Genomic DNA, 54,928 nt, shown 5'->3' on the forward strand with positions numbered 1-54,928 from the left:
GGGGGCTTTTTGTTTTGCTATTTGGTTTGTTTGGGCGGGGCTGCGGGGGGCGGCCGGGCAGAGCCCGGCGCTACGCATTGCTATGGGCCTTCGTTTGGATCCGGATACCGCGGCGCTGTCTTCGCTTTTTTCTGTCTGGGCACTTGTGGAGGTCGGGTGTTAGTAGTAATACTACTAACCATGGACCTTACCGACACCCAGCAGGCGATCCTGCAGTTGATCGCCGAGCGTATCGAGACCGACGGCGCACCGCCGTCGCAGACGGAAATCGCCCGTGCCTTTGGCTTCAAGGGCGTCCGGGCCGCGCAGTACCACCTGGAAGCGCTGGAGCAGGCCGGGGCGATCCGTCGCATTCCCGGCCAGGCCCGCGGCATCCGGCTGGTGCAGGTGCCGCCGCTGCAGGACGGCCTGCCGGCCTCGCTGGCGGTGCCTGCGCTGCCCGACCACGTGCTGCGCCTGCCGGTGCTGGGCCGGGTCGCGGCCGGTCTCCCGATCGGCGCGGACATCGGCTCGGACGACTTCGTGGTCCTGGACCGGGTGTTCTTCTCGCCCGCGCCGGACTACCTGCTCAAGGTCCAGGGCGACTCGATGATCGACGAGGGCATCTTCGACGGCGACCTGATCGGCGTCCATCGCACCCGCGACGCCCGCTCCGGCCAGATCGTGGTGGCGCGCATCGATGACGAGATCACCGTCAAGCTGCTGAAGATGGGCAAGGACCGCATCCGCCTGCTGCCGCGCAACCCCGATTACAAGCCGATTGAAGTTCTCCCGGATCAGGACTTCGCCATCGAAGGCCTCTATTGCGGTCTGCTGCGCCCGAACCGCTGATCCGCACACCGCTCGATATGCACGGTCTTTTGTGGCGAATCTCTGGTTCCGCTGAGGTTGGTACGGATGTCCGATAATTTTTTTCCGAACGCCGGGCAGAATCTCAGCCTGTGCGATACGCCAGCCTTAAAGTGAACCCATGGCCAAGAAGACTTCCAAAGACAGCACCTCCACCGACACGACCTCTGCAAGGACCCATCCGATGGACGAGAACAAGAAGCGTGCCCTCACCGCCGCGCTGAGCCAGATCGAAAAGCAGTTCGGCAAGGGCGCCGTGATGCGCATGGGCGACCGCGTCGTCGAAGCGGTCGAGGTCATCCCCACCGGGTCGCTGATGCTGGATATCGCGCTCGGCATCGGTGGCCTGCCCAAGGGGCGTGTCGTTGAGATCTACGGGCCGGAATCCTCCGGCAAGACCACCCTGACCCTGCAGGCCATCGCCGAATGCCAGAAGAAGGGCGGCACCGCCGCCTTCATCGACGCCGAGCATGCCCTGGACCCGATCTACGCCGCCAAGCTGGGCGTGAACGTCGATGACCTGCTGTTGTCGCAGCCGGACACCGGTGAGCAGGCGCTGGAAATCGCCGACATGCTGGTGCGCTCCAGTTCGGTGGACATCGTGGTGATCGACTCGGTCGCCGCCCTGACCCCCAAGGCGGAAATCGAAGGCGAAATGGGCGACCAGCTGCCGGGCCTGCAGGCCCGTCTGATGAGCCAGGCGCTGCGCAAGTTGACCGGCAACATCAAGCGGTCCAATACCCTGGTGGTGTTCATCAACCAGTTGCGCATGAAGATCGGCGTGATGATGCCGGGCCAGAGCCCGGAAGTGACCACCGGCGGCAACGCGCTGAAGTTCTACGCCTCGGTCCGTCTGGACATCCGCCGTATCGGCGCGATCAAGAAGGGCGACGAGATCATCGGCAACCAGACCAAGATCAAGGTCGTCAAGAACAAGCTGGCGCCCCCGTTCAAGCAGGTCATCACCGAGATCCTGTATGGCGAAGGCATCAGCCGCGAAGGCGAACTGATCGACATGGGCGTGGAAGCCAAGCTGGTCGAGAAGGCCGGCGCCTGGTACAGCTACGGCGAAGAGCGCATCGGCCAGGGCAAGGACAACGCCCGCGGCTACCTGCGCGACAACCCGCAGATCGCCCAGCGCCTGGAAGCCGAGCTGCGCGAGAAGTTCCAGCCGGCCGAAGCCGTCCGTGAGGGTGGTGAGGACGACGGCGAAGACGACGCCGAGTAAGTTTCCTGCGGGGCAGGGCAGCGCCGTCAGTGACGCTCGCTCTGTCCCGCGGTTTCCGTATTCCCCCGACGGGGGGGAGCGCCAGGGACGGCGCATCTGATTGAAGGTTGCCATGCAGGATTCCGACGCCCCGGCACCCCGCCGCAAACGCCGTGTCAGTGAACAGACCCCCGTCCAGCGGGCGCTGGGTCTGCTGGTGCGCCGCGAACATTCACGCAAGGAGCTGACCCGCAAGCTCCAGGCCCGCGGGATCGAAACCGAAGCCGCCGTGGCCGCGGTGGACAAGCTCCGCGAGGCCGGCTGGCAGGACGACACCCGGTTTGCCGAGAATCTGGTCCGTATCCGCGCCAACACCGGGTATGGGCCGATCCACATCCGCGCCGAACTGGGCACCCACGGGCTGGACAGCGAGCAGATCGCCGCGGCCATGGACACCTTTGAGGGCGACTGGACCGAGAACGCGCGGGACCTGGTCTGCCGCCGGTTTGGTGAGGCGGGCCCGCAGGAGCTGGCCCAGCGCCGCAAGGCGGCCGATCTGCTGGCCCGGCGGGGCTTCGACGGCGACAGCATCCGCCGGGCGACCCGATTCGATCCGGAAGAGTAAGGAAGGGCACGGGCGGGATGTCCGTAAGGCCCGGGCCTGATACCCTTTGTGGTTTCGGCGGTCCTGCAATCGACACCCGGCCATTGGGGCTGCGTGCGAGGGACTGACCGGCCCGCAGACAGCCAGCCCCCCATGACCGAATCCGCCACCTTCACCACCTCCCAGATCCGCAGCGACTTCCTTGAGTTCTTCAAGGGCAAGGGCCACACCATCGTGCCGTCGGCACCGCTGGTGCCGGGCAATGATCCGACCCTGTTGTTCACCAATTCCGGCATGGTGCAGTTCAAGGACGTGTTCCTTGGCGCCGAGAAGCGCAGCTACGTGCGCGCTGCCGACGTCCAGCGCTGCCTGCGCGCCGGCGGCAAGCACAACGACCTGGACCAGGTCGGCTACACCGCGCGCCACCACACCTTCTTCGAAATGCTGGGCAACTGGTCGTTCGGCGACTACTTCAAGAAGGACGCCATCGCCTGGGCATGGGAGCTGCTGACCCAGGTCTGGAAGCTGCCGGCCGACCGCCTGCTGGTCACCGTCTACCAGACCGATGACGAGGCCTACGCGCTGTGGCGCGACATGGTGGGCATTCCGGAAGAGCGCATTGTGCGCATCGGCGACAACAAGGGCGCGCCGTTTGCGTCGGACAACTTCTGGCAGATGGCCGACACCGGTCCTTGCGGCCCGTGCACCGAGATCTTCTACGACCATGGCGCGCATATCGCCGGTGGCCCCCCGGGCTCGCCGGACGAAGATGGTGACCGCTACATCGAAATCTGGAACCTGGTGTTCATGCAGTTCGACCGCCAGCCCGACGGCACCCTGGTGCCGCTGCCGGCGCCGTGCGTGGACACGGGCATGGGCCTGGAGCGCCTCGCGGCGATCCTGCAGCACGTGCACACCAACTATGAAATCGACCTGTTCCAGGCGCTGATCCGCAAGGCCAGCGAACTGACCGGCATGGCCGACCTGGAGAACAAGTCGCTGCGCGTGATCGCCGATCACATCCGCGCGTGCTCGTTCCTGGTCGTCGATGGCGTGCTGCCGTCCAACGAAGGTCGCGGCTACGTGCTGCGCCGTATCATCCGCCGCGCCCTGCGCCATGGCTGGATGCTGGGCGTTCGCCAGCCGTTCTTCAGCAAGCTGGTGCCGACCCTGGTCGAGCAGATGGGCGAAGCCTATCCGGACCTGCCGGCCCAGGCCGACATCGTCGTGCGTGCGCTGCAGGCCGAAGAAGAGCGTTTCGCGCAGACGCTCGATTCGGGCATGAAGATCTTCGACGACGTCGCCGCCCAGGTGACCAACGGGATCATCCCGGGCGTGGATGCATTCCGCCTGTACGACACCTACGGCTTCCCGCTGGACCTCACCCAGGACATCGCGCGCGAGCGCGACCTGGTCGTGGACATCGACGGCTTCGATGCGGCGATGAAGAAGCAGCGTGACGACGGCCGCAAGGCAGGCAAGGGCGGTGCAGGCGTGGTCCTGTCCGCCGAGCTGGTCGCCACGCTCAAGCCGACTGTCTTCCTGGGCTATGACCGGCTGCAGGCCGACGGCCTGACCGTGGTGGCCCTGCTCAAGGACGGCCGCCCAGTGGACAGCGCGCAGGCCGGCGACGACGTCATCGTGCTCACCGACCAGACCCCGTTCTATGCCGAATCCGGTGGCCAGGTTGGCGATACCGGCACGCTCGCCGGCAATGGCGTGCAGCTGCAGATCAGCGATACCCAGAAATTCGCCGGCCAGTACCACGGCCACGTCGGCCAGATCGCCAGCGGCAGCCTGAAGGTCGGGGACGTGCTCAGCGGCCAGGTCGACGGCGACCGTCGCGGCGCCACCATCCTCAACCACTCGGCCACCCATCTGCTGCACGCCGCGTTGCGCGAAGTGCTGGGCACCCATGTGCATCAGAAGGGGTCGCTGGTTGCGCCCGACCGCCTGCGATTCGACTTCTCGCATTTCGAGCCGATCAGTGCGGCGGATCTTGCCGTGATCGAGCGCAAGGTCAACGAACAGGTGCGCATCAACAACGCCGTCGAAGTGCGCAACATGGCCATGCAGGAAGCGCTGGACTTCGGCGCGATGGCGCTGTTCGGCGAGAAGTACGGCGAGAACGTGCGCGTGCTGAAGATGGGCGATTACTCCACCGAACTGTGTGGCGGTACGCACGTGAGCCGCACCGGCGACATCGGTCTGTTCAAGATCACCTCCGAAGGCGGCGTGTCCTCCGGCGTGCGCCGCATCGAAGCGGTCACCGGACAGGGTGCGCTGGACTACGTGGCCCAAGAAGAAGCGCAGCTCACCGAAGCGGCCGCGCTGCTCGGCGGCAGCGCCGCCGATGTGGTCGAGAAGATCCGCCAGCTCGGCGAACGGCAGAAGAAGCTGGAACGCGAACTGGACCAACTGAAGGCCAAGCAGGCCGCCGGCGCGACCTCGGACCTGGGCGGCAGCGCAGTTGAGGTCAAGGGCGTCAAGATTCTCGCTGCACGCCTGGAAGGCTTCGATGCCAAGGCGCTGCGTGACGCAATCGACCGCCTCAAGCAGCAGCTGGGTGACGCCGTGATCGTGTTGGCGGGCACCCAGGACGGCAAGGCCGCCCTGGTCGCCGGCGTGAACGGCAGCGCAATGGGCAAGGTCAAGGCGGGGGAACTGTTGTCCCACATCGCCAGTCAGATCGGAGGCAAGGGCGGCGGCCGCCCGGACCTCGCCCAGGGTGGTGGTGAGGACGGGCCCGCCCTTGCTTCTGCACTGGCCGCCGTCGTGGACTGGGTCACCCCGCGTATCTGAACGCCTGAATCCTCCTGCTCCTTGATGGGGCGGGAGGGCTGACGGTACTATGGCTAATCTTTCCCCTTTGTCGTGTGGCGTTCCTTGGCTGGACGCCGAGCCGGTGGGGAAAATCCACCGGTTCCCTGGAGACTTGAAAAAATGTTGATCCTGACTCGCCGTGTTGGCGAAACCCTGATGATCGGTGACTCGGTCAGCGTGACCGTGCTCGGCGTCAAGGGCAACCAGGTGCGTATTGGTATCACCGCTCCGAAGGATGTGGCCGTGCACCGCGAAGAGATTTACCAGCGTATCCAGCGAGGCGACGAGCCGAATGCATCCGGAAGTGAAAATTCTTCCGATTAAGGCTTTACCTCGGGGTGCGAAAAACGTTATTCTTCGCGCCCCCGCTGAGAAGAAACACCGCAGCGGCGGAAGACGAATACTGGAGCGGTGCCCGAGTGGCTGAAGGGGCTCCCCTGCTAAGGGAGTATAGGGCTTAAAACTCTATCGAGGGTTCGAATCCCTCCCGCTCCGCCAGTAACAAGAAGAGGCCTTCGTACGAAAGTACGAAGGCCTTTTTCTTTGCGTCATCGGCGTGCCGCCGGCAACTTCCGGTTCGGCCGAAGATGCGCGATGATGGCGCCCATTCCCTGCCTCCAGCCGCCGCCAGAGGATTCCCGTCCTGTCTGGAGGCGTTGCCGTGTCCGTTGCTTCACTTCGTGTTGTTCCAACGCGTTCATCCGTTCGTATCGCGGCGATGCCGCACGCTCCGCTGATGAAGGCGGTCGCCGGTGTACTGGCCCTGATCGTCTCCACGGGCGCCGCGCACGCCCAGTCAGCCGCGGCTGATGCCGCGCGTGCGCAGGGTGAGGCGAAGACGCTGCAGACCGTGCAGGTCTCGGCCAATCAGCTGGGCACCGTCACCGAAGGAAGTGGCTCCTACACGCCCGGCACGATCGCCACCGCCACCCGGCTGGTGCTCACCCCGCGGCAGACGCCGCAGTCGATCAGCGTGATCACGCGCCAGCAGATGGATGACTTTGCCCTCAACGGCATCGACGACATCATGAAGGTCACCCCCGGGGTGAGCATCGTTACCTACGACAGCGAGCGCACCGAGTACTACGCGCGCGGCTTCGCGGTGCAGAACTTCCAGTACGACGGCATTCCGATGGCGCGTGATTCGTCGTACTCGGCGGGCAACACGCTCAGCGACACGGCCATCTACGACCGGGTGGAGGTGCTCAAGGGCGCGACCGGACTGCTGACCGGCATGGGCGATCCCGGTGCGACCATCAACCTGGTGCGCAAGAAGCCTACGCGCGCGCTGGCCGGCAGTGCCACGCTGGGCGCCGGGTCATGGGACAGCTATCGCGCGGAAGTCGATGTGGGCGGACCGCTGACCGACAGCGGTCGCGTTCGCGGCCGGGCCGTGGCGGCCTATCAGGACAAGCATTCCAACGTCGACCATTACCAGCGCAGCAACCAGGTGTTCTACGGCATCCTCGAGGCGGACATCGGCGACAGCACCCTGCTCACCGTCGGCGCCGATTACCAGGACAGCGATCCGCAGGGCTCCAGCTGGGGTGGCATCCCGCTGCTGGACAGCACCGGCAACTTCAACCGCATGCCGCGCTCGTTCAACAACGGCGCCCGCTGGAGTCGCTGGGGCCAGTACAGCCGTACCGGTTTTGCCACCCTGGAGCACACCTTCGGCAACGACTGGGTGGCCAAGCTGCAGCTCAACCACCAGGTCAACGGCTATGACGCGTCGCTTGGCGCGGCCGCAGGCGGCAATCCGGATCCGGTGACCGGCGAAGGCGTGAGCATGTGGCTGGGGCAGTACATCGGCAAGACCACCAGCAATGCCGCCGATCTGTACGTGAGCGGTGCGTTCGAATGGTTCGGTCGCGAGCACGAACTGGTGGTGGGTGGCAGCGTGTCGCGCAAGCGCTGGATCAACAACGGCTACTCGCCGCAGCCGGGCTATGTGGGCGATGTGGCCGACTACCGCGCATGGACCGGCGACGTTCCCGAGCCGGACTGGCAGTGGGGCTTCGGCGACAACCAGGTCACCCGTGAGAGCGGTGCCTATGTCGTGGGCCGCTTCAACCTGGCCGATCCGCTCAAATTGATTCTCGGCAGCCGCATCGCCAATTACCGATCGCCCGATACGGATGAGAGTGGCGTGGTCGTGCCGTACGCCGGCCTGGTGTACGACCTCGGTCGCACGGTGTCGGTATACGCCAGCTACAGCACCATCTTCAAACCGCAGGGCTACCAGAACGAGCAGGGCCGCGTGCTGGATCCGCTGGAAGGGCGCAGCTACGAAGCCGGCCTGAAGGCGGGGTTCTTCGACGACCGCCTCAACGCCAGTGCTGCGGTGTTCCAGTTGGAGCAGGACAACTACGCCGAGCCCAGTGGCGGGCTGACGCCGAGTGGTGGAATCGCGTATCGCGGCCTGATGGGCGTGCGTACGAAGGGCTACGAGCTGGAACTGTCCGGCCAGCTGGCACCCGGTTGGCAGGTGCAGGGCGGCTATGCGCACAAAGTGGCCCGGCAGCAGTCCACCAAGGTGTCCACGCTGGAGCCGGAAGACCAGTTCAGCCTGCACAGCAGCTATCGCCTGACCGGGCCGTTGCAGGGCTGGAGCGTGGGCGGCGGTGCGCGGTGGCAGGGCAGCACCTTCGGCACGATCACCAACCCCGCCAACGGCGGTAGCCTGGTCCATCGCACCGAGCCGTACTGGCTGCTGGATGCGATGGCGCGCTATGAATTCAATGATCGCCTTGCCGCCTCGGTGAACGTCAACAACCTGCTCGACAAGCACTACTACACGATCTTCAGCTGGTACAGCACCTACACATGGGGCGAGCCGCGCAACGTGCGGCTGAACGTGACCTACCGGTTCTGAGTCGCAGGCACCGGTCACCCCGCCAGGCGGGGTGACCGGTTTGCCGCATCACGGCTTACAGCGGCAGGTCGAACACCAGCACTTCGGCATCGCTGGCGTTCTCCAGCGTGAGCTGGGCTTCGTCACGGACCTGCAGCGCATCGCCGGTCTCCAGCGTGATGCCGTTGACCTGCAGCTGGCCACGCGCCACCTGCACATAGGCGCCACGCTGCGGCGCCAGGGCCAGGTGCACGCGCTCTTCGCCGTCCAGGAGGGTGGCGTAGATGTTGGTGTCCTGGTGGATCAGCAGCGACCCGTCGCGGCCATCCTTCGAGGCGATCAGGCGCAGCTGGCCGCGCTTGGCCTCCGGCGCGAAGTGGGTTTCCTGGTAGCTCGGGGGGATGTTCTCGGTGTCCGGGAACAGCCAGATCTGCAGGAAGTGCACGGTCTCGTCGGGCGAGTGGTTGAACTCGCTGTGGCTGACCCCGCTGCCGGCGCTCATGCGCTGCACATCGCCGTAGCGCAGCACCGAGCCGGTGCCCATCGAGTCCTTGTGCTCCAGCGCGCCGCCGAGCACGTAGGAGATGATCTCCATGTTGCTGTGGCTGTGGGTGCCGAAGCCCTGGCCGCCGACGACCTTGTCTTCGTTGATCACGCGCAACGGGCCGAAGCTGGTATAGCGCGGGTCGTAGTAATTGGCGAAGGAGAAGGTGTGCTGGGAGTTCAGCCAGCCATGGTTGGCCTGGCCGCGGGTGGCGCTCTTGCGGATCTGCAGCATGATGTTCTCCTCAGGGTGTTCGATGGTTTCGATGGCGGTCCGGGGAGGTGTTTGCTGCCCCTTTCCTGTTGGCGCCAGTATCCGCTTGCACCGTCGGCTTGAAAAACGGATAGTTTTGCAAGCCATCATCGAAAAATTCGAATGCTTAAGCTCAGTCTCGACGCACTGCAGATCCTGGATGCGATCGACCGCCGCGGCTCCTTCGCCTCGGCCGGCAAGGAGCTGCACAAGGTGCCTTCGACCATCTCCTACACCGTCTCCAAGCTGGAGCAGGACCTGGGCGTGCAGCTGTTCGACCGGATCGGGCCCCGGGCGCACCTGACCGAGGCGGGCGTGGCGCTGCTGGACGAGGGCCGGCACCTGCTGCGCGCCGCCCGCGAGCTGGAGATGCGGGTGCGGCGGGTGGCCTCGGGCTGGGAGGCGGAGCTGACCGTGGCGGTCGATTCACTGTTCCAGCCGGCGCTGCTGGCCGAGGACGTGCGTGCGTTCGGCGGTGTGGCCGAACAGACCCGTGTGCGGCTGATCAGCGAGGCGTTGTCCGGTACCTGGGAGGCGCTGCTGGACCGGCGCGCCGACCTGCTGGTGGGGGCGGCGGGCGAGGGCCCCAGTGGCGGGGGCTACGTGGTGGAGCCGATGGGAGTGGTGCGCTTCGTGTTCGCGGTGGCGCCGGGCCATCCACTGGCGGCGGCGAAGGCGCCGTTGGGGCGCGAGCAGCTGGCGGCGCATTGCGCGATTGCCGTGGCCGATTCCGCGCGGCGGCTGCTGCCGCGTACGGTCGGGCTGCTGATGGGGCAGGAGACGGTCACCGTGCCCGATACGGTGAGCAAGTTCCGGCTGCAATGCGCCGGGCTGGGCTTCGGGTTCCTGCCCGAGCCGTATGTGCAGGCCGCCGTGGCCCAGGGCCGGCTGGTGGTCAGGCAGGTGGAGGAGCCCAAGCCGGACGAGACCCTGTGGTTGGCCTGGCGGACGGGCGAGGAGGGGGCGGCATTGCGCTGGTGGCGGGAGCGGATGCGGCGGGAGGGGGTGATGGCGGGGTGGTGGGAGACGATGGAGGGGTGGTTGTAACGTTCGGGATAAATGAACAATGGCTGGGCTGTCATCGATCGGTCATGTGGTTGCGGTAGAGCGCCCCGGGCGCGATGGTTAATCTGCGCGGCTCAATGTGAACCTCTGCGCCCATGAAACGCCTGCTGCTGTTGCTGCTGGCCGGGGCCGGCCTGTGGCTGGCCGCGTGCTCATCGCTCAATTCCTCCGCTGCCTCCACCTCGCTCAGCGACCGCCTGGTCGCGCCCGTTGGCGTGTCCACGCTGCTCGATACCGCGCGTATTGCCGAGGCGGTGGCGGCGGTGCCCAATCGCCACGGTTTCGTGACCGGGCGCGCCGGCGTGCCGCTGTTCTGGCGGGCGTTCGATCCTGGTCGCTACGGGCTGCACTACCAGTATCTGGCCCAGCAGCATGACAACGGCGAGCCGTTGAACACCGGCCTGAAGCTGGCCTTGCCGCAGCCGTTCCAGGCGCAGGCCCCGCGCGGCACCGTGGTGCTGCTGCACGGCTGGATGATGAACGGCGATGCGATGCTGCCGTGGTCGCTGCAGCTGGCCGAATCGGGCTATCGGGTGATCACCATCGACCTGCGCAACCACGGGCATTCCGGTGCGGGACCGTCGGGCTATGGCACGTTCGAATCCGACGACGTGATCGATGTGATCGATGCGTTGCAGCGCCGTGGCGAGGTGGTCGGTCCGCTGTATCTGTTCGGCGTGTCCTACGGTGCGGCCACGGCGCTGTTCACCGCCGACAAGCTCGGCGACCGCGTCACCGGCGTGGTGGCGATGGAATCGTTCGCCAATGCGGGCGACGCCATCCGCAGCATGATTCCGCACCTGATGTCGCTGCAGCCCACCGCGTGGAAGGCGCAGGCCATGGCGACCTACGGGCGGTGGCGCTACGGCGGGCAGAACATCGATGCGGTGATTGCCGCCGCCAGCCAGCGCCTGGACCTGGATCTGAATGACGTGGACGTAACCCGCGCCGTTGCCGACACGCGTGCCTGCATGCTGCTGCTGCATGGCCAGAACGATGCGCACGTGCGGGTGGAGCAGGGGCGTGCATTGGCCGCCGCCAGTCCGCGCGTGCATTACATCGAAATGCGCGGCGAAGACCACATCACCCTGCCGCTGCGCTTGGACCTGCTGAGTGGCGTGGTGGATGACTGGCTGGCGCACGATGACCATGCGGGTGGCCGCTGCCCCGCGCCGGAAGTGCCGCAGGAAGCGGATCGCAGGGCAATGGCCGCGGTGCAGCCGCGGGTCCCCGCACGCGGGTAGTGCCACCCCATGGGTGGCATCGCGGTGCAGGAACGAAGGGCAGCCACCCATGGGGTGGCTCTACATCGCCGGGGAACATCAGAAACAAAAAAGGCAGCCAGTGGCTGCCTTTCTTCTCATCGATGCAATGGTGCGCCCGGAGAGATTCGAACTCCCGACCGCCTGGTTCGTAGCCAGGTACTCTATCCAACTGAGCTACGGGCGCGCTTGCATTGTCTGGTTGTTGCCGAGATGTAATGGTGCGCCCGGAGAGATTCGAACTCCCGACCGCCTGGTTCGTAGCCAGGTACTCTATCCAACTGAGCTACGGGCGCATTTACATCACGTTGTTTTACGACTACCGGCAGAGGCGAAACTGCTGGCCTGTTGATGGTGCGCCCGGAGAGATTCGAACTCCCGACCGCCTGGTTCGTAGCCAGGTACTCTATCCAACTGAGCTACGGGCGCGTCAACAGGAGCGGAATTATGCGGATCGACGCCGCATCCGTCAACGCCTTTGTGAAGAACTTCATTCAAATGAATGAAAAAGCGCCTTCGCCACGGCCTCCGGCGACTTCATCCAGGCGAAGTGATCGGCCCGCGCTCCTAGTGCCGATGCCGTCAGCACCGACAGTGTGGCATCCACCTGCGGCAGCTTGGCCAGCAGACCCTGCATCGAGCCGGTGGGGGCGAACCAATCCTCCGCCATGACCACCGCGCTGGCGTGGCCCTGCAGCCCGCGCATGCTGCCTTCCAGGTCCTGGGCCATGCCGATGGCCGCGTAGTGGTTGTTCAGGCCCACCTTTGCCCAGTCGCGGATCAATCCACGCGCCTCGGTACCGCCGAAGCCCACCCGGCGCCCATGCAGCACGCCCTGGCGCTGAGCCAGCCACGGCAGGAAGCGGTAGAACAACGGCAGTGCCCAGCCGCGTGGGGCGGGGAAGGCGCGCCAATACGGCGTGCCGGTGGCCACCAGCCAGAAGCGTTCGAACACCCCCGGGTGCAGGCCGGCGAACATGCAGGCCAGCTGGCCGCCCAGGCTGTGCCCGCCGATGATCAGCGGCGCGTTGCCGTGCAGGCGCAGCGCCCGGAGGCTGGCCGGCAGGTCGCATTCGAGGATCTCGCGGTAGCCCCAGTCCTGCTGCCGCGACGGGCGCAGGCTGCTGCTGCCATTGCCGCGCCATTCGTGCAGGAACACGGCAATGCCGCGCGCGGCCAATGCATCGGCGAAGGGCTGGTAGTTGCGCGCGGACACCCCTAGGGCCGGCAGCCACAGCAGGTGCGCGCGCGGTTGCACCGGCACGCGTGCGATCAGTTCGAAACGGTGGCCATCGTCGGTCGCGACGGGTATCGCCAGGGCGCGCGTCATGCCGACCACGCCGCGCCGAAGTGGTCGAGCACCAGCACGTCGCTGCGGCCGGGTGCGTAGCCGCTCTGCAGGCCGCGCGCGACGTAGTCGATCGCCGCCTCGCAGGCGTTGGGCAGCGACAGCCCGCAGCACAGCTGCGCGGCAATTGCCGAGGCCAGCGTGCAGCCGGTGCCGTGTGCGTCCACCGGCAGCCGTGCGTGGATGAATTCCTCGCTGCTGACGCCATCGAAGTAGCGGTCGATCACCCGCGTGCCTTCGGCCATGTGGCCGCCCTTGAGCAGCACCGCGCCGGCGCCCAGGTCGAGCAGTGCGGCGGCGGCGTCTTCGGCGTCGTCGGCATTCTGGATGCGCCGGCCCAGCAGCAGTTCCGCTTCCGGGGTATTGGGCGTGAGCAGCGTGGCCAGCGGCAGCAGGCGCGTGCGCAGCGCGTGCAACGCGCTGTCTTCCAGCAGCCGGGCGCCACTGGTGGCGACCATCACCGGGTCCAGCACCACATGGGGAGGACGGTATTTTTCCAGCGCGTCGGCCACCAGCGCGATCACCTCGGCGTTGGCCAGCATGCCCAGCTTCACGGCGTGGATGTCGAAGTCGGCGAAGCAGGCGTCGATCTGCGCCTGCAGGAACTCCAGCGGGGGCACATGCACGGCGGTGACGCCGCGGGTGTTCTGCGCGGTGAGGGCGGCAATCGCCGACAGCCCGTGCACGCGATGCGCGGCGAAGGCTTTCAGGTCGGCCTGGATGCCGGCACCACCGCCGGAATCGGAACCGGCAATGGTGAGGGCGGAGACGGGCGTGGATGGGCTCATGTGGCGATTGTGCAGTGTTTGCGGCGGTGGTGCGCCGGGGGCGTTCTCAGCGCCGGTGCAGCAGCCGCCATTGGGCGTAGAGCACGTAGCCCAGCCCGGTGCCGCCGGTCAGTACTGCAGGTGCCAGCAGGGCGTTGTAGCCGAAGCGCACGAACAGCCACGCGCCGAGGATGCCGCCGGCCAGGAAGCCGCTCACGATCAGGCCGCTTAGCGTCAGGCGCCGGATCGGCAGCGGCAGGCCGCGCAGCAGGTGGCCCAGTCCGATGCCCAGATCGGTGAACATCCCGCTGAGATGGGTGGTGCGCACCACCGCGCCACTGAACGTGGTGGCCATCGCGTTCTGTAGGCCGCAGGCCATCGCGGCGGCCAGCGCACCCCAGATCTGGTGTTGCTTGAACAGCGGTATGGCGGCCAGCAGCAGGAGCGATTCCAGGGTCAGTACCACCCCGTAGCGACGACCCAGCTGCAGAGCGCTGTCCTGCACGATCATCCCGCTCAGCATGGCGCCCAGGCAGAACGCGATCAGCAGGCCCCACAGGTGGCCGACCACCCGCCAGTCGCCCTGCGCCAGGGCCATGCCAAGCTGGCTGGTGGTGCCGGTCATGTGGCTGACCGCCTGGTGCTCGAAGCCCAGGAAGCCGACCACGTTGACCATCCCGGCCACGCAGGACAAGGCGATCGCGCCGATCCACACCCAGGTGGGCAGCCGGATGTTCATCGGCAGTGTGCGGTGCGGATCACGCTGTGCTCAGTGATCCGCAGGTGGGCCGTTGAACTGCACCTCGGAGAACTGGTTGCTGGCCGGATCGAACAGTGCGCCCCAGAACTGGCGGCCGCCATCGCAGACGCGGATCGCTTCGCGCGCCGGATCGGTCTCGCTCTGGTCGGGCAGCCGGAATGCGTTGAGGTAGATCAGCTGCCTGCCCTCCAGCTCGACACCCACGTACTGGCGGTCGAAGTCGGCGGCACCTGGCACCTGCGCGTCCAGCGCGGGCAGCTGCGCTTCGAGCTGCTCGATCTGCTGGCGGCTGGGGGCCCAGTAGCCGGTGACCCGCCCCGGCGGCTGGCCGGGGCTGGGGCGGGAGCAGGTATCCAGCACCTGGGCGGCGATGACCGGACGGGTCACCACCCAGGATTGGCCGGTTTTCACGGCGGTAGGCACGCTGGCACCAGGCCGCGTGTTGGCGGGCGTGCAGGCCGCCGCCAGCGCGGCCAGCGCCAGTGGCAGCACGGCACGGGGAAGGAAACGGTTCACAACACCTCCGAGGCGTAGTCGGCCAGGCGCGAACGCTCGCCACGGCGAAGCGTGACATGCGCGCTGTGCGGCCAGTTTTTGAAGCGGTCCACCGCGTAGGTCAGGCCCGAGGTGGTTTCGGTCAGGTACGGCGTGTCGATCTGCTCCACGTTGCCCAGGCAGACGATCTTGGTGCCGGGGCCGGCACGGGTGATCAGGGTCTTCATCTGCTTCGGGGTGAGGTTCTGCGCCTCGTCCAGGATCAGGTAACGCGACAGGAAGGTGCGGCCGCGCATGAAGTTCAGCGAACGGATCTTGATCCGGCTGGCAATCAGGTCGTTGGTCGCCGCGCGCCCCCAGGCGCCGCCTTCCTGGGTGTGGGTGAGCACTTCCAGGTTGTCGGTGAGCGCGCCCATCCACGGCGTCATCTTTTCTTCTTCGGTGCCGGGCAGGAAGCCGATGTCCTCGCCGACGCTGACCGTGGCGCGGGTCATGATGATCTCGCGGTAGCGCTGCTGGTCCATGGTCTGGGCCAGGCCGGCGGCGAGCGCCAGCAGGGTCTTGCCGGTGCCTGCGGTACCGAGCAGCGTGACGAAGTCGATCTCCGGGTCCATCAGCGCATTGAGCGCGAAGTTCTGCTCGCGGTTGCGCGCGCTGATGCCCCAGACCGCATGGCTGCCGTGGCGGAAGTCGTTGACCAGCGACAGGGTGACCTTGTCGTTGTCGACCTTGGCCACGCGCAGTTCGACTTCATCGTCGCCGGGCAGGTAGGCGTACTGGTTGGGGTGCCAGCTCTCGTCGTCGCTGGCGAGGATCTCGTAGCTGGTGCGGCCCTTGTCACTCCAGCTGCGCAGGCTGTCGGTGTGCTTCTTCCAGAAGTCTTCCGGCAGCTCGGTGGCACCGGTGTAGAGCAGGCTGAAATCGTCCAGCGCCCGGTCGTTTTCGTAGTCTTCGGAGACGATGCCGGCGATGGCCGCCTTGATCCGCAGGTTGATGTCCTTGGACACGAACACCACCGGAATCTCCGGGATCTGTTCCTTCAGCGCCAGGATCGCACCGAGGATGGCGTTGTCCGGAATCACCGCGCCGAAACTCTTGCCCGCTTCGAAATGACTGGTCTGGAAGCGCAGCAGGCCCACGCTCTGCTTGCCGCGCAGTTGCAGCCCGTTCGGCCGCTGCAGCGGAATGCCGTCGGCCAGGTTGTCCAGGCCGGAGGCCTGCACCAGCTCATTGAGGAAGCGGCTCACCTGGCGCGCATTGCGGCTCGCCTCGGTGGTGCCCTTCTTGCCATTGTCCAGCTCTTCGATCACCTGCATCGGCAGGTAGACATCATGCTCCTCGAACTTGAACAGCGCGGTTGGATCGTGCATCAGCACGTTGGTATCCAGAACGTAGATGCGCTTGCCTCGGGTCATCGTCATTTCCTGGTGGCAGAACAGGGACAAGCCATCACGACCTGCGGGGCAGGGTGATGGCCATTGTGGGGTGCACATTGATCACTGGGTTTTCGCGGCCTTCAGGGCTTCAAGGACGGATTCTGCGTGGCCGGCCACTTTCACCTTGCGCCACGACTGCACGATACGACTGTCGGGAGAAATGAGGAAGGTGCTGCGCTCGATGCCACGCACCTGCTTGCCGTACATGTTCTTCAGTTTGATCACGTCGAACGCATTGCACAGGGCCTCGTCGCCGTCGCTGATCAGCGGGAAGGCAAAGCCCTGTTTGGCACAGAAGTTGTCGTGGGACTTGACCGAGTCGCGGGAAACGCCGAACACCCGGGCGCCGGCGCGCTTGAACTTCGGCAGCAGGGCGTTGAAGTCGATGCCCTCGGTGGTGCAGCCCGGGGTGCTGTCCTTGGGGTAGAAATACAGCACCAGCCATTGGCCGGCGAGATCGCCGAGGGTGGTGTGTTCGCCGCCGGACAAGGCCAGCGGGAGGGCGAGGGTGGTGCTGTCCAGGGTATCGCCGTTGTTCATGAGGTCCTTGCTTCGGAGCCTGAGTGAGGCGTCTTACAACTGCATGAAACACCGCGCGTTCGTGATGAACGCGCGAAGCCGTCAGAACTTCATCGGGTCCATGATCGCGTCCAGGTTGAGGTGGTCGCAGAATTCGAGGAAATCGTCGCGCAGGGCGGCGATGTGCATGTTGGCCGGCACGCCGATGGTCACCTGCGCGGAGAACATCTCCGCACCGGTCTGCATGGCGCGGTAGCGGGTGCTCTGCAGGTTTTCGATGGTGATGCCCTGGCGGTCGAAGAAGTCGGCCAGCTGGAACAGGATGCCGGGCTTGTCGGCGGCAATCACTTCCACGATGTAGGGCAGCAGGTTGGACTGGGCCTGTTTGGCGCCGGTGCGGTACCAGACCAGTTTCAGGCCTTCCTCGCGCTCCAGGCGGGTCAGCATGGCTTCCAGCTTGGCCACCGAGTCCCACGAGCCGGTGGCCAGGGCGGTCACCGAGACATCGCGGCCCACGGTAGCCAGGCGGGCATCGACCAGGTTGCAGCCGCTGTCGGCGATGCGCCGGGTGACGGGCAGCAGGGGGGACTCCGGATGCGTCGTGTAGGCGTTGATCAGGAGATGGTTTTCGGTCGGCGCAGGCCGCGGCGTGGTGTCGGTCAAGGTGGTTCCGGTAATGCGGGATGAGTCTGAACGGCGCCGGCGACGGCACGTTCACCGGGGTCCAGCATACTTGCCCGCGCTTTCGACCCGCAAGTAACATGCAACGTACGTCCGGCCGCCGTTTACGTGGCCGTCGTCCCCCTTTCTTCCGAGCATCGTTTCCTTGTCTCTTTCCGGTCTCATCACCGCGCTGGCCACGCCTTTCCAGGCCAATGGCGCATTGGATCCCGACGGTTGGCAGCGCCTGCTGCACCTGCAACTGGAGGGTGGCGTTCACGGGGTGGTGGTCGCCGGCTCGACCGGCGAGGCCGCGACCCTGTCCGATGACGAATACGACCAACTGCTGCGCAGCGCGGTCAAAACGGTGGCCGGGCGCGTGCCGGTCCTGGCCGGCACCGGGCTGTCCGGCACCGCCAAGACGATCGAGCAGACCCGGCGGGCGGCCGCCAGCGGCGCGACGCATGCGCTGGTGGTGACCCCGCCGTATGTGCGCCCGACCCAGGCCGGGCTGATCGCGCACTTCCGCGCGGTGGCCGACCAGGGCGAGCTGCCGGTGATCCTGTACAACGTGCCGGGCCGTACCGGCTGCGACATGCTGCCGGAGACGGTGGCCGAGCTGGCCACGCACCCGAACATCGTCGGGATCAAGGAAGCGGTCGGCGACGTGGGCCGGGTCCAGGCGCTGCTGGCGTTGCGTTCGCCGGATTTCGCGATTCTCAGTGGCGACGACGGCACGGCCGCCCGGTCCATTCTGTCCGGGGTGGACGGGCTGATCTCGGTCGGCTCGAACGCACTGCCGGGCGCCTACCGTCGGATGTGCGACCTGGCTGCCGCAGGCGACCACACGGCCACGGAGGCCTGGGACGCCCGTCTCGAGCCGTTCCATGATTTCTGCGGGGTCGAATCCAACCCGATTCCGGTGAAGGCGCTGCTGCACCGTATTGGCATCGGGCACGGTCTGCGCCTGCCACTGCTGTCCTTGTCGGAGGCTCACCACGCTGCCGCCGACCACCTGGCCACCGATATCGGTGCGCTCGAAGCACTTTCCAGCCACTGATGTCAGTGGCCTGACCCAGGAGATTCACATGCGTCAATCCGTTTCCGCCATCCGCGTGCTGTCGTTCGCGATCCTGGCTACCGCCACCCTGGTGGGCACCACCGGTTGCTTCAAGCGCGGTGCCCGCGGCGATTACGCGCTGGCCCCGGAGATGCGTCCGCTGGAAGTCCCGCCGGACCTGAACACCCCGGGCAACAACCCGGCCGCACAGGTGCCGGTGCTCGCCTCGCAGGCCGCCAAGCCGGCCCCGTCGACGGCAGCCGCCAACAATGCCGGCTTCACTGTGCCGGGCAGCAAGGAAGACGTGTTCGCGAAAGTGGGCACGGCGCTGGAGTCGGTTGAAGGCCTGAAGATCGCCAGCAAGGCCCAGCTGCTGGGCTCTTACGACGTGGCCTTCGAAGGCAGCGACTTCCTGGTCCGTGTGGTCGCCGTCGAAGCCGGCGTCTACATCTCGGCCGTGGACCCGCGCGGCCTGCCGGCCACCGGTGCCGCCCCGACCAAGCTCCTTGGTGAGCTGAAGGCGAAGCTGGCGCAGTAATCTGGCGCAGTAATAAGGCTGGACCTGCGAAACAACGCGGTAGGTACCGACCGTTGGTCGGTACGTGCTGTTGCGATTGCAGACTCAATGAGGCTGCCGGGCGTTGCCCGGCAGCTTTTTGCGTTTAGGCGAACAGCGTTCGGCTGATGGTATCTCTGGCTTAGGCGGGTCCGGGCGGGCATGTGGGGGACGCCGTAAACCCGTCCATTTGGGCTTGGTCGCGGCATCCATGCCGCTCACACCCCCACATACCCGCCCGGACCCACCTTTTGACAGTGTGTCGTTGCCATGGGAAACGCCGAGGCGGCCTGCGGCCGCCATGTCCGCTTGTCCCGTGGCCACCGACCTGTTGTCGAAGGGTCGGCGGGGGTGGGTTTGAGGGGGCATGAGCCGCATGGATGCGGCGACTGAGCTTACATGGACGTACTTGCAGCGTCCCCCACAAACCCACACCCGACGGCCCCAACCAGGGAGCCTCGCAGATCAAGGGCTGTTCGCCCAAATGCATGAAGCCGGGCGAGCCCGGCACCAGGCAATCAACCGCAACCAGACACAAAAAAGGCGCCCAAGGCGCCTTTCATGCGTTACCGCGTTACCGCTCCAGGTACTGGAGCTTGTCCGGCTTGCCGTCCCATTCGCCGGCGTCCTCGGGCGGGTCCTTGCGCACGGTCAGGACCGGCCAGGCCTTGGCCAGCTCGGCGTTGAGCGCGACGAACTTTTCCTGGCCGGCGGGCACGTCGTCTTCGGGGAAGATGGCGTTGACCGGGCACTCGGGTTCGCAGAGGGTGCAGTCGATGCACTCATCCGGGTCGATCACCAGGAAGTTCGGGCCTTCGTGGAAGCAGTCCACGGGGCACACTTCCACGCAATCGGTGTGTTTGCACTTGATGCAGTTTTCGGTGACGACAAAGGGCATGGCTGGATCTGGATCCGACAGTAAGCCGGACAATTCTAGAACAGTTGCGCCTTTGTCGCAGTGCACGATGCGCCGGAGCCGGTCCGTGGGGTTAGATGCCGGTGCCTACCGGTAGACAGCCGGTGGGGCAGGAGCTAGGCAGACCGGGCCCCGCAGGCCTTTGTGCGCGGGCGTGGCCGTGTGAGAACCTGCTGAACGAGTACCCGCTGCGCTGAGCCGTCGCTGTCCCACTCCTGCCAGGACCCTTCATGTCCACCACACTTGCAGCCAACGCCGCCCGCGGCGAGAACACGTCCTTCATTGTGCTGATCAGCTGCGTCGCCACCATCGGCGGCTTCCTGTTCGGCTTCGACAGCGGCGTCATCAACGGCACCGTCGACGGTCTCAAGCAGACCTTCCAGTCCAGCGCGGCCGGGATCGGCTTCGAAGTGGCCTCGATGTTGCTGGGCTGCGCGGTCGGCGCGTTTGCCGCCGGCTGGCTCGGTGACCGGCTCGGCCGGCGCGGGGTGCTGATCATCGCCGCGCTGATGTTCCTGCTCTCGGCGTTGGGGGCGGGGTCGGCGCACAGCTCGCTCGCGTTCGTGATCGCGCGGGTGGTCGGCGGCTTCGCGGTCGGCGCGGCCAGTGTGATGTCGCCGGCCTATATCGCCGAAGTGGCCTCGGCGCGCTATCGCGGGCGGCTGGCCACGGTGCAGCAGATCGCCATCATCAGCGGCCTGTTCTGCGCATTCCTGAGCAACTTCCTGCTGGCCCGCGCCGCGGGTGCCTCGACCGAGGTGCTGTGGCTGGGCCAGGCCGCGTGGCGCTGGATGTTCTGGATGCAGGCCATTCCGTCGGCCGTGTTCCTGGTACTGCTGCTGGTGATTCCGGAAAGCCCGCGCTACCTGGTGGTGAAGGGGCGCCGCGAGCAGGCGCTGGCGGTGCTGACCCGGCTGTACGGACCCGCCGAGGCGCAGGCGAAGGTCGGCGAGATCGAAGGCTCGCTGGCCCAGGACCAGCACCGGCCGAGGTTCTCCGACCTGATCAGCAAGGTCACCGGCAAGCTGCGCCCGATCGTATGGGTCGGGATCGGGCTGGCGATGTTCCAGCAGCTGGTCGGCATCAATGTGGTCTTCTATTACGGCGCGGTACTGTGGCAGGCGGTGGGCTTCTCCGAGAACGACGCCCTGCTGATCAATGTGCTGTCCGGCGCGTTGAGCATCGGCGCCTGCCTGGTCACCGTGGTGCTGATCGACCGCATCGGGCGCAAACCGCTGCTGTGGGTGGGTTCGGTGGGCATGGCGGTGTCCCTGGCGCTGGTGACCATCGCCTTCGCCAGTGGCTCGCTGGACGCGGCCGGGAAGCTGCAGCTGAGCGATCGCATGGGCATGCTGGCGCTGGTGGCGGCCAACGTCTACGTGATCTTCTTCAACATGTCCTGGGGCCCGGTGATGTGGGTGATGCTGGGCGAGATGTTCCCCAACCAGATCCGCGGCTCGGGCCTGGCGGTGGCCGGTGCGGCGCAGTGGATGTCCAACTTCGCCATCACGGTCACCTTCCCGATCCTGCTGGGCAGCATCGGCCTGGCCGGCGCCTACGGCATCTATACGGTGGCGGCGGTGGCCTCGATCTTCTTCGTGCTGCGCTATGTGCACGAGACCAAGGGCAGGGAGCTGGAGCAGATGGAGGGGTGAGGCCGGCCAACAAAAAACCCCGCCAGAGCGGGGTTTTTGTTGGGTCTGCGCCGCGACTGGTGCTCCCTAGGGGACTCGAACCCCTGTTTTAGCCTTGAGAGGGCCACGTCCTAACCTCTAGACGAAGGGAGCAGGCTTTGTCGCGAACTGCGCAGCGCGCTAGTATATGGACCTCGATGCCATTGGGCAATCCCGAAACTTCAACCGGAAGCGCCAACATCAATTCCTCCGCTACATCACCGTTCAGCCTGCGCGTGATCCCCCGCGACCAGCACACCATCTCCCGCAAGGACATCAGCCCCAACGCCCTGCGCGTGCTGTACCGGCTGCGCGACTCGGGTTTCTCTGGCTATCTGGTCGGCGGCGCCGTGCGCGACCTGCTGGTCGGCGGCAACCCCAAGGATTTCGACGTGGCCACCGACGCCACGCCGGAACAGGTCAAGTCGCTGTTCCGCAACTGCCGCCTGATCGGGCGCCGGTTCCGCCTCGCGCACGTGGTGTTCGGCCGCGAGATCATCGAAGTGGCCACCTTCCGCGCCAACGTCGATGACGGCAGCGGCGACCGCGAGATGGACAACGGCATGCTGGTGCGCGACAACGTGTACGGCACCATCGAAGACGACGCGGTCCGCCGTGACTTCACCTGCAACGCGCTGTACTACGCCATCGAGGACTTCTCGGTGCGTGACTACACCGGCGGTTTCGAAGACGTGCAGGCGCGCCTGATGAAGCTCATCGGCGACCCGGAAAAGCGCTACCAGGAAGATCCGGTGCGCATGCTGCGCGCGGTGCGCCTGGCCGCCAAGCTCGGCTTCCAGATCGACGAGGCCAGCGCCGAGCCGCTGCCGCGCCTGGCGGGCCTGCTGGCCGATGCCGCACCCGCACGCCTGTTCGAAGAAGTCCTCAAACTGTTCCTGTCCGGTCACGGCGTGGCCAGCTTCGAAGGCCTGGAGCGTTACGGCCTGCTCGATGTGATGTTCCCCGAGAGTGCCGCCGCGCTGCGCAGCAACCGCAGTGGCGCCCTGCGCCGCATGGTGATCGAAGGGCTGCACAACACCGACCTGCGCGTGGCCAACGACGAACCGGTGTCGCCCTCGTTCCTGTTCGCGCTGCTGCTGTGGCCGGCGTTCTGCCGCGCGCTGGCCACCCTGCAGAAGCAGGGCGTGGCGCTGGAAGAAGCGCAGCGTCGCGCCGCCGACCGCGTGACCCTGCACCAGCTGACCACCATCGCGCTGCCGCGCCGGTTCTCGCTGCCGATGCAGGAAATCTGGCTGCTGCAGGGGCGCTTCAGCTCGCGCCAGCGCAAGCGCGTGATCCGTACGCTGACCCACCCGCGCTTCCGCGCCGCCTACGACTTCCTGGTCCTGCGCCAGGTCGCGTCCAGCGAGCACCAGGCCGACGTGGAGTTCTGGCGCGAGGCCCAGCTGCAGTCCGGCGCCGAGCTGGACTCGACCCTGGATGCGGTGCAGGTCGACGGTGAGCTGGACGAGAACGGGGCACCGCGCAAGCGCCGTCGCCGCCGTCGTCGTCCCGGTGGCGCCGCAGGCGAGTAAGCCGTGACCCTGGCCTGTATCGGACTGGGCGCCAACCTGGGCGAGGCCGCGCAGACCCTGCGCGCCGCGTTCGCGGCGATGGCCGCGCTGCCGCACACCACGCTGCGGGCGCGCTCGCAGCTGTACAGCACCCCGGCCTGGGGCAACGAGGACCAGCCGGCGTTCGTCAATGCCGCCGCGCTGCTCGACACCGGGCTGGACGCGCCGGCGCTGCTCGAGGCCCTGCTTGGCATCGAGCGCGACTTCGGCAGGGTCCGTGATGCCGCCGTGCATTGGGGCCCGCGCACCCTGGACCTGGACCTGCTGCTGTACGGCGAGGCGGTGATCGACCTGCCGCAGCTGAAGGTGCCGCACCCCTATCTGCACGAGCGCGCGTTCGCGCTGCTGCCGCTGGCCGAGATCGCCCCGGAGGCGATGATTCCGGGCCAGGGCCGCGTGCGGGACGCTGCGATGCGTATCGAGGCCTGCGGGATCGCGCCAATAGGAGGATAATGCGGGGCTTATCGCCACCGGTTATCAGCTCATGAGTACCCACGCAGACAGCAAGCCCTGGACCGTCCCCGCACTGGCCGAGGCCAAGCGCAACGGCCAGAAGCTGGTCATGCTGACCGCCTACGACGCCGGCTTCGCGCGTGCGTTCGACGCCAACGGCGTCGACCTGATCCTGATCGGCGATTCGCTGGGCATGGTGGTGCAGGGCCATGACTCGACCCTGCCGGTGACCACCGACGACATGGTCTATCACACCCGCGCCGTGGCCCGCGTGCTGCAGCGTGCGCTGCTTATCGCCGACCTGCCGTTCGGCGCCGACGCCACCCCCGAGCGCGCGCTGGACGCCTCGCTGCGCCTGCTGCAGGCCGGCGCGGAGATGGTCAAGATCGAGGGTGCCGGCTTCAAGCTGGACGTGATCCGTTACCTGGTCGAGCGCGAGATTCCGGTGTGCTCGCACCTGGGCCTGACCCCGCAGTCGGTGCTGCGCCTGGGCGGTTACCGCGTGCAGGGCAGGGGCGATGCCGCCCGCCAGCTGGTTGAAGACGCCAAGGCCGTGGTCGAGGCGGGCGCCAGCATGATCGTGCTCGAATGCCTGCCCACGCCGGTGGCCGCTGAGGTCACTGCTGCTGTGTCGGCGCCCACGATCGGGATCGGCGCCGGTCCGCACTGCGATGGCCAGGTGCTGGTGCTGCATGATTTCCTCGGCCTGGACAGCGGCCACCGCCGTCCCAAGTTCGTCAAGGATTTCCTTGCCGAAGGCGGGTCGGTTGCCGGCGCCGTCCGTGCCTACGCCGACGCGGTGCGCGACGGCTCCTTCCCCGACGCAGAACACGCCTACGCCTCATGATCGATACCGTCACCGAACTGTCCCGCCTGCGCGCCGTCGTCAACGGCTGGAAGCGCGAGGGCCTGCGCGTTGCGCTGGTTCCCACCATGGGCAACCTGCACGCCGGCCACTACTCGCTGGTCACGCTGGCCCGGCAGTACGCCGACCGCGTGGTCTCCAGCGTGTTCGTCAATCCGACCCAGTTCGGCCCCAACGAAGACTTCACCCGTTACCCGCGCACGCCCGAGGCCGACACCTCCGGGCTGGAGCAGGCCGGCTGTGACGTGCTGTGGCTGCCCACCGTTGAATCGATGTACCCGTTCGGCGTGGCGCTGGCCGCCAGCGTCAACGTGCCCGGTATCAGCGGCTTGCTGGAAGGCGCGCACCGCCCGGGCCACTTCGATGGCGTCTGCACCGTGGTCTCGCGGCTGTTCAACCAGGTCCAGCCGGACGTGGCCGCGTTCGGCAAGAAGGACTACCAGCAGCTGGCGGTGATCCGCCAGATGGTGGAAGACCTGGCCTTCCCGATCCAGATCGTGGGCGGCGACATCGTGCGCGAGACCGACGGCCTGGCCATGAGCTCGCGCAACCAGTACCTCAACGGCGAGCAGCGCCAGGTCTCGACCACCATCCACCAGGTCCTGCTGGGCATGCGCGAGGGCTTCATCGCGGGCAAGAGCCGCAGCCTGATCGAGGCCGATGCCGCCGCCGCCCTGCAGGCCGCCGGCTTCCAGGTCGACTACGCCGTGGTGCGCAAACCGGACCTGTCCGAGCCGGCAGACAGCGAAGACGGCAACCGCGTCGCCCTGATCGCCGCACGCATTGGCAGCACCCGCCTGATCGACAACCTCGAGTTCTGATTTCCAGGTACATGGCCGTATGCACAAGGGCGCCGGAAGGCGCCCTTGTGCATTTCGGCGGTCGGGCCAGCGGTCGCCCGGCTCACTTCCAGACGCAGTCCGTGTGCGCTATGTTCGCGCTTGAGTCACGGGAATGACCCAGGACGGAGCGATGAACGATGGATGCGAAGGCGTGCCGATGCCATGTTCTGCTGCTTTCGTTGTTGATTGCGGCTCTGGATTGTTCAGCCAACGAAGTTCAGAAGATTACTCTGGCGGCCAAGGCGGCCGATTCGGATGTGGTCGTCATCGGTGTCGTGGGTGAGGTTTCCCGTTGCGCTCGCATTGAAGCGGGGGAGTGTCGGGATTCGGCAGTGACCGCCAAGGTTCACGTGCAGGAGGTACTAAAGGGCCCTGTTCCGGCGGAGATCCGGTTCCGCTGCGAGGAGGCCGCCCCGGAGTTCAGCCCTGCCGCCTGCGCGCCGGAGACGGCGCGGCTTCTGTTTCTCCGCGCGGACGGAAACGGGGTGTTCCATGCGGTCAACGGTCCGTATGGCGCCTATGACCTGTCTCTGCCAGCCGGTCAGTCGGCGCTGATGCAATTCCGTACGAGGCTTGATGGGCGTGCAGAACAGCAGGGGTTCAAATGAACCGTATGCGTTTTTTTTGCGTCGCCGGAACGGGGTCGAAACGATTCAGGCCATCCATCCAGAGGGTGCTTGAAATCGCCGTGTTTGGGTAAACAGGGACGGAGGGCTGCGGTATGGGGTTGTTGAAGTCGATTGCTACTGGGCGGACTGCCGATCTGGTCGGGATGATCGGATTCATATGTTTGTTTCTCTACTCGATCTGGGTGATCGTCTCCATAGTCCTGGCGGGAGGTCGGATCACCATTCTCAATGTGATCGTCTCTATCGCTCTTGGGCTGATGGTGCTCAGGTCAACGGCTAGATTTCTCATGCGGCGAGCTCACAACGCGTAACTGACGGTTTGGCTGTTTCGCACTGGAATGTCGGTAGCTGCTCGGGGCGCGGGTGGCTGCATGGTCCTCGGCATGTCCATTGATCGGCAACGGCCTCTTCGTGCCGGGTCATGCGTTACCGGGCGTTGATGGGTTCACGGCAGTCTTCTGGCGATCAACGCTACCAACAGTGCGCACGATCAGCGGCGCGCTCGGTCGGCCGGCTCTTCCAGCGGCCACCAGCACACTGTCAAAGGCGGGTCGGGGCTGGTTTGCGGGGGCATGAGCCGCATGGATGCGGCGACTGAGCTTACAGGGACGTACTTGCAGCGTCCCCCGCAAACCCGCACCGTCCCGCCAAATCCAGGAAACCGCTGGCTAAGGGCTGTTCGCCCAAAACCAACAGCAGCCGTGCGAAGCCCGGCGACCAGAACCCATCGACTACCGATCAACCGGGGGCACCAGGGGCCCAACACCCCGTCACCTGCCTGAACCGCCGGCAGCGGTCCAGGAGCAGCACCTGCCGCCGGGTCCCCGGGTGATAGAATTTCCCTTTCCTTTACCGTTGTCGCGTGCCATGCACCTTTCCCTGCTCAAGACCAAGATCCACCGCGCCACCGTGACCCATTCGGAGCTGAACTACGAAGGGTCCATCGCCATCGATGACAACCTGCTGCTGGCTACCGGCATCCGTGAGTTCGAGCAGGTGCACATCTGGGACGTCACCAACGGTGCGCGCTTCTCGACCTATGCCATTCGCGCCGAAGCCGGCAGCGGCGTGGTCTCGCTCAACGGCGGCGCCGCGCGTCACGTGCAGGTGGGCGACATCATCATCATTGCCGCCTTTGCCAGCATGAGCGAAGAAGAAGCTGACAGCTTCCGCCCGAAGTTGGTATATGTGGACGGCAACAACCAGATTTCCCACACCAACGACAGCATCCCGACCCAGGCCGCATGACACAGAACAACGGATTCGACCCGCTCCACTCCCATGCCCAGCGCCTGCGTGGCGCGAGCATCCCCGCACTGATCGCCGCCGAACCGGGCCGCGCACAATCGCTGGGGCTGCGGGTCGGTCCGTTGTATGCCAACTTCGCGCGGCAGAAGCTCGACCGCGCGGCGTTGGATGCGCTGCTGCAGCTGGCCGCCGAGCGCGATGTCGCCGGCGCCTTCCAGCGCCAGTTCCGCGGTGAGACGGTCAACGTCACCGAAGGCCGCGCCGCCCTGCACACCGCGCTGCGTGGCGATGTCAGCGGCGCGCCGGTGGCCGGCGAAGCCTTTGCCACCGCCGCCCAGGTGCGCGCCCAGATGGGCGAGCTGGTGGCCGCGCTGGAGAAGACCAACGTCACCGACATCGTCAGCGTCGGCATCGGCGGCTCGGACCTCGGTCCGCGCCTGGTCGCCGATGCGCTGCGCCCGGTGAGCGGCGCGCGCTTCCGCGTGCATTTCGTGTCGAACGTGGACGGCGCCGCCATGCAGCGCACCCTGGCCATGCTGGATCCGGCCACCACCGCCGGCATCCTCATTTCCAAGACCTTCGGCACCCAGGAGACCCTGCTCAACGGGCAGATCCTGCATGACTGGCTGGGCGGCAGCGAGCGCCTGTACGCGGTCAGCGCCAACCCCGAGCGGGCGGCCAAGGCGTTCTCCATTGCCGCCGGCCGCGTGCTGCCGATGTGGGACTGGGTGGGCGGGCGCTATTCCCTTTGGTCGGCGGTCGGCTTCCCGATCGCGCTGGCCATCGGCTTCGAGCGCTTCGAGCAGCTGCTGGACGGCGCCGCGCAGATGGACGAGCACGCGCTGACCGCGCCGCTGGACCAGAACCTGCCGGTGCTGCACGCGCTGACCGATATCTGGAACCGCAACCTGCTGGGCCACGCCACTCACGCGGTGATGACCTACGACCAGCGTCTGGCGCTGTTGCCGGCCTACCTGCAGCAGCTGGTCATGGAAAGCCTGGGCAAGCGCGTGCAGCTCGACGGCAGCCCGGTCGACAGCGACACCGTGCCGGTGTGGTGGGGCGGGGCGGGCACCGACGTGCAGCACAGCTTCTTCCAGGCACTGCACCAGGGCACCAGCGTGATCCCGGCCGATTTCATCGGCTGCGTGCACAACGATGATCCTTACGTGGTCAACCACCAGGCCCTGATGGCCAACCTGCTGGCGCAGACAGAGGCGCTGGCCAACGGCCAGGGCAGCGACGACCCGCACCGCGAGTATCCGGGCGGCCGACCGAGCACGATGATCCTGCTCGACGCCTTGACCCCGCAGTCGCTGGGCGCGCTGATCGCCATGTACGAACACGCCGTGTACGTGCAGTCGATCATCTGGAATATCAACGCCTTCGACCAGTTCGGCGTGGAGCTGGGCAAGCAGTTGGCCAGCCAGCTGTTGCCGGCGCTGCAGGGCGAGGCGCATGCGATCACCGATCCGGTAACGCTGGAGTTGTTGGGGCGTTTTAAGGGCTGAGCGCCATGGGGCGGCCGTCAACGCGACGGCCGTCAATGCGACTGGGTAGAGCGGACTGTTAGTCCGCTGCCGTTCGCGCGGTGCCGGCGTCTGCCCGGAGAGCAGCGGACTAACAGTCCGCTCTACCCCGTCGCGCTCGTCGCGCCTGTCGCGTTACCCCGTCGGCTTTATCGCCCGTCGCGCGACGGATCTCTTTCTGGACTCGGGCGCTTCGCCAACTTCCGCTGCAACGAACGTCGGTGCATGCCCAGCAGGCGCGCGGCCGCCGAGACGTTGCCGCCGGTCTCGTGCATGGCCTGCTGGATGTGTTCCCACTGCAGGCGGCTGATCGGGGTCATGGAGTCCGGCGGCTCCATGTCGCCGTCGTCAGCCGGGCCGTCGTCTTCCTCGCCCAGCGCACGCAGGATCATCGGCACCGTGGCCGGCTTGGGCAGGTAATCGTCGGCACCCAGCTTGATCGCCTCCACCGCCGTGGCGATGCTGGCGTAGCCGGTTACCAGCAGGATGCGCATGTCCTCGCGCAGCGCACGCAGCGGTTGGATCAGCGCCAGGCCCGATTCGGAACCCAGCTTCAGGTCGATCAGCGCATACGCCGGCGGCTGCTGGCGGGCCAGCATCAGGGCCGAGGCGATGTCGCTGGCAGTCACCGTCTCCAGGCCCTTGCGGGCGAGGCTGCGCTGCAGCGTGCGCAGGTACAGTTCGTCGTCGTCGACCAGCAGGCCGTGGCTGGCAGCGGGGAGGGTGGGGGTGGTCATGCGGGGTTCTCCGATGAGGCCAGGGGCAGGCGGAAGCCGACGCGGGTGCCGGCACCGTTGGCCGGGCGCATCCACAACTCGCCGTCCAGGCGCTCGATGGTGGCGTGGGACAGGGCCAGGCCGACGCCCATGCCCTGCGTCTTGCCGCTGTTGAACAGGGTGCCGGGCAGGACCGCCTCGCGGGCGTCGAAGCCACGGCCGTAATCGCGCACTTCGCCGATCAGGTCGCTGCCCTCGATGCGCAGGGTCAGGTCAACCTGCGGCCGCTCGGCCTGCTCGCCGGCATCGGCGGCATTGTTGAGCAGCACCATCAGCAGGTGGCCAATGCCGGGATCGAGCGGCAGCTGCAATGGCGCGTCGTCATTGCGCTTGAGGGTGATGGTCGGGCGCACCAGCCGCCACTGCTCCAGTACCTGCGGCAGGGTCACCGAATCGCGTCCGCGCAGCTGGCCCGACGCGGGCCGCGCCAGCGCCAGCACGCGTTCGCGGCACTGCACCAGCAGTTCGCGCAGCGTGTCCACGTCGTCGCGCAGTTCAGGGCTTTCGGTCTGGTCGGCGATGTCGTCGGCGAGCAGCGTCATGGTCGCCAGCGGGGTATTGAGTTCGTGCGCCACCGAGGCGGCGTGGGTGGCCAGCGCGACGATGCCCTCGTTGCGCACGAAGCGCTCGCGCAGCAGCGACAGTTCGTGTTCGCGCCTGCGCAGTGCCATGGCCAGCCGGGTGGCGAACACCAGCACCACCGTGGCCGACAGCAGGAAGTTGCAGACCACGCCCCACTGGTGCATCTGCATTGCCGTGAAATAACCGGCGGGCAGGGGCAGGCCGAAGATGCCGCTGACCGCGTAGCCGATCAGGCAGGCCGCGGCCACGGCCAGCGTCCAGCGCAGCGGCAGCGCCAGCGCGGCCAGCGCGATCAGGATCAGGAACAGCGAGCCGAACGGGTTGGCCACCCCGCCGCTCCAGGCGACCATCCAGGTCAGCACGGTGACGTCGACCAGGATGTGCCCGAACGCGGTCACCGGCGCGGTGTCGGCGTCGTGCACGCGCAGCTGTACGTACAGGTTGAACAGGGCCAGTGCGGCCACCCCCGCCCACAGCGGCAGCGGCGACAGTTCCAGCCCCAGCACCGAGGTGGCGACCAGGATGGTGGCGGCCTGGCCGGCCACGGCCAGCCAGCGCAGGCTGCACAGGGTGCGGAGGAAGGGAGCGTCTTGGCCGGTCATCACGCCCATCGTATGCGCTCGCGCGGCTGCCCGCCTGCGACAATCGGCCGCATCGCGTGAATGGCGGTCCTCCGCACCCGCGCGTCGACCCGAAACCGCGCGCGTCCGTGCCCGCCGCGCGTTAAAATGCCCGCATGCACGACGCCGTCAGCCAACCTACCCAACCGTCCGACACCACCGTGTGGGCCCGCCGCCAGACCCAATCCGTCCTTATCGGCGGCGTGGTGGTCGGCGGGGGCAAGCCCGTGGTCGTCCAGTCGATGACCAACACCGACACCGCCGACGTGGCGTCCAGCGTGAAGCAGGTCGCCGAGCTGTGGCGGGCGGGGTCGGAAATGGTGCGCCTGACCGTCAACAACCCCGAATCGGCCGCGGCCATTCCGCGCATTGTGGAGAAGCTGCAGATGATGGGGATCGACGTCCCCCTGATCGGCGATTTCCACTACAACGGCCACCAGTTGCTGACCCAGGAACCGGCCTGCGCCGAGGCGCTGGCCAAGTACCGGATCAACCCCGGCAACGTGGGCTTCGGCAAGAAGAAGGACACCCAGTTCGCCCAGCTGATCGAGTTCGCGATCCGCTACGACAAGCCGGTGCGCATCGGCGCCAACTGGGGCTCGCTCGACCAGTCGCTGGCCGCGCGCCTGATGGACGAGAACAGCCAGCGCGCCACCCCGTGGGACGCCGGCCGGGTGCTGCGCGAGGCGCTGATCCGCTCGGCGCTGGATTCGGCCCACACCGCCGTCGAACTCGGCCTGCCGCGCGATCGCATCGTGTTGTCGGCCAAGGTCAGTGGCGTGCAGGAGCTGATCGCGGTGTACCGCGACCTGGCCCAGCGCTCAGACTTCGCCCTGCACCTGGGCCTGACCGAGGCCGGCATCGGCAGCAAGGGCATCGTCGCCTCTTCGGCGGCGCTGGCGGTGCTGCTGCAGGAAGGTATCGGCGACACCATCCGCATCTCGCTGACCCCCGAACCGGGGCAGTCGCGAACGCAGGAAGTCATCGTCGCCCAGGAACTGCTTCAGACCACCGGCCAGCGTGCCTTTACTCCGCTGGTCACCGCGTGCCCGGGCTGCGGCCGCACCACCTCCGAGTTCTTCCAGGAGCTGGCCAAGGTCGTGCAGAACCACGTGCGCGGGAAGATGCCGGAATGGAAGGTGAGCCATCCCGGCGCGGAGAACATGACGCTGGCGGTGATGGGTTGCATCGTCAACGGGCCGGGCGAGTCGCGCCACGCCAATATCGGCATCTCGCTGCCTGGCACGGGTGAAACGCCGGCCGCGCCGGTGTTCGTCGATGGCGAGAAGACGGTCACCCTGCGCGGCGACAACATCGCCCAGGAATTCGTGGCGCTGATCGACGATTACGTCGAACGCAAGTATGTCCGAAGCGTTGGATAAGCCAACGGCGCTGGGCGCACGGGAACCCGCCGCCGGTTTCCGCCACTGGATGGCCGGCAACGCCTGGCGCTTCGTGCTGCTGTTTGCCGGCGTGCTGCTGCCGCTGGCCGGCTTCGTGGCCCTGGCCGACGAAGTCCACGAGCTGGAGGCGTTCTATTTCGACGCACCTCTTCTGCTGAAAATGCATGCCGTGGCCCGGCCCAGCCTGGATGCGGCCTTCGTGCTCATCTCCAAGATCGGCTACCAATGGGGCGTGATCCCGGCCGACATCCTGATCGTGGCGGTTCTGCTGCTGCGCCGCCGCTGGCGCGAGGCCAGCTTCGCCGGCATCAGTTTCGCCGGTTCGGCCCTGCTCAACCTGGGCAGCAAGCAGTTCTTCCAGCGCGACCGGCCGACCCTGTGGGAGTCGATCGCCCCGGAAAGCACCTACAGTTTCCCCAGCGGCCACGCCATGGGCTCCATGACCCTGGCCGCCGTCATCGTCCTGCTGGCCTGGAACACCCGCTGGCGCTGGCCCGCCGTGGCATTCGGGGTGCTGTTTGCCGGTTCGGTCAGCCTGTCGCGCATCTACCTCGGGGTGCATTACCCCTCCGACATCCTGGCCGGATGGTGTGCCGCGCTGGTTTGGGTGGTAGGGTGCTTCCTGGTGATGTTCCGGCGCCTCCAACCCTGGCGCAGTCGTCACTGAGACCGGCCGACAGGGAAACAGGCCGGAAGCGGCAGGGGTTTCCGCGGACCGCGATAGGTTCAATAAACCGATACGGCTTGGGGTGAAAGGCTCAGGGTTGGGGTAATCCTGAACGCGTGTGATGGGGGGACCAGAACGCGCCGACAAGGTGCAATCATCCTTGTTTACGCAGTACCCCGCGGCTAGGCTTGCCCCCGTTTGCAGCGTTTGGAAGAGGTGCGTGGATGACGATTCGAGTGTATCTGGTGGACGACCACGCGCTGGTGCGAACCGGCATGAAGATGATCCTGTCCAACGAGACGGACATCGAGGTGGTCGGTGAGGCCGAATCCGGCGAAGACGCATTGCCCGAGATCCGCCAGTTGCGGCCGGACGTGGTGCTGTGCGACCTGCATCTGCCGGGTGTGAGCGGTATGGAAGTCACCGAGCGCGTCGTGCGCGGCGACCACGGCACCCGCGTGGTGATCGTTTCCGTCCTCGAAGACGGCCCCATGCCCAAACGCCTGCTCGAAGCCGGCGCCTCCGGCTATATCGGCAAGGCCTGCGATGCGCAGGAGCTGCTGCGCGCCGTGCGCGATGCCGCGCTGGGCCGGCGTTATCTCGGTAGCAGCATTGCCCAGAACCTGGCCCTGTCCAATGTCGAAGGCAGCCAGTCGCCGTTCGACAGCCTGTCCCCGCGCGAACTGGAAGTGGCCCTGCTGCTTACCCAGGGCCTGCGCCAGGAAGACATCGCCAAGCGCCTGAGTTTGAGCGCCAAGACCGTCAACACCCACAAGGCGCGCCTGTTCGAGAAGATGGGGATCCACGACAACATCGCCTTGGCGCGCATGGCGAGCCAATATGGGTTGGTGGATCCTGCGCGGCCGATGTAACCGGTAGAGCCACGCCATGCGTGGCTACGCGGTGTCCGGTCGCTCAGCGCGACCGAACCCGTGCGACGATCTTGGCGGCATCCGCCGCGCTCTCGCGCACCTTGTCCCACTGGCCGTTCTCGATCCAGTTGTTGGGCACCATCCACGAACCGCCGATGCAGACCACGTTCTTCTGCTCCAGGTATTCGGCCGCCGTCGTTTCCGTGATGCCGCCGGTCGGGCACAGCTTCAGGTCCGGAATCGGACCGGCCAGCCCCTTGATCATCGCCAGCCCGCCGACCGCCGAGGCCGGGAACAGCTTGCAGACCCGGAACCCGCGCGCGTACAGCGCCAGCATCTCCGTCGGCGACGCCGCGCCCGGCACCACCGGCAGCGGTGCCGCCGCCAGCGCATCGGCCATGTGCGCCGGCGTACCCGGTGTCACCAGGAAATCCGCGCCCGCATCGATCGACTGCTGCATCTGTTCCACCGTCAGCACCGTGCCCGCGCCCACCACCACATCGGGCAGCTCGCGCTTCAGCATCGCCAGCGCTTCCATCGCAATCGGCGTACGCAGCGTCAGCTCGATGGCCGGCAGCCCGCCCTCCAACAGCGCCGCGCTGACCGCGCGCGCCTGATCGAGGGTATGCACCGTAACCACCGGCAGAATGCCGGCTGCATGCAGCAGGGTTTCAGCGCGCTTCTGGTATTCGGCAATGCTCATGAATTTCTCTTCCTGTTTGATCGGAACCGCTGATCGATCAGTGGTTCCGAGGGCCGGCCAACGGCCGGCGCTACCGGTCGACGCCAGGGAGGCGCCGCGTTCTGTCGTGATGCCGGCCAACGGCCGGCTCGACCAAACTCGCCGACGCCAACAAGGCGCCGCATTGTGTCGAGAGGTGGCGGCTTACCCCCCTTCGGGACCGTAGAAAACATGGATGTTTTCTACGAGCCCCCATGGATGGGTTCACGGCGTGTCCCGAAGGGGGGTGAGCCGCTACCTCCACCAGGAAACCTCACCGCCGCTTTGCCGCTCCACCGCTTTGAAACAAGTCAGGCGTCCTTGGCCTCATGCGGCGCAAGCGCTGCATCGGCGTCGTGACCCAGCTCGTACTCCGCGTCGTAATTCCACATGTCGCCGTCGTCGGCCGCCGGGCCGCACGAGATCGAAATCGCGCCCTGGTCGGCCGGACCCACCAGACGGCGGTTCATCGCGAACAGATTGCGGCCCAGATCGTGGCCGGCCGGCGCCGTGTTCGGTGCCTGCTCGCGCGCTGCCCATTCCGCCGCATCCACCAGCACCTCCAGCGTGCCGGCCTCGCCATCCAGACGGATCATGTCGCCTTCGCGCAGCTTCGCCAGCGGACCGCCGCGCGATGCTTCCGGCGTCATGTGGATCGCCGCCGGGAACTTGCCCGATGCGCCCGACAGACGACCGTCCGTCACCAGTGCCACGCGTCGGCCCTGGTTCTGCAGCAGGCCCAGCAACGGCGCCAGCGAATGCAGCTCCGGCATTCCGTTCGCACGCGGCCCCTGGTAGCGCACCACCGCCACGAAATCCTGCGGCAGCATGCCGGCCGCGTGCAGCTTGTTCAACACCTGCGGCGCGTCCACCACCACCGCCGGTGCCTCGATCGTGCGGTACTGCGGCTTCACCGCCGACAGCTTGATCAGCGAACGGCCCAGATTGCCGCGCAGCAGCCGCAGCCCGCCCTGTGCCTCGAACGGTTCCGACACCCCGCGCACCACCTCGCGGTCCGCGCTTTCCGCGATCCCGTCGATCCACGTCAGCGTGCCGTCGCGCAGCGCCGGATCCTGCGTGTACTGGCGCATACCGCCTTCGGCCACCGTCACCACGTCCGCGTGCATCAGCCCCGCGTCCATCAGCTCACGGAACACGAACGCCGTGCCGCCGGCCGCCGCGAAGCGGTTCACGTCCGCTTCCCCGTTCGGGTACACGCGCGCCAGCAGCGGCACCAGCTGCGACAGCTGGTCCATATCGTCCCACGTCAACACAATGCCGGCCGCCCGCGCCACCGCGATCCAGTGGATCGTGTGGTTGGTCGAGCCACCGGTTGCCATCAACGTCACCACTGCATTGACGATCGCGCGTTCGTCGATCAACCGGCCCAGCGGCCGGAAATCGTCGCCCAGCGCGCAGATCTCCAGCGCACGCACCGCCGCCTGCCGCGTCAGCGCGTCGCGCAGCGGCGTATCCGGATTCACGAACGACGCGCCCGGCAGCTGCACGCCCATCGCCTCCAGCAGCGTCTGGTTCGAATTCGCCGTGCCGTAGAACGTGCACGTGCCCGCGCCGTGGTACGAGGCCGATTCGGCCTCCAGCAGCTCCTCGCGCGTGGCCTGGCCCGCCGCATAGCGCTCGCGCACCTCGGCCTTCTGCTTGTTCGGAATGCCCGGCGTCATCGGCCCGGCCGGCAGGAAGATCGCCGGCAGGTGGCCGAATGCCAGCGCGCCGATCAACAGCCCCGGCACGATCTTGTCGCACACGCCCAGGTACACCGTGCTGTCGAACATATCGTGGCTGAGCCCGATCGCCGTCGACTGCGCGATCACATCGCGCGAGAACAGCGACAGCTCCATCCCGCCGCGGCCCTGCGTGACGCCGTCGCACATCGCCGGCACGCCGCCCGCCACCTGTGCGGTGGCACCGAGCGAACGCGCCGTCTCGCGCAGGATCTCCGGGTAGTGCTCGAACGGCTGGTGCGCCGACAGCATGTCGTTGTACGCCGTGATGATGCCCAGGTTCGGCGTGACCCCGCCGCGCAGGCGGCTCTTGTCGGTCGGGCCGCAGGCGGCGAAGCCGTGCGCGAGATTGCCGCAGCTCAGGCGCGAACGGAACGGGCCATCGCGCAGGGCGGCGTCGATACCGGCCAGGTAGGCGGCGCGCGACGCGGCGCTGCGCTGGACGATGCGCTCGGTGATGGCGTGTAGTTTGGGGTGCAGGCTCATTGGCTACCGGCTATGAGAGGGCGAACGAAACGACAGGCGCAGGGCATCAGTCGCACCAGTGGATGCGCAGCTTGGCGCCTTCAATGTTGATCGCGTTGAGGATGGGGTACAGCTGTGCGTTGTTGCTTTCCAGTGCCTGTTTCAGCACTTCCAGCTTCTGCTTGCCGCGCAGCAGCAGCAGGCGCTGCCTGCACTGGCGCAGCCCGTGCGGCGTGAGCGTGATGCGCAGCGGCCACTGGTTCGCGCCCGGGCAACCGGTGGCATCCAGCGCCGCGTAGGGCAGGGTGCTTTCCAGGGCGCGGGCCAGGTCCTTCGAGCCGGGGAACAGCGAGGCGGTGTGGCCATCGTTGCCCATGCCCAGCACGCCCAGGCACGGCGCCTGGCTGTGCTGTGCCTGCAGGTTGGCCGTGTACACGCATTCCGGCAGCGGCTTGCCGACCCGCACCAGCGGATCGAAGTGCGCGCCCTCGGCGCGGCTCAGGAAACTCTCGCGCACCAGCCGCGCGTTGCTGTCGCGGTCCTGCGGCGACAGCCAGCGTTCGTCCACCAGGCTGACCTCGACCCGGTCCCACTGCACCTCCAGTTCGGCCAGCGCCTGGTACACCGGCGCCGGCGTGGTACCGCCGGAGAGCAGCATGCGTGCGCGGCCATAGGTGGTGATGTCGTGGTTGAGGATCTGCGCCATCTCGGCCGCAATGGCCTCGATCCAGCCATCCGCATCGCCGTGACGGACCAGCGTGTAACGATCGGAAAGATCCAGGCGGTTCATGCGGCGTCTCCGGGCAGGTCACGTTCGATATCGGCGGCGTAGGCGGCGGCGCCGAGCAGGCCGGCGTGCGGGTGCATCACCGCCAGCGACGGCACGCGGGCCATGATCGAGGAGAACCGGCCCTTGTGTTCGAAGCGCTGGCGGAAGCCCGAGTGCTGCAACGAATCGAGCATCTTCGGCACCAGTCCACCGGTGAGGAACACGCCGTCCCAGGCACCCTGGATCAGCACCAGGTCGCCGGCGATCGCGCCGAACACCGCGCAGAACAGATCCACCGTGCGCATCGCCTGCGGGTCGCCGTGCAGCGCACGCGCCGTCACGTCCACCGGCTGCAGCTGGCCCGGGTCGACTCCGGCCATCTCGCACACCGCGCGATGGATGTTGACCAGGCCCGGTCCGCAGATCAGCCGCTCGTTGGAGACCCGGCCGAACTGTTCGGACAGGATCTCCAGGATGCGGATCTCCTCCGGCGTGCCCGGCGGGAAGCTGACATGGCCGCCCTCGGTTTCCAGCGGGTAGCAGCGGCCATGGCGCAGGATCAGCCCGCCCACGCCCAGCCCGGTACCCGGGCCGATCACCGCATAGTTGCGCGGCTGGCCGGGCTTGCCCGGCACCCACGCCGCGCCGCCGACCTGCACCACGTCCTGCGGCTGCAGCAGCGAGATCGCCATCGCCTGCGCGGCGAAGTCGTTGATCAGGTGCAGCTGGTCGAAGCCCAGCATGTGCGCCGTGCGCGCCCGCGAGATCACCCACGGATGGTTGGTGATGCGCGCTTCATCGCCATCGACTCGGCCAGCCACCGCGAACACGCCGCGATGCGCTTCGGCGCCGATCTGTTCCAGGTAATGGCGCGCGGCGTCCCCCAGCGAGGGGAAGTCGGCCACCACGAATTCGCGGATGCTGTCGGGCAGCAGCGGCGCGCCCAGGCTGGTGTCGGCCAGCGCGAAGCGGGCATTGGTGCCGCCGATGTCGGCGACCAGCGCCGGTTGCGTCGACACCGTCATGCCGGGTCCTTGCGGCCAGCGTCGGCATCCACGTCGGCAGGCAGGAAGCCGAGCGCTTCCTCCGGGCCCCACACGCCGGCGGGGTAGGGCTGCAGCGGCAGCTGCGCGGCCTTCCACGCGTCGCTGACGCTGTCGATCCACGCCCATGCGGCACGCACTTCGTCATCGCGCACGAACAGCGCATGGTTGCCGTTGAAGGCATCCAGGAACAGGCGTTCGTAGGCGATGCGGCGGTGCAGGCCGGTCGGCACCGACAGCTCCAGTTCCAGCGGGTGCAGTTCCAGCGCGCCCCATTCCGGGCCGGCCAGGCTGCTCATCAGGCCCAGCTCGATGTTTTCCTGCGGCTGCAACTGGAAGGTGATGCGGTTCGGCGTGGCATTGCCGCGGTGCGGGCGTTCGAACAGCCAGTGGGTGACCGGCTTGAGCGTGACCACCACACGCGTGGTGCGCTCGGCCAGGCGCTTGCCGGTGACCAAGTGGAACGGCACGCCGGACCAGCGCCAGTTGTCGATGTGCGCGGTGACCCCGGCGAAGGTTTCCACGTCGCTGCCTTCCGGCGGCTGGTAGGCCTGCGCGGGTTGGCCGTTGATGGTGCCGGCGGTGTAGCGGCCGCGGACGCTGTCACGCGCAGCGTGCTTGGCATCCAGCGGGCGCAGCGCACGCAGCACTTTGACCTTCTCGTCGCGGATGCGGTCGGCTTCCAGCGAGGCCGGCGGCTCCATCGCCACCAGGCACAGCAGCTGCAGGATATGGCTCTGGACCATGTCGCGCAGTGCGCCCGAGCGCGCGTAGTAGGCATCGCGCCCATCCACGCCTTCGCTCTCGGCCACCAGGATGTGCACCGATTCGATGTAGTTGCGGTTCCACACCGCCTCGAGCAGGGTGTTGCCGAAGCGCAGCGCGATCAGGTTCTGCACCGCAGCCTTGCCCAGGTAATGGTCCAGGCGGAACACGCGGTCTTCGTCGATCCACTGCCCGATGGTGGAGATGATCTCCTCGGCGCTGGCACTGTCGCTGCCGATCGGCTTCTCCAGCATCAGCCGGTGCGGGGCCGCCAGTGCGCCGCCCTTGGCCAGGCCTTCGCAGGTGGAGATGTACAGGCCCGGCGGGATGGCCAGGTAGCTCACGCACTTGCCGTGGACCAGGTCGCTGACCGACTCGGCCACCGATTCGGGGTTGCGCAGGTCGACCGACCGGTAATCGATGCGCGACAGCAGCGACTGGATGTCGTCCTGGCTGGCCGCCGGCATCGCCTGCTGCAGGCGCGGGCGCAGGATGTCGCGGAACGCCTCGGTGTCGTGCGGGGACAGGGCCAGCGCGCGGATCTTGAAGTCCTCCGCCAGCAGTCCATCGCCCAGCAGGCGCAGCAACGAAGGGAAGAGGTAGCGCTGGGCGAGGTCGCCGGTGGCGCCAAACAGGAAGAGGGTGTCGTGCATCGCTCGAGTTTCAGATCCGGGTGACATCGTTGTCAATCGCTTCTCGTCTATGTTCTCGGGGGTCTCGCCGGCCGCGGTGTCCAGTTGCTGTAGTGCAACATGAACAGGCGCGGGCCTGCTCATCATGGGGCATGTCACGGGCCGATCGGGAGAATGTGCTTCCCTGGATGCGACGCGGTCATGACCGATGATTGGATACTGCCACGTGAAAACGTTTACATGGCAGAATGAGCAGACTGTATTCGATTGCAGTGGTCGCCGTCATGCGGCACCACGCCATCGACCTGCCATCGGGAGGGCCGAAGGCAGTTCCGCACAACAGCCCGGGAACGGGCGGACTGGAATGGTGATATGGCAAAAGTGCAGTTGCAGGGCGTACGCAAGGTCTACGACAACGGCCAGGTGGCCGTCCAGGGCGCGACCTTCGAAGTGGCCGATGGGGAATTGATGGTCCTGGTGGGACCGTCCGGGTGTGGCAAGTCGACCCTGCTGCGCATGGTGGCTGGCCTGGAAGAGATCAGCGGCGGCACGCTGACCATCGGCGACCGCGTGGTCAACGATGTGGCGCCCAAGGACCGTGACATCGCCATGGTGTTCCAGAGCTATGCGCTGTACCCGCACATGACCGTGGCCGAGAACCTTGCGTTCGGGCTGAAGCTGCGCGGCCACGACAAGGCCACCATTGCCAAGCGGGTCAATGAAGCGGCGCAGACGCTGGGCCTGACCGAGATGCTCGACAAGCTGCCCAAGGCGATGTCCGGTGGCCAGCGCCAGCGCGTGGCGCTTGGCCGTGCGCTGGTGCGCGAGCCGGCGGTGTTCCTGCTCGACGAGCCGCTCTCCAACCTGGACGCCAAGCTGCGCCACAGCGTGCGCACCGAGATCGCGCAGCTGCACCGCAAGCTGGGCACCACCATGATCTACGTCACCCATGACCAGGTCGAGGCGATGACCCTCGGCCAGCGCATCGTGGTGCTCAAGGACGGCGTGATCCAGCAGATCGACACGCCGATGGCGCTGTACGACCGCCCGGTGAACCTGTTCGTCGCCGGTTTCCTGGGCAGCCCCGCCATGAACGTGCTGCGCGGCACCCTGCAGCGCGACGGCGACGGCATCGTGATGCAGGAGGCCTCGCTGCGCGCGCCGCTCGGTGCGGCCGCGATCGATCCGGCCTGGATCGGCAGGGCCGTGGCGGTGGGTGTGCGTCCGGAGCATCTGCAGCCGGCCGCGGGTGACGATGCGACGGCGTTCGAGGCCACCATCGACGGCATCGAGCCGGTCGGCAACGAGATCTTCGTCAACATGACCCATGGCGACCAGGCGCTGGTGATGCGCGTGGCCCCGCAGGCCTTGCCGGCGGTGGGCGGCACGATCCGCGTGGCGATCCAGCCGCAGGGGCTGCATTTCTTCGATGCGGAATCGGGCGAGCGGTTGAACCACGACGCGTGACGTGTCGTGAGGCGTGCAGCCACCCATGGGGTGGCTCTACGGTGGGTAGAGCCACCCCATGGGTGGCTGCGTCGGGTCAGCGGGCCAGGCCTTCCAGCAACGGTACGCCGTGGGCTTCCGCGCCGCCAACGCTCAAGTCGCCCTCGGCCATCTCCAGCGGCAACACCGCCAACGCCAGGTCGCCGGCCACGCTGGCCACGGTGCCGATGGCGGCGCCGTTCTGCTCGACCTTCGCGCCGCTGGCGGTGCCGTCGGTCACCCGCAGCAGCTGCAACGCGCGCTTGGCCTTGCCCAGGAAATGGGTGCGGGCCACGATTTCCTGGCCGGGGTAGCAGCCCTTCTTGACGCTGTAGCCGTTCAAACGGTCCAGGCCGAGCTGCTGCGGGGTCCATTGCTCGCGCTGGTCGTCCGACAGCCGCGGCAGTCCATAGCGCAGGTCGGACTGGCGCCAGGCCAGTTCGAAGGCCGGGTCCACCACCGCTTCACCGGCAGGTGCCGGCCCGATCGTCAGCGTGCGCGGCAGGGCGTCGCTGCCCATATCCAGCTCCAGCGTCTCTGCCTCGACGGCGATGGCTGCGCCAGATGCCGCTTCCGGCGCGGTGAAGCTGCCGGCAATCGCGAGATCCGTGCGGACCTCGATCTTCACCTTGCGGCGGAACACGAAGCGCTGTAACTGCGACGCAATCGCATCGGCGTCGCCATCGGCCAGCACCAGCAGCACGTGCTCCTCGTCCAGCCGTAGCAGCTGAAACACAGCAAGCGTGCGGCCCTTGGCGCTCAGCCAGGCACTCCACTGCCAGTGCCGCAGGGGCAGGGCAGTGACGTCGCTGGAGAATTGGGCGTGGGCGAACGCCGCCGCCTCTACGCCTCGCAGACTGAGCAAGGCGTGACCGGAAAGGCGCGGAAAATCGATGAAATCCATGGGCAGGTTGTCAGGCACGTGAACGGGGTCTAAAATTTGTGCGTTGCGAGAACAACCCATGATAGGCCAAACACCCCCCACTCCAGATTCCGAACCTGAAGCCCCGCTAGTACCGGAGGAGCAGCCGCTCGCCGTTACGCCGGTGGTGCCGGTGGAAATCGGCGGCCGCGGCGGACTTGATCCGGTGCGGTATGGAGATTGGGAAAAAAACGGACGCTGCATCGATTTCTGATCAGCATTGAGCCAACGCGGCATTGCGCCGCCCAGCCGAGACAACGAGCCCAGCGAATGGCCGCCAGAGAACGTCCCCTTTCCCCGCACCTTCAGGTGTATCGCTGGCAGATTCAGATGGCCACCTCGATCCTGCATCGAGCCACCGGCATCTTTCTGTCTGTTGGAGCCCTGATCATTGCCGGCGGCCTGCTCGCCCTGATGATGGGCCCCGAATCCTGGAACTGCTTCACCGGCCACGCCGGCAGCTGGTACGGCAAGCTGTTCCTGTTCGCATGGACGTGGTCGTTTGCCTACCACCTGTGCAACGGCATCCGTCATATCACCCAGGACTTCGCGATCGGCTTCAGCATTCCCGCCTTCGTGCGCAGCAGCTGGATCTCGGTCTTCGCCAGCCTGGTGATCACCGCGCTGGTCTGGGCCTACGTCTTCGTCGGAGCCGCCGCATGAACAAGTTCCGTACCCCGCTCAAGAACGTGCGTGGCCTGGGCGCCGCCAAGACCGGCACCGAGCACTTCGTGATGCAGCGCCTGACCGCCACCGCGCTGGTCCCGCTGACCATCTGGTTCCTGGTGTTCGTGCTGAGCCTGATCAACGCCGACTACGTGACCGCCGCCGAGGCGGTGTCCAAGCCGTGGAACGCGGTGCTGCTGGTGGGCTTCCTGGTCGCGATGTTCTGGCACGCCCAGCTGGGCCTGCAGGTCGTGCTGGAAGACTACATCCATAATTCGTTGCTGGCCCTGGCGCTGCAGACCACGGTGAAGTTCATTGCCGTGCTGGGCGCGATCGTCAGTGTTTTTGCGGTCGCCCGCATTGCGCTCGGCGTTGCCTGAGTCCAGGCACCAAGACAGGAATCCAGAGTAGATGTCCGCTTACAAGATTACGGAACACAAATACGACATGGTCGTGGTGGGCGCCGGCGGCGCCGGCCTGCGTGCCACGTTCGGCCTGGCCGCCAAGGGCCTGCAGACGGTCTGCCTGACCAAGGTCTTCCCGACCCGTTCGCACACCGTGGCCGCGCAGGGCGGTATTTCCGCCGCGCTGGGCAACATGGGTGAAGACGACTGGCGTTACCACTTCTTCGACACCATCAAGGGTTCGGATTGGCTGGGCGACCAGGACGCCATCGAATACATGTGCCGGGAAGCGATTCCGGCCATCATCGAACTGGAACACTACGGTGTGCCGTTCAGCCGTACCGAAGACGGCAAGATCTACCAGCGCCCGTTCGGTGGCATGACCACCAAGTACGGCGAAGGCCCGTCCGCGCAGCGCACCTGCGCCGCCGCCGACCGTACCGGCCACGCCATGCTGCACACGCTGTACCAGCAGTCGCTGGCGCACAACGCGCGCTTCATGATCGAGTACTTCGCGCTCGACCTGATCTTCGATGAGGAAGGCGTCTGCCGCGGCGTGCTCGCGCTGGACATGGCCGACGGCTCGCTGCACCTGTTCCGCGCCCATGGCGTGGTGCTGGCCACCGGCGGCTACGGCCGCGCCTACTTCAGCGCCACCTCGGCCCACACCTGCACCGGCGACGGCGGCGGTCTGGTCATGCGTGCCGGCCTGCCGATGCAGGACATGGAGTTCGTGCAGTTCCACCCCACCGGCATCTACGGTGCGGGCTGCCTGATCACCGAAGGCGTGCGTGGCGAAGGCGGCATCCTGCGCAACAGCAACGGCGAGCGCTTCATGGAGCGCTATGCACCGCATTACAAGGATCTGGCGTCGCGTGACGTGGTGTCGCGTTCGATGACCATTGAAATCCGCGAAGGCCGCGGCGTCGGCGAGCACAAGGATCACATCCTGCTCGACCTGACCCACCTCGGCCCGGGCGTGATCGACGACAAGCTGCCGGGTATCGCCGAAAGCGCGCGCATCTTCGCGGGCGTGGACGTGCACAAGCAGCCGATCCCGGTCATCCCGACCGTGCACTACAACATGGGTGGCATCCCGACCAACTACCACGGCGAAGTCGTCCGCAAGCAGGGCGACAACAACGATGCCGTGGTGCCGGGCCTGTACGCCATCGGTGAAGCGGCCTGCGTGTCGGTTCACGGCGCCAACCGCCTGGGCTCCAACTCGCTGCTCGACCTGGTCGTGTTCGGTCGTGCGGTGGCCAACCGCTGCGCCGACACCATCAAGCCGGGCCAGCCGCACAAGACCCTGGCCTCGGATTCCTGCGACAAGGCGCTTGGCCTGCTGGACAAGCTGCGCTACGCCAACGGCGACACCCCGACCTCGGTCATCCGCGACCGCATGCAGCGCACCATGCAGAACGACGCGGCGGTGTTCCGTACCAGCAAGACGCTGGAAGAGGGCTGCGCCAAGATGTCGGAGATCTTCGACTCCTTCCAGGACGTCAAGGTCTCGGACCGTTCGCTGGTGTGGAATTCGGACCTGATCGAAACCTACGAGCTGAACAACCTGCTGCTCAACGCGGTGGCGACGATCAACTCGGCCGAACAGCGCAAGGAAAGCCGAGGCGCGCATGCGCACGAGGACTTCCCGGACCGCGACGACGTGAACTGGCAGAAGCACACGCTGGTCAATGTCGACGACAACGGCAAGTGCAGCTTCGACTACCGCCCGGTGCACATGTATACGCTGAGCAAGGACGTGGACGTGGTCCCGCCCAAGCCGCGCGTTTACTAAGCGCCATGCGAATCGACTCCCTCATTTTCCGTGCCAGCCGCGCCTGCCCTGCAGCGCGAGCCGCCTGAGCCAACGAGAACAGCCATGGCCGAGTTTTCCCTCCCCAAGAATTCCAAGATCGGAAAGGGCAAGCACTTCCCCGCCCAGAGCGGTGCGAAGAACACCCGCACGTTCAAGATCTACCGCTGGAATCCCGACGACGACAGCAACCCGCGTACCGATACGTATGAGATCGATCTGGACGCCTGCGGCCCGATGGTCCTGGACGCGCTGATCAAGATCAAGAACGAGATCGACCCGACCCTGACCTTCCGTCGTTCGTGCCGCGAGGGCATCTGCGGTTCGTGCGCGATGAACATCGACGGCACCAACACGCTGGCCTGCACCCGCGCCATTGCCGACTGCGGCAAGGCCGAAGTGCCGATCTACCCGCTGCCGCACATGAGCGTGGTCAAGGACCTGGTACCGGACCTGACCCACTTCTACGCGCAGTACGCGTCGATCAAGCCGTGGATCCGCACCCAGACCCCGCCGCCGCCGGACCGTGAGCGCCTGCAGTCGCCGGAAGACCGCAAGAAGCTGGACGGCCTGTACGAGTGCATCCTGTGCGCGTGCTGCTCGACCAGCTGCCCGAGCTACTGGTGGAACGGCGAGCGTTACCTGGGTCCGGCGATCCTGCTGCAGGCCTACCGCTGGATCGTCGACTCGCGCGACGAAGACACCGGTGCGCGCCTGGACGACCTGGAAGACCCGTTCAAGCTGTACCGCTGCCACACCATCATGAACTGCGCCCGGACCTGCCCGAAGGGCCTGAACCCGGCACTGGCGATCGCCGAGATCAAGAAGCTCATGATGGCGCGCCGCGCCTGATGGGGGGTAGAGCCACGCCATGCGTGGCTTCGCGGAAATGATCGAAAAGACGGTAGAGCCTCGCCATGCGTGGCTTCGTGGAAATGATCGAAAAGACGGTAGAGCCACGCCCTGCGTGGCTTTGCCACATCTGGAAACCCGGAAAATGGACGAACAGACCCTCCTCAAAAAACTCCGCTGGCGCTGCCGCCGCGGCATGCGCGAGCTGGACCAGCTCTTCGAGCGCTATCTCGACCGCGAATGGGGCACTGCACCCACCGACGAGCGCGATGTTTTCCTGCGCCTTCTGGACTGCGAAGACGATAAATTGTGGCGCTGGTTCATGGGTTACGAGGCCTGCCCGGATGCCGAACTCAGCGCACTCATCGCCCGGATCCGCGCCCTGCCGGCTTGAGTGGCGCCCCTCGCGCTGGCAGGCCGCCGCGCAGCTCCTGTTCGCGCTGCTGATGCCGTGGGCCGCCACCGCCACGGCGCTTCCCGCCGCCACGCAGTGGCCGCTGGGCCTGCTGGCCGGGGCAGGCGCGGCGCTGCAGGCCTGGCGCTACGCTCGTCGGCCGCCTTGCGACATCGTCATCCCGGTCGGCGAGGGCACCGCCCAGATCGACGGCCAGCCGGTGGACGCGCTGGCCCTGCATGACCGCGGCCCGCTGCTGCAGCTGAGCTGGCGGCAGCACGGCCGGCGCCACGCGCGCCTGTTCTGGCCCGACACGCTCACCCTGGCCGCGCGACGTGAACTGCGACTGGCCGTGCAGGCCCGTCCCATTCCGTGTTCACGTCCGTGATGGCACCATAGCCCGAATACTCCGGCGTACCTGCATGTTCAAACCCATACCAGTCGCTATCGGCCTGCGCTACCTGCGGGCCAAACGCCGCAACGGCTTCATCTCCTTCATCTCCATGGCCTCGATCCTGGGCATCGCCCTGGGCGTGACCGTGCTGATCACCACCCTGGCGGTGATGAGCGGTTTCCAGAAGGAAATCCGCGACCGCCTGCTGCAGATGACCGCGCACACCACCATCACTACCGATGGCGCCCCGATGTCCAACTGGCAGCACGCCGTGGACGCGGCGCGCAAGGACCCGCGCGTCTCCGGTGCCGCGCCGTACATCGAGATCCAGGCCATGCTCAGCGGGCCTCGCGTGCAGGGTGCGATCGTGCAGGGCATCGACCCGGCGCTGGAACCGGCCGTGTCGGTGATCAACACCAAACTCAAGAAGGGCAGCTTCGACAGCCTCACCCCCGGCAGCTACAACCTGCTGGTGGGCAAGGAACTGGCGATCTGGCTGGGCGTGGACGTGGGCGACACCGTGCTGGTGACGCTGGCCGAAGTGCAGGGCACCCCGGTGGGTGCGATGCCGCGGCTGAAGCGCTTCACCGTGAGCGGCATCTTCGAGGCCGGGTACAACGAGATCGACCGTGGCGTGGCCTACGCCAACATGGCCGACCTCGAGCGCGTGCTGCGCATGGACGGCGTGACCGGCGTGCGCCTCAAGCTGCATGACATGGACAAGGCGCTGGATGTCGGCCTCGACCTGGCGCACACGCTGGGCGGTGGCTACCGGGTCAGCGACTGGACCCAGCAGAACGCCAATCTGTACCACTCGCTGCGCATGGAAAAAGTGGTGATGGGCATCCTGCTCTCGCTGATCATCGCCATGGGCGCGTTCAATCTGGTGTCCTCGCAGGTCATGCTGGTGACCGACAAGCAGGCCGACATCGCCATCCTGCGCACCCTGGGCCTCACCCCGGGCGGCGTCATGCAGGTATTCATGGTGCAGGGCTCGCTGATCGGCATCTTCGGCACCGTGCTGGGCGTGGTTGGCGGGATCACGCTGACCTTGAACCTGGAGCGCATCCTCGGCGCCATCGAGACGCTGTTCAACGTCAAGCTGCTGCCCGAAGACGTGTACTACATCACCGGCCTGCCCACCGACATGCAGACCCCGGACATCGTCATCATCACCGTGGTCGCACTGGTCATGAGCTTCCTCGCCACCCTGTATCCCGCGTGGCGTGCCGCCCGCACCCAGCCGGCGGAGGCCCTGCGCTATGAATGAGCCGATCAACCGTGGCGACGAAGTCGTACGCGCCCAGGGGCTGGCCAAGACGTACGCAGAAGGCCGCATGCAGACCCCGGTGTTCAACGGCCTGGACCTGAGCGTGGCGGCGGGCGAAACGGTGGCCATCATCGGTGCCTCCGGCGCCGGCAAGAGCACCCTGCTGCACCTGTTGGGTGGGCTGGACACGCCGACTGCCGGCGAGGTCTTTGTGGCCGGCCAGCGCATGTCCGCGCTGACCGACAGCCAGCGCGGACGGCTGCGCAACCGCGCGCTGGGCTTCGTCTACCAGTTCCACCACCTGCTGCCGGAATTCACCGCGTTGGAAAACGTGATGATGCCGGTGCTGCTGGGTGGGGAAGAGGTCGCCAGTGCGCGGACCCGTGCGCAGGCACTGCTGGAGTCGGTCGGGCTGGGGCACCGTCTGGAGCACAAGCCGGGCGAGCTCTCCGGCGGCGAGCGCCAGCGTGCCGCCGTGGCGCGTGCGCTGGTCAATCGCCCGGCCTGCGTGCTGGGCGACGAGCCGACCGGCAACCTGGACGACAAGACCGCCGCCACCGTGTTCGAGCTGATGCTGGAGCTCAACCGTGCGCACCACACCAGCCTGGTGCTGGTCACCCACGACCGCAGCCTGGCGCGCAAGCTGGACCGCGTGCTGGAGCTGCGCGAAGGGCGGCTGCACAGCCTGGCCAACAGCGAGGTCTGAGCTGGCAGCTGAACGGCCGCCCGCCCGTGCCTGCGGGCCGGCGGCGGCGGGTGCATGATCGGCGTGTCCACCACTGCGGAGGTGTCATGAAAACGCTTATCGCCGTCGTTGCAATGGGGCTGATGCTGGCCGGCTGCGCCACGGGCCGCCTGACCAGCGCCGAACGCCTGGAGCTGTACCGCGCCCACGCCGGCCCGCCGCAACCGTCCATGCGCTACTTCGGCTCGCTCAATGGCTGGACCGAACTGGGCGACAGCGCGCTGGCGGTATGGACCCGCCCCAGCGAGGCCTACCTGATTGAACTGCGTGGCCCCTGTTACGGGCTCAGCTACGCCACCGCGATCGGCCTGACCAGCCAGACGGGGCAGGTGTCATCGCGCTTCGACCGGGTGCTGATACGCGACCCGAACCGGGGCCCGACGGTGCCGTGTTTCATCGGCACGATCCGTCCGCTCGACGTCAAGGCGCTGCGCTCCTCGGAGCAGGAAATGCGCCAGGCGCAGGTGCAGGAACGCGAAGCAGGGCAGGCGCCGCCGGCGGAATGACGGGGCCTTCGGCCGCCATCAGGATTCCGGCACGAACCCGGCCGGCGCTTCGGCGCCGCCGCCGAACAGGTACTTCACCAGTTCTTCTTCCAGGAACGCGCGGTGCTTCGGGTCGCGCGGGGAGAGCCGGTTTTCGTTGATGAGCATGGTCTGGTGCGCCAGCCACTTGCTCCAGGCGCTCTTGCCGATGCCGTTGAAGATGCGCTGGCCCAGTTCGCCGGGATAGGGCACGAAATCCAGGCCCTCGGTGTCGCGTTGTTCGTACTGGCAGAAAATGGTGCGGGGCATGGGCTTACTCGACATCAGGTGAGGATAGTGCGCCACGCATTGTACGGCGCTTGGGCCGGGCGGGCGGCGCGCCGCTTTCCAGCAGCTTGCGGATCGGTGCGGGCAGGCCCAGTGCGGGCAGATCGGCGGCGGCCACCCAGCGCAGGGTGGGGTCGTCGTCACGGTGCAGGCCCTGCACGCGGCGCACCAGCACCTGCAGGTGCAGCCGGTAATGGCTGAACGTATGTTCCAACACCGGCAATGCCTCGGCGTCCTCCAGCGCGCCGTCGACGTGCGCATCGAACCAGTCCTGCAGCTCGGCACCGCTTTCCGCCTGCGGCAGCGTCCACAGCTGCGCCCAGATGCCGGTGTCCGGCCGCTTCTGCAGCAGGACGCGGCCCTGGCCATCGCGCAGCAGCAACGCCACGGCCTCGCGCTCGGGCAGCACCTTGGATGGCTTGGGGGTCGGCAACTGGTCGCTGCGGCCTTCTCGGCGCGCGACGCAGTCGTCCTGCAGCGGGCAGATCACGCAGGCCGGACGGCTGCGCGTGCAGACCGTGGCGCCCAGGTCCATCTGCGCCTGGGTGTAATCGGCCAGGCGGTTGGCCGGCACCTGCTGCACGTGTGCCTCGGCCAATGCCCACAGCACCTTCTCCACCGCCGGCAGACCGGGGAAGCCGTCGATGCCGTGGTAGCGGGTGAGCACGCGCTTGACGTTGCCGTCGAGGATCGCGAACCGGTCGTTCCAGGCCTGGCTGAGAATTGCACCGGCGGTGCTGCGGCCGATGCCTGGCAGCGCAATCAGGGCATCGACATCGCGCGGCAGGTCACCGCCATGCAGTTCGACGCAGCGTTGCGCGGCGGCATGCAGGTTGCGTGCGCGGGCGTAGTAGCCCAGGCCCGCCCACTGCGCCATCACCGCGTCGTTGCTGGCGGCGGCCAGGTCGGGGAGGGTGGGAAAAGCGGTCAGGAACTTCAGGAAGTACGGAATGACCGTCGCGACCTGGGTCTGCTGCAACATGATTTCCGACAGCCACACCCGGTACGGCGTGCGCGGATGCTGCCAGGGCAGGTCATGCCGACCGTGGCCGTCGAACCATGGCAACAGCCGTGCGACGAATGCGTCGTCGGTGGCTGGCGTGTTGCTGGCGGAAGGCTGGCGGGGCATGGGAGGTCCGCAGAAGGGTAGAGCCACCCCATGGGTGGCTGCGTCGGCAGCAGAATACGCGGGGCAGGTGGAGCAGCCACCCATGGGGTGGCTCTACCGGGCGCGCGCGGAGCGTACGCCCGCCGCGCCGTTCGATCAGCCGCCCAGCGCCTCGGGCAGCAATGCATCCACGAACGCTTCCGGGTCGAACACGCGCAGGTCTTCCGGGCGCTCGCCGATGCCGGCGAAGCGGATCGGAATGCCGAACTCGCGGGCCAGCGCGAACACCACGCCGCCCTTGGCGGTGCCATCGAGCTTGGTCACCACCAGGCCGGTCACGTTGACTGCGGCATGGAACTGGCGCAGCTGCGACAGCGCGTTCTGGCCGGTGGTGCCGTCGATGACCATCAGCACTTCGTGCGGCGCGCTGTCGTCGATCTTGCCGAGCACGCGGCGGATCTTGCCCAGCTCGTTCATCAGCCCGCCCTGGGTGTGCAGGCGGCCGGCGGTATCGGCGATCAGCACTTCGGTGCCGCGTGCCTTGCCGGCCTGCAGCGCATCGAACGCGACCGATGCCGCGTCGGCATTCTGGCCCTGCGCGACCACGGCCACGCCATTGCGCTCGCCCCAGGCCTGCAGCTGGGCCACGGCGGCGGCGCGGAAGGTATCGCCGGCGGCCAGCATCAGGCTGTGGCCGTCGTCCTTGAAGCGCTTGGCCAGCTTGCCGATGGTGGTGGTCTTGCCGACGCCGTTGACGCCAACGGTGAGGATCACGAAGGGTTTCGCGCTGCGGTCGATGACCAGCGGCTTGGACACCGGCTGCAGGATCGCGATCAGGTCGGCGCGCAGGGCCTTGAGCAGGGCATTGGCGTCGACGAACTCGCGGGCCTTCATGCGCTTGCGCAGGCCCTCCACCAGCACGGTGGTCGCGCCGACGCCGACGTCGGCGGTGATCAGCGCGGTTTCCAACTCATCCAGCAGGTCGTCGTCGAGCTTGGGGTTGCGCGAGAACAGGCCGCCGAAGCTGCGGGCGATGACGCTGTTGCGCAGCCGGTCGCGCCAGCCGGTCTTGCCGGCTGCAGCCGGTGCGGCTTCGTCGGCGGCGGCGGGCGAAGCCAGCGGCTGGGCCGCTTCCTGCACGATTTCGGTGGCGACCACGACCGGCGCGGGGGTATGCACCGGTGCGGAGGGCGACAGGGCGGCTTCGACGTGCGCGGTATGGGTCGGCGGGACGGCGGGCGTCGGCTGCAGGCCAACGGCCGGCGCGACCGCAGGGACCGTCGCTGCCGGGGGGGCAGAGGGTGCCGGCGCTGCTACCGGGGCAGCTTCCGGCTCGGCGGCAGGCGCAGCCGACGGGAACGCGGCGGCCAGCTCTTCAGCCGAGTAGTGCTGGGTCTTGGGCGCGTCCTGCGGAGCGTCCTGGGGCTTTTTGCGACGGAAGAAGCTGAGCATTGGATTCGGCGCTGAAATCAGGGGGATATGTTATCACCCGGGCCTGTGGGACCCGTGTGTGTACGCTTAAAGATCGAGCCGCCCCCGCCGCTAACGACAGTGGAGGGCCGCGCCATCACGGCCCAAGGCCAACATCACCATGGGCAACATCCAAGCCATCGCCGCCAGCGGCCTGCGCGCGGCCCAGCAGGGCGTACAGGTCGCCGCGCACAACGTGGCGAACCTGACCACCCTGGATGCGCAGCGGCTGCAGATGCAGCGGAGCAGCGCCGCCGACGGGGGCGTTCAGACCAGTGTGACGACGACCGATGAGGACCCGTCGGCGCCGCTGGCCGATCTGCTGGCCGCCCGCACCGACGTGCTGGCGTTCAAGGCCAACGCGGCCGTGATCCGCCGGGCCGACGACATGCTCGGCGCGCTGCTGGACGAAAAAGCCTGATCGGTTGCCCCGCACTACCAACGGTAGTGCGCTACCGCCAACGGTAGGTACCCACCGTTGGTGGGTACGCCGCCTCAGGCCGACAACTCCAGCAACAGCTTGTTGAGCCGGCGAACATACGCGGCCGGGTCCTTCAGCGTGTCGCCGGCGGCCAGCGCGGCCTGGTCGAACAGCACGCGGCTGAGGTCGCCGAAGCGGGCCGCGTCGGCTTCCTGGTCCAACTTGCCGATCAGCGGGTGGCCCGGGTTGAATTCGAACACCGGCTTGCTGTCGGGCACCTTCTGGCCGCTCGCCTCCAGGATCTGGCGCATCTGCAGGCCCAGGTCCTGCTCGCCGATGGCCAGGATCGCCGGTGAATCGGTCAGGCGGTGCGAGACGCGCACGTCGGCCACGTCATCGCCCAGCGCGGTCTTGAGGCGCTCGACCAGGCCCTGCTTCTCCTTCGCCGCTTCTTCCTGCGCCTGCTTGTCCTCGGCCGTTTCCAGCGCGCCCAGGTCCAGGTCGCCACGGGCGATGTCGACCAAGGTCTTGCCGTCGAACTCGGTCAGGTAGCCCATCAGCCACTCGTCGATGCGGTCGGTGAGCAGCAGCACTTCGATGCCCTTCTTGCGGAACACTTCCAGGTGCGGGCTGTCCTTGACCTGGGTATGGCTGTCGCCAGTCAGGACGTAGATCTTGTCCTGGCCCTCGATCATGCGGCCGATGTAATCGGCCAGCGACACGCTCTGCGCGCCGGTGGCGTCATGCGTGGAGGCGAAGCGCAGCAGGCCGGCGACCTTCTCGCGGTTGTTGTAGTCCTCGGCGGGGCCTTCCTTGAGCACCTGGCCGAACTGCGTCCAGAACCCGGCGTAGACCTCGGGCTTGTCGGTGGCCAGCTTCTCCAGCATGTCCAACGAGCGCTTGGTCAGCGCCGACTTCATCGAATCGATGACCGGGCCGGACTGCAGGATCTCGCGCGACACGTTCAGGGACAGGTCGTTGGAATCGACCACGCCCTTGATGAAACGCAGGTACAGCGGCAGGAACTGCTCGGCCTGGTCCATCACGAACACGCGCTGCACGTACAGCTTCAGGCCCTTGGGCGCGTCGCGGTGGTACAGGTCGAACGGCGCGTGGCCGGGCACGTACAGCAGCGAGGTGTACTCAAGCTTGCCTTCGACCTTGTTGTGGCTCCACGCCAGCGGGTCCTGGTGGTCGTGCGCGGCGTGCTTGTAGAACTCCTGGTACTCGGCGTCGGTGATCTCGCTGCGCGGGCGGGTCCACAGCGCGCTGGCGCGGTTGACGGTTTCCCACTCGACCTCGGCCGGGGCGTCTTCGCCGTGGTGTTCCTTGGCCATCTGGATCGGCAGGCCGATGTGGTCGGAGTACTTCTTGATGATGCCGCGCAGGCGCCAGCCATCGGCGAAGTCCTGCTGGTCGTCCTTGAGGTGCAGCACGATGCGGGTGCCGCGTTCGGCCTTGTCGATCGGCTCGACGTCGAACTCGCCTTCGCCGCGCGAGGACCAGTGCACGCCCTCGCTGGCCGGCAGGCCGGCGCGGCGGGAGTAGACGTCGACCTGGTCGGCGACGATGAACGCGCTGTAGAAGCCGACGCCGAACTGGCCGATCAGCTGCGAGTCCTTCTTCTGGTCGCCCGACAGCTGGCGCAGGAAGTCGCCGGTGCCGGACTTGGCGATGGTGCCCAGGTGGGCGATGGCCTCGTCACGGCTCATGCCGATGCCGTTGTCGTCGATGGTGAGGGTGTGCGCCTCGGGATCGAAGCTGACCCGGATGCGCAGATCCTGGCTCTGCCCGGCGTCGCCTTCCAACAAGGCCGGCTGGGTCAGCGCCTCGAAGCGGAGCTTGTCCGAGGCATCGGCCGCGTTGGAGATGAGCTCGCGAAGGAAGATTTCCTTGTTGGAGTACAGCGAGTGGATCATCAACTGCAGCATCTGCTTCACTTCGGTCTGGAAGCCCAGGGTCTGCTTTTGGGTCTGCTCGGTCATGCGGGGATGCTCCTCGAACGCGAAACGGTGGCGCGCACACGGCGCGGCGGCTGGCTCAAGGGGTAGGGGTGGCGGTTCCCGTTTTCAAGTCGGCGCCGGGTATCCTTCCCGCATGAAATCACGCTCTTCCGCATCGGCCCCGGTGGGCCAGGTCCGCATCATCGGCGGCAAATGGCGCAATACCAAGCTGCCGGTCCCGTTGTCGCCCGGGCTGCGCCCGAGCAGCGACCGGGTCCGCGAGACCCTGTTCAACTGGCTGATGCCGCGGTTGGGCGGGGCGCGGGTGCTGGACCTGTTCGCCGGCAGCGGCGCGCTGGGGCTGGAGGCGGTCTCGCGC

At 67.0% G+C, this 54,928-nt stretch carries 55 protein-coding genes and 5 tRNA genes (1 of these 60 only partly in view); 35 read left to right on the forward strand and 25 right to left on the reverse strand.

Features of this window, described 5'->3' with window-relative positions; genetic code table 11:
* Positions 1 to 180 precede the first annotated feature (180 nt).
* The 7 genes from lexA (at position 181) to ACOZHM_RS18505 (ending at position 8,358) form a co-directional block, all read left to right on the forward strand.
* Entirely contained in the window at positions 181 to 831 is a 651-nt protein-coding gene (gene lexA, locus ACOZHM_RS18475) for a transcriptional repressor LexA (protein ID WP_421570761.1), read from the forward strand.
* Positions 832 to 1,033: 202 nt separating this feature from the next.
* The gene (gene recA, locus ACOZHM_RS18480) at positions 1,034 to 2,077 is read left to right on the forward strand and encodes a recombinase RecA (RefSeq protein WP_421570823.1); all 1,044 of its coding nucleotides are present in this window, start codon (positions 1,034 to 1,036) and stop codon (positions 2,075 to 2,077) included.
* Positions 2,078 to 2,189: 112 nt separating this feature from the next.
* Complete coding sequence (recX, locus tag ACOZHM_RS18485; protein ID WP_421570762.1) at positions 2,190 to 2,681, forward strand: recombination regulator RecX; 492 nt, start codon at positions 2,190 to 2,192, stop codon at positions 2,679 to 2,681.
* A gap of 132 nt (positions 2,682 to 2,813) precedes the next feature.
* Complete coding sequence (gene alaS / locus ACOZHM_RS18490; protein WP_421570763.1) at positions 2,814 to 5,462, forward strand: alanine--tRNA ligase; 2,649 nt, start codon at positions 2,814 to 2,816, stop codon at positions 5,460 to 5,462.
* 141 nt (positions 5,463 to 5,603) lie between these two features.
* Positions 5,604 to 5,807 carry a carbon storage regulator CsrA gene (gene csrA, locus ACOZHM_RS18495; RefSeq protein WP_019183311.1) on the forward strand — a complete coding sequence of 68 codons (204 nt, stop codon included), beginning with the start codon at positions 5,604 to 5,606 and terminating at the stop codon, positions 5,805 to 5,807.
* An 81-nt stretch (positions 5,808 to 5,888) separates the two neighbouring features.
* A tRNA-Ser gene (locus ACOZHM_RS18500) sits at positions 5,889 to 5,981 on the forward strand.
* Positions 5,982 to 6,201: 220 nt separating this feature from the next.
* On the forward strand, positions 6,202 to 8,358 hold the full coding sequence (locus ACOZHM_RS18505) for a TonB-dependent siderophore receptor (RefSeq protein ID WP_421570764.1): 2,157 nt from the start codon (positions 6,202 to 6,204) through the stop codon (positions 8,356 to 8,358).
* Positions 8,359 to 8,413: 55 nt separating this feature from the next.
* Here the strand turns inward: ACOZHM_RS18505 and ACOZHM_RS18510 are convergent, their stop codons facing one another.
* Positions 8,414 to 9,115: a pirin family protein gene (locus ACOZHM_RS18510; protein WP_421570765.1), complete on the reverse strand. Its 702-nt coding sequence runs from the start codon at positions 9,113 to 9,115 to the stop codon at positions 8,414 to 8,416.
* 141 nt (positions 9,116 to 9,256) lie between these two features.
* On the opposite strand from ACOZHM_RS18510, the gene ACOZHM_RS18515 reads away from it, so the two are divergent.
* Positions 9,257 to 10,180, forward strand: a complete 924-nt coding sequence (locus ACOZHM_RS18515) for a LysR family transcriptional regulator (RefSeq protein ID WP_421570766.1) — start codon at positions 9,257 to 9,259, stop codon at positions 10,178 to 10,180.
* 113 nt (positions 10,181 to 10,293) lie between these two features.
* Positions 10,294 to 11,442, forward strand: a complete 1,149-nt coding sequence (locus tag ACOZHM_RS18520; RefSeq protein WP_421570767.1) for an alpha/beta fold hydrolase — start codon at positions 10,294 to 10,296, stop codon at positions 11,440 to 11,442.
* Between the two features lie 128 nt (positions 11,443 to 11,570).
* On the opposite strand, the gene ACOZHM_RS18525 is transcribed toward ACOZHM_RS18520, so the two are convergent.
* The 10 genes from ACOZHM_RS18525 to ACOZHM_RS18570 form a co-directional block, all read right to left on the reverse strand.
* Positions 11,571 to 11,647: transfer RNA gene (locus ACOZHM_RS18525), tRNA-Arg, on the reverse strand.
* A 32-nt stretch (positions 11,648 to 11,679) separates the two neighbouring features.
* A tRNA-Arg gene (locus tag ACOZHM_RS18530) sits at positions 11,680 to 11,756 on the reverse strand.
* A 56-nt stretch (positions 11,757 to 11,812) separates the two neighbouring features.
* Positions 11,813 to 11,889, reverse strand: a tRNA-Arg gene (locus ACOZHM_RS18535).
* 61 nt (positions 11,890 to 11,950) lie between these two features.
* Complete coding sequence (locus ACOZHM_RS18540) at positions 11,951 to 12,790, reverse strand: alpha/beta fold hydrolase (RefSeq protein ID WP_421570768.1); 840 nt, start codon at positions 12,788 to 12,790, stop codon at positions 11,951 to 11,953.
* A complete protein-coding gene (gene thiD, locus ACOZHM_RS18545; protein ID WP_421570769.1) occupies positions 12,787 to 13,596 on the reverse strand; it encodes a bifunctional hydroxymethylpyrimidine kinase/phosphomethylpyrimidine kinase in 810 nt (269 codons plus the stop codon). Before thiD ends, ACOZHM_RS18540 begins: the two co-directional genes overlap by 4 nt.
* Before the next feature lie 46 nt (positions 13,597 to 13,642).
* Positions 13,643 to 14,314, reverse strand: coding sequence for a YoaK family protein (locus ACOZHM_RS18550; protein ID WP_421570770.1), 672 nt, complete (start codon positions 14,312 to 14,314; stop codon positions 13,643 to 13,645).
* Between the two features lie 30 nt (positions 14,315 to 14,344).
* The gene (locus tag ACOZHM_RS18555) at positions 14,345 to 14,851 is read right to left on the reverse strand and encodes a hypothetical protein (RefSeq protein ID WP_421570771.1); all 507 of its coding nucleotides are present in this window, start codon (positions 14,849 to 14,851) and stop codon (positions 14,345 to 14,347) included.
* Positions 14,848 to 16,245 carry a PhoH family protein gene (locus ACOZHM_RS18560; RefSeq protein ID WP_421570772.1) on the reverse strand — a complete coding sequence of 466 codons (1,398 nt, stop codon included), beginning with the start codon at positions 16,243 to 16,245 and terminating at the stop codon, positions 14,848 to 14,850. Before ACOZHM_RS18560 ends, ACOZHM_RS18555 begins: the two co-directional genes overlap by 4 nt.
* 81 nt (positions 16,246 to 16,326) lie before the next feature.
* Positions 16,327 to 16,806 (reverse strand): peroxiredoxin, encoded by a 480-nt coding sequence (locus ACOZHM_RS18565; protein WP_421570773.1) that lies wholly within the window; start codon positions 16,804 to 16,806, stop codon positions 16,327 to 16,329.
* 81 nt (positions 16,807 to 16,887) lie between these two features.
* A complete protein-coding gene (locus ACOZHM_RS18570; protein WP_019183297.1) occupies positions 16,888 to 17,448 on the reverse strand; it encodes a glycine cleavage system protein R in 561 nt (186 codons plus the stop codon).
* A gap of 163 nt (positions 17,449 to 17,611) precedes the next feature.
* Here ACOZHM_RS18570 and dapA point away from each other — a divergent pair, with 163 nt between their 5' ends.
* Both dapA and ACOZHM_RS18580 read left to right on the forward strand, forming a co-directional pair.
* Positions 17,612 to 18,505, forward strand: coding sequence for a 4-hydroxy-tetrahydrodipicolinate synthase (dapA, locus tag ACOZHM_RS18575; RefSeq protein ID WP_421570774.1), 894 nt, complete (start codon positions 17,612 to 17,614; stop codon positions 18,503 to 18,505).
* A 28-nt stretch (positions 18,506 to 18,533) separates the two neighbouring features.
* Complete coding sequence (locus tag ACOZHM_RS18580; RefSeq protein WP_421570775.1) at positions 18,534 to 19,043, forward strand: hypothetical protein; 510 nt, start codon at positions 18,534 to 18,536, stop codon at positions 19,041 to 19,043.
* A 592-nt stretch (positions 19,044 to 19,635) separates the two neighbouring features.
* On the opposite strand, the gene fdxA is transcribed toward ACOZHM_RS18580, so the two are convergent.
* Positions 19,636 to 19,959 (reverse strand): ferredoxin FdxA, encoded by a 324-nt coding sequence (gene fdxA / locus ACOZHM_RS18585; RefSeq protein ID WP_421570776.1) that lies wholly within the window; start codon positions 19,957 to 19,959, stop codon positions 19,636 to 19,638.
* Positions 19,960 to 20,207: 248 nt separating this feature from the next.
* On the opposite strand from fdxA, the gene ACOZHM_RS18590 reads away from it, so the two are divergent.
* Entirely contained in the window at positions 20,208 to 21,632 is a 1,425-nt protein-coding gene (locus ACOZHM_RS18590; protein ID WP_421570777.1) for a sugar porter family MFS transporter, read from the forward strand.
* A gap of 57 nt (positions 21,633 to 21,689) precedes the next feature.
* Here ACOZHM_RS18590 and ACOZHM_RS18595 read toward each other — a convergent pair.
* Positions 21,690 to 21,764, reverse strand: a tRNA-Glu gene (locus tag ACOZHM_RS18595).
* Between the two features lie 50 nt (positions 21,765 to 21,814).
* On the opposite strand from ACOZHM_RS18595, the gene pcnB reads away from it, so the two are divergent.
* The 7 genes from pcnB to pgi all read left to right on the forward strand — a co-directional run bounded on the left by pcnB (position 21,815) and on the right by pgi (position 28,772).
* A complete protein-coding gene (gene pcnB / locus ACOZHM_RS18600) occupies positions 21,815 to 23,185 on the forward strand; it encodes a polynucleotide adenylyltransferase PcnB (RefSeq protein ID WP_421570824.1) in 1,371 nt (456 codons plus the stop codon).
* 3 nt (positions 23,186 to 23,188) lie between these two features.
* Positions 23,189 to 23,677 carry a 2-amino-4-hydroxy-6-hydroxymethyldihydropteridine diphosphokinase gene (gene folK / locus ACOZHM_RS18605; protein WP_421570778.1) on the forward strand — a complete coding sequence of 163 codons (489 nt, stop codon included), beginning with the start codon at positions 23,189 to 23,191 and terminating at the stop codon, positions 23,675 to 23,677.
* Between the two features lie 31 nt (positions 23,678 to 23,708).
* Entirely contained in the window at positions 23,709 to 24,524 is an 816-nt protein-coding gene (panB, locus tag ACOZHM_RS18610; protein WP_421570779.1) for a 3-methyl-2-oxobutanoate hydroxymethyltransferase, read from the forward strand.
* Positions 24,521 to 25,363, forward strand: a complete 843-nt coding sequence (gene panC / locus ACOZHM_RS18615; protein WP_421570780.1) for a pantoate--beta-alanine ligase — start codon at positions 24,521 to 24,523, stop codon at positions 25,361 to 25,363. Before panB ends, panC begins: the two co-directional genes overlap by 4 nt.
* 158 nt (positions 25,364 to 25,521) lie before the next feature.
* Positions 25,522 to 25,992, forward strand: a complete 471-nt coding sequence (locus ACOZHM_RS18620; RefSeq protein ID WP_421570781.1) for a hypothetical protein — start codon at positions 25,522 to 25,524, stop codon at positions 25,990 to 25,992.
* Positions 25,993 to 26,880: 888 nt separating this feature from the next.
* Complete coding sequence (panD, locus tag ACOZHM_RS18625; RefSeq protein ID WP_068850963.1) at positions 26,881 to 27,261, forward strand: aspartate 1-decarboxylase; 381 nt, start codon at positions 26,881 to 26,883, stop codon at positions 27,259 to 27,261.
* On the forward strand, positions 27,258 to 28,772 hold the full coding sequence (gene pgi / locus ACOZHM_RS18630; protein ID WP_421570782.1) for a glucose-6-phosphate isomerase: 1,515 nt from the start codon (positions 27,258 to 27,260) through the stop codon (positions 28,770 to 28,772). Before panD ends, pgi begins: the two co-directional genes overlap by 4 nt.
* 167 nt (positions 28,773 to 28,939) lie before the next feature.
* Here pgi and ACOZHM_RS18635 read toward each other — a convergent pair whose 3' ends face one another.
* Entirely contained in the window at positions 28,940 to 29,527 is a 588-nt protein-coding gene (locus ACOZHM_RS18635) for a response regulator transcription factor (protein ID WP_421570783.1), read from the reverse strand.
* On the reverse strand, positions 29,524 to 30,750 hold the full coding sequence (locus tag ACOZHM_RS18640) for a sensor histidine kinase (protein WP_421570784.1): 1,227 nt from the start codon (positions 30,748 to 30,750) through the stop codon (positions 29,524 to 29,526). Before ACOZHM_RS18640 ends, ACOZHM_RS18635 begins: the two co-directional genes overlap by 4 nt.
* 134 nt (positions 30,751 to 30,884) lie before the next feature.
* Between ACOZHM_RS18640 and ispG the strand changes: the two genes are divergently transcribed.
* The 3 genes from ispG to ACOZHM_RS18655 all read left to right on the forward strand — a co-directional run bounded on the left by ispG (position 30,885) and on the right by ACOZHM_RS18655 (position 33,710).
* Positions 30,885 to 32,150, forward strand: coding sequence for a flavodoxin-dependent (E)-4-hydroxy-3-methylbut-2-enyl-diphosphate synthase (gene ispG, locus ACOZHM_RS18645; protein WP_421570785.1), 1,266 nt, complete (start codon positions 30,885 to 30,887; stop codon positions 32,148 to 32,150).
* On the forward strand, positions 32,131 to 32,838 hold the full coding sequence (locus ACOZHM_RS18650) for a phosphatase PAP2 family protein (RefSeq protein ID WP_421570786.1): 708 nt from the start codon (positions 32,131 to 32,133) through the stop codon (positions 32,836 to 32,838). Before ispG ends, ACOZHM_RS18650 begins: the two co-directional genes overlap by 20 nt.
* A 224-nt stretch (positions 32,839 to 33,062) precedes the next feature.
* On the forward strand, positions 33,063 to 33,710 hold the full coding sequence (locus tag ACOZHM_RS18655; RefSeq protein ID WP_421570788.1) for a response regulator: 648 nt from the start codon (positions 33,063 to 33,065) through the stop codon (positions 33,708 to 33,710).
* Between the two features lie 43 nt (positions 33,711 to 33,753).
* Here the strand turns inward: ACOZHM_RS18655 and ACOZHM_RS18660 are convergent, their stop codons facing one another.
* The 5 genes from ACOZHM_RS18660 to zwf form a co-directional block, all read right to left on the reverse strand.
* Positions 33,754 to 34,413 (reverse strand): bifunctional 4-hydroxy-2-oxoglutarate aldolase/2-dehydro-3-deoxy-phosphogluconate aldolase, encoded by a 660-nt coding sequence (locus ACOZHM_RS18660; RefSeq protein ID WP_421570790.1) that lies wholly within the window; start codon positions 34,411 to 34,413, stop codon positions 33,754 to 33,756.
* A 329-nt stretch (positions 34,414 to 34,742) separates the two neighbouring features.
* Positions 34,743 to 36,659, reverse strand: a complete 1,917-nt coding sequence (edd, locus tag ACOZHM_RS18665) for a phosphogluconate dehydratase (RefSeq protein WP_421570791.1) — start codon at positions 36,657 to 36,659, stop codon at positions 34,743 to 34,745.
* A gap of 46 nt (positions 36,660 to 36,705) precedes the next feature.
* Positions 36,706 to 37,419 (reverse strand): 6-phosphogluconolactonase, encoded by a 714-nt coding sequence (gene pgl / locus ACOZHM_RS18670; protein ID WP_421570825.1) that lies wholly within the window; start codon positions 37,417 to 37,419, stop codon positions 36,706 to 36,708.
* Between the two features lie 5 nt (positions 37,420 to 37,424).
* Entirely contained in the window at positions 37,425 to 38,432 is a 1,008-nt protein-coding gene (glk, locus tag ACOZHM_RS18675; protein WP_421570792.1) for a glucokinase, read from the reverse strand.
* Positions 38,429 to 39,868, reverse strand: coding sequence for a glucose-6-phosphate dehydrogenase (gene zwf, locus ACOZHM_RS18680; protein WP_421570794.1), 1,440 nt, complete (start codon positions 39,866 to 39,868; stop codon positions 38,429 to 38,431). Before zwf ends, glk begins: the two co-directional genes overlap by 4 nt.
* Before the next feature lie 351 nt (positions 39,869 to 40,219).
* On the opposite strand from zwf, the gene ACOZHM_RS18685 reads away from it, so the two are divergent.
* Positions 40,220 to 41,314, forward strand: coding sequence for an ABC transporter ATP-binding protein (locus ACOZHM_RS18685; RefSeq protein WP_421570795.1), 1,095 nt, complete (start codon positions 40,220 to 40,222; stop codon positions 41,312 to 41,314).
* 76 nt (positions 41,315 to 41,390) lie between these two features.
* On the opposite strand, the gene ACOZHM_RS18690 is transcribed toward ACOZHM_RS18685, so the two are convergent.
* On the reverse strand, positions 41,391 to 42,254 hold the full coding sequence (locus ACOZHM_RS18690; protein ID WP_421570796.1) for a YgfZ/GcvT domain-containing protein: 864 nt from the start codon (positions 42,252 to 42,254) through the stop codon (positions 41,391 to 41,393).
* 40 nt (positions 42,255 to 42,294) lie between these two features.
* Here ACOZHM_RS18690 and ACOZHM_RS18695 point away from each other — a divergent pair, with 40 nt between their 5' ends.
* The 10 genes from ACOZHM_RS18695 to ACOZHM_RS18740 all read left to right on the forward strand — a co-directional run bounded on the left by ACOZHM_RS18695 (position 42,295) and on the right by ACOZHM_RS18740 (position 49,301).
* On the forward strand, positions 42,295 to 42,468 hold the full coding sequence (locus tag ACOZHM_RS18695) for a DUF1674 domain-containing protein (protein ID WP_421570797.1): 174 nt from the start codon (positions 42,295 to 42,297) through the stop codon (positions 42,466 to 42,468).
* A 56-nt stretch (positions 42,469 to 42,524) separates the two neighbouring features.
* Entirely contained in the window at positions 42,525 to 42,917 is a 393-nt protein-coding gene (gene sdhC / locus ACOZHM_RS18700) for a succinate dehydrogenase, cytochrome b556 subunit (RefSeq protein ID WP_421570798.1), read from the forward strand.
* Positions 42,914 to 43,300, forward strand: coding sequence for a succinate dehydrogenase, hydrophobic membrane anchor protein (sdhD, locus tag ACOZHM_RS18705; protein WP_421570799.1), 387 nt, complete (start codon positions 42,914 to 42,916; stop codon positions 43,298 to 43,300). Before sdhC ends, sdhD begins: the two co-directional genes overlap by 4 nt.
* A gap of 31 nt (positions 43,301 to 43,331) precedes the next feature.
* Complete coding sequence (gene sdhA / locus ACOZHM_RS18710) at positions 43,332 to 45,122, forward strand: succinate dehydrogenase flavoprotein subunit (RefSeq protein ID WP_421570800.1); 1,791 nt, start codon at positions 43,332 to 43,334, stop codon at positions 45,120 to 45,122.
* A gap of 84 nt (positions 45,123 to 45,206) precedes the next feature.
* Positions 45,207 to 45,992 (forward strand): succinate dehydrogenase iron-sulfur subunit, encoded by a 786-nt coding sequence (locus tag ACOZHM_RS18715; RefSeq protein ID WP_421570801.1) that lies wholly within the window; start codon positions 45,207 to 45,209, stop codon positions 45,990 to 45,992.
* A 145-nt stretch (positions 45,993 to 46,137) separates the two neighbouring features.
* Positions 46,138 to 46,386 carry a succinate dehydrogenase assembly factor 2 gene (locus ACOZHM_RS18720; protein WP_421570803.1) on the forward strand — a complete coding sequence of 83 codons (249 nt, stop codon included), beginning with the start codon at positions 46,138 to 46,140 and terminating at the stop codon, positions 46,384 to 46,386.
* Entirely contained in the window at positions 46,337 to 46,774 is a 438-nt protein-coding gene (locus tag ACOZHM_RS18725; RefSeq protein ID WP_421570804.1) for a hypothetical protein, read from the forward strand. The genes ACOZHM_RS18720 and ACOZHM_RS18725 overlap by 50 nt, the downstream gene beginning before the upstream one ends.
* A gap of 34 nt (positions 46,775 to 46,808) precedes the next feature.
* Entirely contained in the window at positions 46,809 to 48,050 is a 1,242-nt protein-coding gene (locus ACOZHM_RS18730; RefSeq protein ID WP_421570805.1) for a lipoprotein-releasing ABC transporter permease subunit, read from the forward strand.
* On the forward strand, positions 48,043 to 48,756 hold the full coding sequence (gene lolD, locus ACOZHM_RS18735; RefSeq protein WP_421570807.1) for a lipoprotein-releasing ABC transporter ATP-binding protein LolD: 714 nt from the start codon (positions 48,043 to 48,045) through the stop codon (positions 48,754 to 48,756). Before ACOZHM_RS18730 ends, lolD begins: the two co-directional genes overlap by 8 nt.
* 86 nt (positions 48,757 to 48,842) lie before the next feature.
* On the forward strand, positions 48,843 to 49,301 hold the full coding sequence (locus tag ACOZHM_RS18740; RefSeq protein ID WP_421570808.1) for a DUF6491 family protein: 459 nt from the start codon (positions 48,843 to 48,845) through the stop codon (positions 49,299 to 49,301).
* A gap of 18 nt (positions 49,302 to 49,319) precedes the next feature.
* On the opposite strand, the gene ACOZHM_RS18745 is transcribed toward ACOZHM_RS18740, so the two are convergent.
* The 3 genes from ACOZHM_RS18745 to ftsY all read right to left on the reverse strand — a co-directional run bounded on the left by ACOZHM_RS18745 (position 49,320) and on the right by ftsY (position 52,167).
* Entirely contained in the window at positions 49,320 to 49,589 is a 270-nt protein-coding gene (locus ACOZHM_RS18745) for an oxidative damage protection protein (RefSeq protein ID WP_421570809.1), read from the reverse strand.
* A gap of 4 nt (positions 49,590 to 49,593) precedes the next feature.
* Positions 49,594 to 50,736 (reverse strand): A/G-specific adenine glycosylase, encoded by a 1,143-nt coding sequence (gene mutY, locus ACOZHM_RS18750; RefSeq protein ID WP_421570810.1) that lies wholly within the window; start codon positions 50,734 to 50,736, stop codon positions 49,594 to 49,596.
* A 135-nt stretch (positions 50,737 to 50,871) separates the two neighbouring features.
* Positions 50,872 to 52,167 carry a signal recognition particle-docking protein FtsY gene (gene ftsY, locus ACOZHM_RS18755; protein ID WP_421570811.1) on the reverse strand — a complete coding sequence of 432 codons (1,296 nt, stop codon included), beginning with the start codon at positions 52,165 to 52,167 and terminating at the stop codon, positions 50,872 to 50,874.
* Positions 52,168 to 52,306: 139 nt separating this feature from the next.
* Between ftsY and ACOZHM_RS18760 the strand changes: the two genes are divergently transcribed.
* Positions 52,307 to 52,606, forward strand: coding sequence for a hypothetical protein (locus tag ACOZHM_RS18760; RefSeq protein ID WP_421570812.1), 300 nt, complete (start codon positions 52,307 to 52,309; stop codon positions 52,604 to 52,606).
* A 74-nt stretch (positions 52,607 to 52,680) separates the two neighbouring features.
* On the opposite strand, the gene htpG is transcribed toward ACOZHM_RS18760, so the two are convergent.
* Positions 52,681 to 54,591, reverse strand: coding sequence for a molecular chaperone HtpG (htpG, locus tag ACOZHM_RS18765; RefSeq protein ID WP_421570813.1), 1,911 nt, complete (start codon positions 54,589 to 54,591; stop codon positions 52,681 to 52,683).
* Between the two features lie 112 nt (positions 54,592 to 54,703).
* Between htpG and rsmD the strand changes: the two genes are divergently transcribed.
* A protein-coding gene (rsmD, locus tag ACOZHM_RS18770) for a 16S rRNA (guanine(966)-N(2))-methyltransferase RsmD (protein ID WP_421570814.1) crosses the window boundary here: on the forward strand, positions 54,704 to 54,928 show its 5' end (the start). The gene runs 381 nt beyond the window's last position; only the first 225 of its 606 coding nucleotides appear in the window; it begins with the start codon at positions 54,704 to 54,706; the stop codon falls past the right edge of the window.

It is taken from the genome of Stenotrophomonas sp. PD6 (genome assembly GCF_049199305.1).
In the GTDB taxonomy this organism is placed as follows: Bacteria; Pseudomonadota; Gammaproteobacteria; order Xanthomonadales; family Xanthomonadaceae; genus Stenotrophomonas.

Bases quoted from the DNA above. Each gene is read 5' to 3' on its own strand.
- lexA (WP_421570761.1), top strand. From the start codon at position 181: ATGGACCTTACCGACACCCAGCAGGCGATCCTGCAGTTGATCGCCGAG.
- recA (WP_421570823.1), top strand. From the start codon at position 1,034: ATGGACGAGAACAAGAAGCGTGCCCTCACCGCCGCGCTGAGCCAGATC.
- recX (WP_421570762.1), top strand. From the start codon at position 2,190: ATGCAGGATTCCGACGCCCCGGCACCCCGCCGCAAACGCCGTGTCAGT.
- alaS (WP_421570763.1), top strand. From the start codon at position 2,814: ATGACCGAATCCGCCACCTTCACCACCTCCCAGATCCGCAGCGACTTC.
- csrA (WP_019183311.1), top strand. From the start codon at position 5,604: ATGTTGATCCTGACTCGCCGTGTTGGCGAAACCCTGATGATCGGTGAC.
- ACOZHM_RS18505 (WP_421570764.1), top strand. From the start codon at position 6,202: ATGCCGCACGCTCCGCTGATGAAGGCGGTCGCCGGTGTACTGGCCCTG.
- ACOZHM_RS18510 (WP_421570765.1), bottom strand. From the start codon at position 9,115: ATGCTGCAGATCCGCAAGAGCGCCACCCGCGGCCAGGCCAACCATGGC.
- ACOZHM_RS18515 (WP_421570766.1), top strand. From the start codon at position 9,257: ATGCTTAAGCTCAGTCTCGACGCACTGCAGATCCTGGATGCGATCGAC.
- ACOZHM_RS18520 (WP_421570767.1), top strand. From the start codon at position 10,294: ATGAAACGCCTGCTGCTGTTGCTGCTGGCCGGGGCCGGCCTGTGGCTG.
- ACOZHM_RS18540 (WP_421570768.1), bottom strand. From the start codon at position 12,790: ATGACGCGCGCCCTGGCGATACCCGTCGCGACCGACGATGGCCACCGT.
- thiD (WP_421570769.1), bottom strand. From the start codon at position 13,596: ATGAGCCCATCCACGCCCGTCTCCGCCCTCACCATTGCCGGTTCCGAT.
- ACOZHM_RS18550 (WP_421570770.1), bottom strand. From the start codon at position 14,314: ATGAACATCCGGCTGCCCACCTGGGTGTGGATCGGCGCGATCGCCTTG.
- ACOZHM_RS18560 (WP_421570772.1), bottom strand. From the start codon at position 16,245: ATGACCCGAGGCAAGCGCATCTACGTTCTGGATACCAACGTGCTGATG.
- ACOZHM_RS18565 (WP_421570773.1), bottom strand. From the start codon at position 16,806: ATGAACAACGGCGATACCCTGGACAGCACCACCCTCGCCCTCCCGCTG.
- ACOZHM_RS18580 (WP_421570775.1), top strand. From the start codon at position 18,534: ATGCGTCAATCCGTTTCCGCCATCCGCGTGCTGTCGTTCGCGATCCTG.
- fdxA (WP_421570776.1), bottom strand. From the start codon at position 19,959: ATGCCCTTTGTCGTCACCGAAAACTGCATCAAGTGCAAACACACCGAT.
- ACOZHM_RS18590 (WP_421570777.1), top strand. From the start codon at position 20,208: ATGTCCACCACACTTGCAGCCAACGCCGCCCGCGGCGAGAACACGTCC.
- panB (WP_421570779.1), top strand. From the start codon at position 23,709: ATGAGTACCCACGCAGACAGCAAGCCCTGGACCGTCCCCGCACTGGCC.
- panC (WP_421570780.1), top strand. From the start codon at position 24,521: ATGATCGATACCGTCACCGAACTGTCCCGCCTGCGCGCCGTCGTCAAC.
- ACOZHM_RS18620 (WP_421570781.1), top strand. From the start codon at position 25,522: ATGGATGCGAAGGCGTGCCGATGCCATGTTCTGCTGCTTTCGTTGTTG.
- panD (WP_068850963.1), top strand. From the start codon at position 26,881: ATGCACCTTTCCCTGCTCAAGACCAAGATCCACCGCGCCACCGTGACC.
- pgi (WP_421570782.1), top strand. From the start codon at position 27,258: ATGACACAGAACAACGGATTCGACCCGCTCCACTCCCATGCCCAGCGC.
- ACOZHM_RS18635 (WP_421570783.1), bottom strand. From the start codon at position 29,527: ATGACCACCCCCACCCTCCCCGCTGCCAGCCACGGCCTGCTGGTCGAC.
- ACOZHM_RS18640 (WP_421570784.1), bottom strand. From the start codon at position 30,750: ATGACCGGCCAAGACGCTCCCTTCCTCCGCACCCTGTGCAGCCTGCGC.
- ispG (WP_421570785.1), top strand. From the start codon at position 30,885: ATGCACGACGCCGTCAGCCAACCTACCCAACCGTCCGACACCACCGTG.
- ACOZHM_RS18650 (WP_421570786.1), top strand. From the start codon at position 32,131: ATGTCCGAAGCGTTGGATAAGCCAACGGCGCTGGGCGCACGGGAACCC.
- ACOZHM_RS18655 (WP_421570788.1), top strand. From the start codon at position 33,063: ATGACGATTCGAGTGTATCTGGTGGACGACCACGCGCTGGTGCGAACC.
- ACOZHM_RS18660 (WP_421570790.1), bottom strand. From the start codon at position 34,413: ATGAGCATTGCCGAATACCAGAAGCGCGCTGAAACCCTGCTGCATGCA.
- edd (WP_421570791.1), bottom strand. From the start codon at position 36,659: ATGAGCCTGCACCCCAAACTACACGCCATCACCGAGCGCATCGTCCAG.
- glk (WP_421570792.1), bottom strand. From the start codon at position 38,432: ATGACGGTGTCGACGCAACCGGCGCTGGTCGCCGACATCGGCGGCACC.
- zwf (WP_421570794.1), bottom strand. From the start codon at position 39,868: ATGCACGACACCCTCTTCCTGTTTGGCGCCACCGGCGACCTCGCCCAG.
- ACOZHM_RS18685 (WP_421570795.1), top strand. From the start codon at position 40,220: ATGGCAAAAGTGCAGTTGCAGGGCGTACGCAAGGTCTACGACAACGGC.
- ACOZHM_RS18695 (WP_421570797.1), top strand. From the start codon at position 42,295: ATGATAGGCCAAACACCCCCCACTCCAGATTCCGAACCTGAAGCCCCG.
- sdhC (WP_421570798.1), top strand. From the start codon at position 42,525: ATGGCCGCCAGAGAACGTCCCCTTTCCCCGCACCTTCAGGTGTATCGC.
- sdhD (WP_421570799.1), top strand. From the start codon at position 42,914: ATGAACAAGTTCCGTACCCCGCTCAAGAACGTGCGTGGCCTGGGCGCC.
- sdhA (WP_421570800.1), top strand. From the start codon at position 43,332: ATGTCCGCTTACAAGATTACGGAACACAAATACGACATGGTCGTGGTG.
- ACOZHM_RS18715 (WP_421570801.1), top strand. From the start codon at position 45,207: ATGGCCGAGTTTTCCCTCCCCAAGAATTCCAAGATCGGAAAGGGCAAG.
- ACOZHM_RS18720 (WP_421570803.1), top strand. From the start codon at position 46,138: ATGGACGAACAGACCCTCCTCAAAAAACTCCGCTGGCGCTGCCGCCGC.
- ACOZHM_RS18725 (WP_421570804.1), top strand. From the start codon at position 46,337: ATGCCGAACTCAGCGCACTCATCGCCCGGATCCGCGCCCTGCCGGCTT.
- ACOZHM_RS18730 (WP_421570805.1), top strand. From the start codon at position 46,809: ATGTTCAAACCCATACCAGTCGCTATCGGCCTGCGCTACCTGCGGGCC.
- lolD (WP_421570807.1), top strand. From the start codon at position 48,043: ATGAATGAGCCGATCAACCGTGGCGACGAAGTCGTACGCGCCCAGGGG.
- ACOZHM_RS18740 (WP_421570808.1), top strand. From the start codon at position 48,843: ATGAAAACGCTTATCGCCGTCGTTGCAATGGGGCTGATGCTGGCCGGC.
- ACOZHM_RS18745 (WP_421570809.1), bottom strand. From the start codon at position 49,589: ATGCCCCGCACCATTTTCTGCCAGTACGAACAACGCGACACCGAGGGC.
- mutY (WP_421570810.1), bottom strand. From the start codon at position 50,736: ATGCCCCGCCAGCCTTCCGCCAGCAACACGCCAGCCACCGACGACGCA.
- ftsY (WP_421570811.1), bottom strand. From the start codon at position 52,167: ATGCTCAGCTTCTTCCGTCGCAAAAAGCCCCAGGACGCTCCGCAGGAC.
- ACOZHM_RS18760 (WP_421570812.1), top strand. From the start codon at position 52,307: ATGGGCAACATCCAAGCCATCGCCGCCAGCGGCCTGCGCGCGGCCCAG.
- htpG (WP_421570813.1), bottom strand. From the start codon at position 54,591: ATGACCGAGCAGACCCAAAAGCAGACCCTGGGCTTCCAGACCGAAGTG.